Genomic DNA, 56000 nt, shown 5'->3' on the forward strand with positions numbered 1-56000 from the left:
GCCCCAAGCACGGCACCCACCGAGCACCCCGCGCCCATTCCCCGCAAGATCTGGAGTTACTGGCATGCGGTGGAACCCGACCCTTTCGTCCAGCAATGCATCGCCAATTGGCAAACCCAGTGCCCCGATTTTGAAGTACAGGTACTGAACCAGCAGACCGTGCGCGACCATGTGCCGCCCACCGACTGGCCTGAGGGGTTCAGTGCGCTGAACCCCGTCAAGCAGTCTGACTGGATTCGCCTGTACCTGGTCAGTCGCTACGGTGGCTACTGGCTGGATGCCAGCGTGGTACTGACCCAGCCCCTGGATTGGCTAGAGGCCAGGCAAGGCGCAGAGGACTCGGAATTCGTCGGTTTTTACCTGGGCGGCTACACGCACGATGCCCGCTACCCCGTGATCGAGAACTGGGCGTTTGGCGCACCAGCGGGTGGGGCGTTTGTGACGGCATGGCAAAGAGAGTTTCACCATGCGCTTTTTGAAATCGGCACGCAAGCCTATTTGGCATCGCTGCAGCGCGAACCCGGTTACGCCGCATTGCTGCAGGGCATCACCGATCCGGTCTATTTGCTGGGGCATGTCACCGCCCAGCGGGTGCTGCGCCGCCACCCGAACAGCCGACTGACGCTCTCCAAAGCCGAGGACACGGCGTTTTTCTATCAAAAAGCCGTGTCGTGGAAGTGGTACCTGCTCTACCCACGCCTGTGCCTGGTGGCCGCAGACCCCCACATGGCGCCACTGGTCAAGCTGCGCGGCGGAGAGCGCCGGCATTTCGCTGAACTCATGGCACAACACGGCGCCCCCGCGCCCCACAGCCTGTGGGGGAAGGCCTGCCAGGCCGCCGCCCCTTTGCCCCCCGCCGCCCGCCCTGCGGCGCCACATTGAACGCATCGCCAGCGGGGTGCTGGGCTGGGGTTGTCTGAGCTGCTAGCTCAATGCCCCGCGCGCACCACTTCCCCCGCCTTCAGGCGGTAGATGGTGCCGCAATAAGGGCACTTGCCTTCGCCGTTGTGGGCCACATCCAGGTACACCTTGGGGTGGCTGTTCCAGAGCTTCATGCCGGCCTTGGGATTGGGGCAGAACACGGCCCCTTGGGCGTTCAGGTCCTTGGCCAGAACTTCAACAACTGCTTGGGACATGATCAAACCTTGGTGAGCCAGTGAGCGTATTGGGGATTGCGGCCGTTGACGATGTCAAAGAATGCCGTTTGGATTTTTTCGGTGATGGGGCCACGGCTGCCCACGTAGTCGCCCTTGCCCAGCTCGATGCGATCCAGCTCACGGATGGGCGTGACTTCTGCCGCCGTGCCGGTGAAGAATGCCTCGTCCGCGATGTAGACCTCGTCGCGCGTGATGCGTTTTTGCACGATTTCGAGACCCAGGTCCTTGGCGATGTGGAACACCGTGTTGCGGGTGATGCCGTTCAGGGCACCGGCAGACAGGTCGGGCGTGTAGATCACGCCGTTCTTCACCACAAAGATGTTTTCACCGGCACCTTCAGAGACAAAGCCCGAGCTATCGAGCAGCAGTGCCTCGTCGTAGCCCTCGTCGGTAGCTTCCATGTTGGCCAGGATGGAGTTGGTGTAGTTGCTCACGGCCTTGGCCTGCGTCATGGTGATGTTGACGTGGTGGCGGGTGTAGCTGCTGGTCTTGACGCGGATGCCGCGCTTCATGCCTTCTTCGCCCAGGTAGGCGCCCCAGGCCCAGGCGGCAACCATCAGGTGGATGGTGTTGCCCTTGGGGCTCACGCCCAGCTTTTTGTCACCAATCCAGGTCAGGGGGCGGATGTAGCCCGATTCGAGCTTGTTTTCGCGGATGACGGCTTTTTGCGCCTCGTTGGCCTCTTCCTGGCTGAAGGGAATCTTCATGCGCAGGATCTTGGCGCTGTTGAACAGCCGCTCGGTGTGCTCCTGCAGGCGAAAAATGGCCGTGCCATTGACGGTGTTGTAGGCGCGCACGCCTTCAAAGGCGCCGCAGCCGTAATGCAGGGTGTGGGTGAGCACATGAATCTTGGCATCGCGCCAATCGACCATCTGGCCGTCCATCCAGATCTTGCCGTCACGGTCGGCCATCGAGGGAACTACGGGGCTCATGGGTGTCCTTTGGTTTGCTGGAGAGTCGCAAAAATCAGATTTTACGGGGCGGCCGATCCCGCGGTGCCATCTTGCGCATCCTCGGGGGCTGCGGGGCGTTCCAGCACCCATTTCACCAGCTTGCCGTTGTGAAACTCGCAGGTGACATGCGAGCGGGTGCCATCGGTCCACCGGTAAAACTCGGGTTGTTGATTTTCTGGCGACTGCAGCGCCCCCAGCGAACGGGTCATGGCCACCACATGCATCAGGCTCACCCCGGCTTGCAGCCTGGCATTGAGCATGACAGCGCTGCCCACATGACCGATGGGGCGGTCTGCCGCCTTGCGCAGCACATTCATGAGCCGCGTGAAATGCAGCAGGGCCCACATGACCACGCCACCGCCGACGGCCGCGACACCCATCCAGCCATAGGACCGAAAGCCCATCACCACCAAAATCACCAGCCCCACGGGCACCAGAATGTTTCGCAAATTCATGGCCCCATTGTCTTACGGCGCCAACCGCTTTGCCTTGTGGGGAGTGCGTATGAGGGCATCAGCCCATGCCGCGCACTACGTTCATGGCCTCTTCCACCCGCTCCACGGCATGGATGGTGAGGCCCTCGATCGGCTTTTTGGGCGCATTGGCCTTGGGCACCACCGCCACGCTGAAGCCCAGCTTGGCCGCCTCGCGCAGGCGCTCTTGCCCGCGCGGTGCGGGCCGCACCTCCCCTGCCAGCCCCACCTCGCCAAAAGCGATGAACCCCTGCGGCAAGGCCTTGCCCCGCAGGCTGGAGGTGATGGCCAGCATCACGGCCAGATCGGCGGCGGGCTCGCTGATGCGCACGCCGCCCACGGCATTCACAAACACATCCTGGTCCATGCAAGCGACCCCCGCATGGCGGTGCAGCACGGCCAGCAGCATGGCCAGACGGTCCTTGTCCAGGCCCACAGAGAGGCGCCGCGGACTGGGCCCACCGCTGTCTACCAGGGCCTGAATTTCGACCAGCAAGGGCCGGGTGCCTTCGAGCGTGACCATCACGCAGCTGCCCGGCACCGGCTCGCTGTGCTGGCTCAAAAAGATGGCGCTGGGGTTGCTGACTCCCTTGAGGCCCTTTTCGGTCATGGCGAACACACCGATCTCGTTCACGGCACCAAAGCGGTTCTTGATGGCGCGCACCAGCCGGAACTGGCTGTGCGTATCCCCTTCGAAATACAGCACCGTGTCCACCATGTGTTCCAGCACGCGGGGCCCGGCGAGCGCGCCCTCTTTGGTCACATGGCCCACCAGCACAATCGCCACGCCGGACGCCTTGGCACACCGCGTGAGGTGCGCCGCGCACTCGCGCACCTGCGCCACCGAGCCGGGTGCCGACGTGAGCTGGTCGGAATAGACCGTCTGGATCGAGTCGATCACGGCCACCGCCGGTTGCATGGATTCGATGGTGGCCAGAATCTTTTCCAGCTGAATCTCTGCCAGCACATTCACCTGGCTATGGTCCAGCCCCAGCCGGCGCGACCGCAGCGCCACCTGGGCGCCGCTTTCCTCGCCGGTCACATACAAAGTGGGCAGACCTGCGCGCTGCAGCGCATCCAGCGCCTGCAGCAGCAGCGTGGACTTGCCTATGCCAGGGTCGCCCCCGATCAGCACCACGCCCCCTTCGACGATGCCCCCGCCCAGCACACGGTCCAGCTCATCAATGCCACTGGGGGTGCGCGCAATGTCGGTCGCCTCGATCGCCGCCAGCGGCATGACAGCCTGCGCCTGCGCCAGGCCTGCAAACTGCGCGCCGCTGTAGCGGTTTTTGCCGGGCCCCGCCTCTGCCACCGATTCGATCAGCGTGTTCCACGCGTTGCACGATGGGCACTTGCCCAGCCAACGCGGGCTGGTGCCGCCACACTCGGTGCAGGTGAAAAGGGTTTTATCTTTGGCCATGGCAGGTATCGGTAAGGAGCCCCGGGGTGGGGGCAGCCGACTATAGCGGCCGTGCCCACACGCGCTGGCGGCAACCCGTACGATGGCAGGCTTGGCAACGCCGCAAGGAGTTCAGATTGCAGACACCCACCAACCGCTTCAAACAGGCCATGGCCCAGGGCCAGGCGCAAATCGGCCTGTGGCTTGGGCTGGCCGACGCCTACAGCGCAGAAATCATCGCGGGCACCGGCTACGACTGGCTGCTGATCGATGGCGAACACGCGCCCAACGACCTGCGCTCCATCCTGTACCAGTTGCAGGCAATAGCCAGTGCGGCCAGCGCCAGCAGCGCCCTGCCGCCGGGCGCGCAGGCGCCCCACCCCATCGTACGCGTGCCCGTGGGCGACACCGCACTCATCAAGCAGTACCTGGACATCGGCGCGCAGACGTTGCTGGTGCCCATGGTGGACACCGCCGAGCAAGCACAGCAGCTGGTGCGCGCCACACGCTATGCACCCGAAGGTGTACGTGGCATGGGCAGTGCCCTGGCCCGCTCGTCGCGCTGGCAGGCCTACCCCCAGTATGTGCACGAGGCGAACCAGCAGGTGTGCCTGCTGGTGCAGGCCGAAACCGTGGAAGCGATGGGCAACCTCGATGCAATGGCCGCCACGCCCGGTGTGGATGGCGTGTTCATCGGCCCGGCCGACCTGTCGGCCTCCATGGGCCACCCGGGCAACCCGGGGCACCCCGATGTGCAGGCCGCCATCCACGACGGCATTGCCCGCATCCTGCGCGCGGGCAAGGCGCCCGGCATTCTGGCCACCACCGAATCCCAAGCGCGCCAATGGCTCGCGGCCGGTGCGCTGTTTGTGGCGGTGGGGGTGGACACCATGCTGCTGGCCAGCGCCGCGCAGGATCTGCTGGCGCGGTTTCGCGCCGATGCCGTTGGCGCACCCCAGCGCCCTGCGGGCTATTGAGACCCTGGCGAAACCACACGCATCGAATCCACCAAAACATCACCGCCTGCAAGACAAAGGCCTTTCAACCATGAAAGCATGCATTGACGGGGCGGGTGCTATCAGGGGCTGGCTCGGCGAGCGACTGCAAACCCTGGCCGACACGCTGCCGCGCGGCGGCATCGATGTGGAGGGGACCGACTGCATCCAGAAGTGCATCTGGTTAAAACTGCGGGGCAACCTCACCATCAACCCCATCAGCGCCCGGACGGGTGCCACCACCGACCGCATCCTGGACGACGACCTGGTGCGGGGTTTTGTCAGCGCCGTGATGCTGGAGGCCAAGGCCATCGGCGAAAAGCTGGGCCTGCCCATTGACCAGCAGCCCGAGGATCGCCATGCCGTCACGCGCAAGCTGGGGCGTTCAAGACCTCTATGCGGCAGGATGTGGAGGCGAACAAGCCCCTGGAGATCGACGCGCTGGTGGGCGCTGTGCGGGAGCTGGGGCAGATCACCGGCACGCCCACGCCCCACACCGACGCCTCGCTGGGCCTGACCCGCCTGATGGTCCGCACGCGCAACCTCTACTGACAACCTTCGAACCAAATTGGCCTCCAGCGCTTATCCACAAAGCGCAAGCAGCTATTTATTTTATAGCATATCAACCATGACTACTCTCACGCTTTACTACACCCCCGGCACCTGTGCCCTGGCCGTTCACATTGCCTTGCACGAGGCCCAGGCGGGCCACGAACTGGTGCGCCTCGACTTTGCCGCCCAGCAGCAACGCAGCCCCGAATACCTGGCCATCAACCCCAAGGGGCGCGTACCCGCCCTGGTCACCGAACACGGCGTGCTGACGGAAACCCCGGCCCTGCTGGCCTATGTGGCCCAGCGCTATGCCCAGGCGCAACTGGCGCCGCTGGACCCGTTTGCCTTTGCGCGCATGCAGGAGTTCAACAACTACCTGGCCTCCACCGTCCACGTAGCCCACGCCCACCGCCCGCGCGCCAGCCGCTGGGCGGACGAGCCCGCCTCCCATGCCGACATGCTGCGCAAGGTGCCGCAGAACATGGCCGAGTGCTTTGGCGTGATCGAACGCCACTACCTGCAAGGCCCCTGGGTGCTGGGGGAGCCCTATTCCGTCGCTGACGCCTACCTGTTCACCATGTCCGGCTGGCTGCACAGCGATGGCGTGGACGTGGCGCAGTTCCCCAAGGTGGCCGACCACCGGCGCCGCATGGCTGAGCGGCCTGCCGTGCAGCGCGCACTGGCCTGAATGCGCGCTTCGGCGGGCCGCAACCGGGGCGGGAAACGGGCGCAAAAAAGCCCCGGCACCTGGATAGCACCGGGGCTTTTTGGCTGTGCGGGCCTGGTCAGTTGACCTTGAGCGCGCGCCAGTCGATGCGGTTGTCGGCGCGGTGCGGCAAATCCACCTTCTGCGTAGCCGCCCACGGGATGACCTGGTTGTACAGCGGAATGTGCGAAATCAGCTCGTGGTCTTGCACCAGTGCCTTTTCGATCAGGCCATTGCGCGTGACGGCATCGGTTTCCTTCTTGATGCGTTCGATCAGCGCATCCTGCTGCGGGTTGCTGAAGCGGCCCAGGTTGAAATTGCCATCACCACCCGCGCCCGGCGAGCGGATCAGCGACTGCAGCGAATAGAACGCATCAAACGTTGGCACGCCCCAGCCCAGCAAATAGATGCTGGCCTCGTTGCGCTGGATCATCGGGAAATAGGTGGCAAACGGCAGCGAACGCAGCTTGGCCTTCACACCCACCTTGGCCCACTGCGAGGCGATGGCCTGGCACAGCTGCTCGTCGTTGATATAGCGGCCTGCGCTGCAGGCAAAGTCCACCTCGAAGCCCTGCGGGTAGCCGGCATCGGCCAGCAGCTTTTGCGCCGCCGTGGCGTCAAAGGGGTAGCGCACATCGGCCTTGGGCGTCCAGCCATTGACCTGGTGGGCAACCAGCGCCCCCGTGGGCTGGGCCAGGCCGCGCAGCACCACGCGCTGGATGGCTTTGATGTCGATCGCCTGGTAGAGCGCCTTGCGCACGCGCTGATCCTTGAGCGGGTTCTTGCCCTTGACGTTCGAGCCCGGCAATTCGTCGCGGAACTGGTCCATGCCCAGAAAGATGGTGCGGTATTCGGCGCCTTCCAGCACCTTCAGGCCCTGTGTCTGGCGCACCCGCGCCAGATCCTGCAGGCTCGGGTCGATGATGAAATCGATCTCACCCGACAACAGCGCCGCCGTGCGCGTGGCATCCGACTTGATGGGGGTGTAAACCACCTCGGTCACGTTGGTGGGAAACTTGCCCTTGCCCCACCAGTGCGGGTTGGGCTCGAGCACCACGCGCTGGTCGGGCGTCCACGACTTGAGCACATAAGGCCCCGTGCCCAGTGCGTTGCGGTGGGCAAAGGTTTCGTCCTTGTTCTTGATGTCCTTGGGGTCCACCGATTTGTTCTTCTCGGCCCAGGCCTTGCTGAGGATGCGCAGCTCGGTCAGCTGGTTCACCAGCACCGGGTTGGGCACGTCCGAGAAGATGTCGATGGTGTGGCTATTGACCTTTTCCACCCGGTCAATGCCTTGGGCATAGACCGCGTAGTTCGAGCTTTTGGACTTGGCCCGCTCGAGCGAAAACTTGGCGTCGTCGGCGGTGAAGTCGCTGCCGTCGCTGAACTTCACGCCCTTGCGCAGGGTGATGCGCAGCTGTGTCGGGCTCACCAGCTTCCACTCGGTGGCCAGCGCGGGCTCGGGTTTGAAGGTCTTGCTGTTGTATTCGACCAGCGTGTCGTACACCGCTGCGTGCAAGGTGTTGTTCACGCCCACGTTCTGGGCGTGAACGTCCCACGAAGACACATCCACGGCACGCGCAAAGCGGAAGGTCTTGGCCTGCGTGACCACGGGCAGGGTGACAGCCAGGGCTGCGGCAAGGAGCAGAGGTTTGAATTGCATGGGCTTGTGCCTCTCGAATAACAAACCCCTACTTTGACCGAGGTCGAGCGTCGTCGGAACAATTTTGTTGTTGTATCCATATGCCCAACAGGGGCACGACGCGCCCATGCACGCCACCAACGGATTGCGTCTGCGCTGGTGCGCCGCTGCACCCTATTTGCGCCGCAGCGCCAGCCGAATGCGCTCCAGCGCTGGTGAAGGCGGGGCCACGGTGCGGTCGAACGGGTGCGCGGTTGCACCAACGGCCTTCAGGATGCGTTGCACGTAGGCGCGCGTCTCCAGATAGGGCGGCACGCCGCGGTAGCGCTCGACCTTTCCCTCGCCGGCGTTGTAGGCGGCAGCCACCAGCGCCACATCGCCCTCGAAATAGGCCAGCAGCCAGCGCAGATAGGTCAGGCCCCCGCGGATGTTCTGCGCCGGATCGTACGGGTTCTTGACGTTGAAGCGCTCGCTCGTCTCGGGAATCAGCTGCATCAGGCCCTGTGCATTCTTGGGCGACAGCGCGTGGGTGTTGAAATTCGATTCGGCGGCAATGATGGCCAGCGCCAGCTGCGGTTCGACCTGGTATTGCGGCGCCATCTTGAGCACCAGCTCCACAATTTTTCGTGGCGCGGTCAACTGGTAGTCGACGCCCGGCGGGGCTGCCACAGCCTGCGCGGGCGGTGGGGGGCGCAGGCACGCGGGCACCTCTGCGGTGGCGCCGCCGACCACCTGCAACATGCGCGCGGCCACGCCCAGCCCCTGCTCGGCAGCGGCCTGGAAGAAGAAGGCGGCCGCTGCATCGTCGCGCGGCACACCGCGCCCATGGGCATACATCCATCCGAGGTTGTACTGGGCCTGCATGTCACCGAGCCGCGCACTCGCGCAATACAGGGCGGCGGCCCGCAGCGGGTCGCGCGCTACGCCCTCGCCGTGCTCATAGGCAATAGCCTCCTGACGCAGGCTGGCCGCCCGGGTGCGGTCGGTTTCACCGCCCTGCGCCCGCGCCACCTCGGCACCCAAGGCGCAGAACAACGCCACCGACAGCGGCGCAAGGATCGACAGGCTGGCACGCATGTTTTTCAGTATGCGCGTCTTTGCGCTGCCCGTCACGTCCTGTGCGATATGCACCCCGCGGGGGCCATGCGGCAGTGCGCCTTGCCACTGCCGGCACAGGCCCACCTCATGCAGCTGCGTTGGCCAGATCCTCATGGTGATCGGCCACGCCCCGCTTCCAGTAGGCGGCGATGCGCATGCGCCTGGCATCCACCCCCGGCTTGGCCAGCACGGCGCGGCGCACGGCGGCCATGTCGGCATGTTCACCCGCAGCCCAGATGTAGCCCGCGCCGGCAGGAAGCGCCAGTTCTTCCACGGCGGCAGGCAAGGCCGGCACCCATTGCAGGTCCAGTTGCGCCGCGCTGGGCAGCGCTCGCCGGTCGGCAGGGTTTTGCACCTGGATTCGCACGGTGGCCCGTGTATGTGCAGGCAGCTCGGCCAGGCGGCGGGAGATGGCGGGCAGTGCGGTCTCGTCGCCGATGAGCCAGTGCCAGTCAAAACCGGTAGGAATTACCAGGCTGCCGCGTGGCCCCGCAATGCCTACCCACTGGCCGACAAAGGCTGCAGCCGCCCAGTCCGACGCCGGACCGGCCTCGTGCAGCGCGACTTCAATGTCCAGCTCACCCGCGGCGGCGTCAAAGCGCGCCGGGGTGTAGTCGCGCAGCACGGGGCGGGGGCCGGAGAACACGGGACGGCCATCCTGCACGATGGGCAACGATGGGCGCTCCTGCCCGGCCTGCGGCAGGATGAGCTTGAGGTGGTCGTCAAAGCCCGCACTGGCAAAGCCGGCCAGTTCCGGGCCCGCCAATGTGAGTCGCACAAAACCGGGGCTGACCTGGATGCGGCGCACCACCTGAAGATGGCGTGCCTGGATCGGGTGGCGAATGCGTTCGATGGCCAGGTGTGCGGCAGTCGCAGCGATGGAAAGAGGTGTGCTCATGCGTTAAAATGTTGATTTAATCAATCAATTATTCACCATAAAGTTGACTTTGTCAACCTATTGCCTTGCTTATGACCCAGCGCACCCGCCCCGACGTCTTGGAAGCCATGCACGAGCTGATGCACGCCTACCGGGCGCGCATGGTGCGCGCCATGGCGGACGTGCATCCCGGGCTGACATTCAATGAGATGCGTGCGCTCTCCTTCATTGGCCGCCACCCCGGCGCCACGCAAAAGGAGCTGGTGCGCCACAGCGGCGCGGACAAAGCGCAGGTCGCGCGCATGCTTGGCCTGCTGCAGGACAGGGGTTGGCTGGAGCGGCTGCCCCATGCCGAGGACAAACGCAGCCGCTGCCTCACCCTCAGCGCTGAAGGCGCCACCCTGTACCAGGCGCTGCAGGCTTCACGGCAAGCACTGTCAGCATCGGTGCTTGCCGGCTGCGACGAGGCCACGCAGACCCAGTTGCTGGCCTTGCTGGCGCGTGTGCGCGGCAACCTCGATGCCCTGCCCGCTGAGCAGGGCGATCCGGTCGATTGCCAGCGAGGCGATTGAGTGCGCGTCCCCGAACATTCGATCAAGCCCCGCCTGAACGGTTGTTTCAAGCATCAAAGATGCCGGCTATATTTAGATGAAATCAGGCTATAGCGCTTATCAATAAAGCGCTAGCAGCTATCAAAAAACATAGTATTCAGCCCCGCAGAAACCTCACCGACGCGGGCAGTGACTGCACCTGCACTTGCACCTTCACTTGCGCCTGGGCGCGGGAAATGGTCAATGGTGGTGCCCCGCAGCGGCTTCCAGGTCAGGCAACGCCGTCCACCGCCACGGGCACGCGCGGCGCCAGCGCGCACATCAGCTCATAGCCCACGGTGCCGGCGGCCTGCGCCACCTCGTCGATGGGCAGCACGGCGCCATTGCGGGCGCGGCCCCACAAGGTGACCTCGCTGCCGAAGCCGGCGTCCACGCCAGCCGCAATCACGGGGCTCAGGTCCACGGTGACCATGTCCATGCTGACGCGGCCCACCAGGCGCGTGCGCACGCCATTCACCAGCACGGGGGCGCCGGTGTCGCAGTGGCGCGGGTAGCCATCGGCATAACCGCAGGCGGCCACGCCGATGGTGAGCGGCCCCTCGGCCGTGAAGCGCGAGCCGTAGCCCACGGTGTCGCCCTCCTGCAGCTGCTGCGTGCCGATGATGCGGGTGGCCAGCGTCATGGTGGGCTGCACCTGCCAGTGGTCCGCGTTGTGGGCAGGGAAATCGGGCGCGCTGCCATACAGCACGATGCCTGCGCGCACCCAGTCGGCGCGCACGCGCGCATCGGCCGCGTGGCGCAGGGTGGCGGCACTGTTGCACAGGCTGCGCTCGCCGGGCAGGTCTTCGGTGGCGGTGTTGAACGCGGCCATCTGGTGCGCAATGCCGCGCGGCCCGTCGGCATCGCTGAAATGGGTCATGAACGAGATCTCGTCCACCTGCGGCAGCGCGTTCAGACGCGCCCAGGCAGTGCGATAGCGCTGCGGCGTGAACCCCAGGCGGTTCATGCCCGAGTTCAGCTTGAGGAACACGCGGTGCGGCACCTGCGTCTTGTGGGCCGCCAGCATGTCGATCTGCTCGTCGCAGTGCACGGCATGCCACAGCGACAGGCGCGAGCACAGCTCCAGGTCGCGCGGCTCGAACACGCCCTCCAGCAGCAGGATGGGGCCGCGCCAGCCCAGGTGGCGCACGCGCTCGGCCTCTGCCAGGTCAAGCAGCGCAAAACCATCGGCGGCGCGCAGGCCCTCAAAGGCCCGCTCGATGCCGTGGCCGTAGGCGTTGGCCTTGATTACCGCCCAGGTTTTGGCATCGGGCACGGCCTGGCGCACGCGCGCGAGGTTGTGGTGCAGGGCATCGGTGTGGATGGTGGCGTGAATCGGGCGCGGCATGGGGATATACGAAGAAACAAGCATGGGATTCTGGCACTGCACGCCCGTGGGTGCGTGATATAACCGCCAGACACTTGTATGCGGCCCCCCAATCCATTCGGGCATCAGCCTCTCTGATATCCCCTCCAGCCATTCGATGAAGCGCGGTTTTTACACCATCATGTCGGCGCAGTTTTTTAGCTCGCTCGCCGACAACGCACTCTTCGTGGCGGCCGTGGAATTGCTCCGCACCAGCGGTGCCCCCGAATGGCAGCGCGCAGCACTGGTGCCCATGTTTGCCCTGTTTTACGTGGTGCTGGCGCCTTTCGTGGGCGCATTTGCCGATGCCTTGCCCAAGGGCCGGGTGATGTTTTTCAGCAATGCCATCAAGATCGTTGGCTGCCTGATGATGCTGTTCGGCTCGCACCCGCTGATTGCCTATGCCGTGGTGGGGCTGGGCGCAGCGGCCTATTCCCCCGCCAAGTACGGCATCCTCACCGAGCTGCTGCCGGCCTCGCAACTGGTCAAGGCCAACGGCTGGATCGAGGGGCTGACCATTGCCTCCATCATCCTGGGGGTGCTGCTGGGCGGGCAGCTGGTGGGGCACCATCTGTCGGCAGCGCTGCTGTCCATCGACATTCCCATGATCGATTTCGGCATCCACACCGCCGCCGAAGCGGCCATTGCCGCGCTGATCCTGGTATATGCCCTGGCCGCCTGGTTCAACACGCGCATCCCCCATACGGGCGTGGAGATGCGCCCGCTGCGCCAGCACCCGCAACGCAGCATTCTGGCCAGCACGCTGGCCCTGCTGCCCGACTTCTGGGCCTGCAACAGCCGCCTGTGGCACGACAAGCTGGGGCAGATTTCGCTGTCCACCACCACCCTGTTCTGGGGCGCGGGGGGCAACCTCAAGTTCATCGTGCTGGCGTGGGCCGGTGTGGCCCTGGGCTACAACACCACGCAGGCATCGGCCCTGACCGGCGTGGTGGCCATCGGCACCGCCGTGGGCGCCGTGGCGGCATCCATGCGCATGCGCCTGGACATGGCCACCCGCGTGATTCCGCTGGGCATCGCGATGGGGCTGCTGCTGATCCTGATGGTATTCATCAGCAACATCTGGCTGGCCATTCCGTTCCTGATCCTGCTGGGCGGGCTGGGCGGCTTTCTGGTGGTGCCCATGAACGCCCTGCTGCAGCACCGGGGCCACAACCTCATGGGCGCGGGGCGGTCGATTGCGGTGCAAAACTTCAACGAGCAGGCCTGCATCCTGGGCCTGGGCGCGTTCTACAGCCTGTCGCTCAAGCTGGGGTTGTCGGTCTTTGGGGCCATCACGGTGTTTGGGGTGGTGGTGGCCGGCATCATGCTGGTCATCCAGCGCTGGCATGCCAGCAACTGCCGCAACCACAGCGAGGAACTCGACCACCTGCTGCACATCGCGCGGCAGGATACGCACCACTAACGCTATTATTTTAATAGCTATTAGCGCTTTCTGCATAAGCGCTTGATGCCGATTTGATGCCCAACCTGCTTTCCATACTGGCCCTGCTGTTCAACGCCTTGGTGTGGGGCGTTTCGTGGTGGCCTTTCAGGCAGCTGCACGCGGCCGGGCTGCACCCCCTGTGGGCGACGGCGCTGATGTATGCGTTGGCGCTGGTCTGCCTGCTGCTGGCCCGGCCGCAAGCGCTGCGCACGGCGCTGCAACACCCCGCCCTGTGGCTGCTGGCACTGAGCTCGGGCCTCACCAACGTGGCCTTCAACTGGGCTGTGACGGTGGGAGACGTGGTGCGCGTGGTGCTGCTGTTTTATCTCATGCCCGCCTGGTCGGTGCTGCTGGCCTGGAGGCTGCTGGGCGACCGCCCCACGGGCGTGGCGCTGGTGCGGCTGCTGCTGGCCTTTGCAGGCGTTGCGCTGGTGCTGGTGCCCGCAGATGCCGCATGGACCCGGCTGGCAGCCCACCTTTCGGGCGCCGACCTGCTGGCGCTGGCGGGCGGTTTTTGTTTTGCCCTCACCAACGTGACACTGCGGCGCCTGCATGCCGTGCCCGGCGAGGCGCGCATGCTCGCCATGTTTGGCGGCGGCGCCCTGCTGGCCGGCCTCAGTGCCACAGCGGGGCTGGCGGTGGGGGCCGTGCCCTCCCTGCCCGCCCCGGCCCTGGCCTGGGTCCTGCTGGCCCTGGCGCTGGCACTGGCCTTTCTGCTGGGCAACTACGCCCTGCAATATGGCGCCACGCGCCTGGCGGCGGGCACCACGGCACTGGTGATGCTGTCGGAGGTGGTGTTTGCCAGCGTGTCATCGGCCCTGCTCACCGCCGCCCCGCTGGAGCCGCGCACCCTGCTGGGCGGGGCGTTGATCATGCTGGCAGCACTGCTGGCTGCGCTGCAATATCGGCGCAGTGCCAGCGCCTGATCGCACGCACGGGCAATCGCCCAGCGCCCTGCACGACGGGCAACCAGCCGCTACCATGCCCCCTTGCCCACAAGGAGTTGCCCATATGTCCAGCCTGTATGACTTTGAAGCCCAGCCCATGAGCGGCCCCGCCGTGCCGCTGCGGCAGTTCGAGGGCAAGGTTTTGCTGATCGTCAACACGGCCAGTGCCTGCGGGTTCACGCCCCAGTTTGGCGGGCTGGAAGAGCTGCACAAGCAATATGGCAACAAGGGGCTGGTGGTGCTGGGTTTTCCGTGCAATCAGTTCGGCCACCAGGACCCGGGCAGCAACGACGAAATCGCCAGCTTTTGCCAGCTCAACTATGGCGTGAGTTTTCCGATGATGGCCAAGATCGACGTGAATGACGCCAACGCCTCGCCCCTGTACCAGTGGCTCACCGCAGAAGCCCCGGGCCTGCTGGGCAGCAAGGCCATCAAGTGGAACTTCACGAAATTCCTCGTGGGCAAGGACGGCCGCGTGATCCGCCGCTATGCCCCGCAAGATGCGCCAAAAAAACTGGCAGGCGACATCGAGGCGGCGCTGGCCGCCCCAGGCGCTTAACAAGCGGCAATCAGGCCGTGGCAGCGGGCGGACGCTGGTGGCGCGCGCGCTCCAGCATCTGACCGGCCTGGCGCGGGTCCATGCCGTACATGTCGGCAAAGGCCTCCAGCGTCTGGCCGCTGGCTTCGAAGGCACGCAGCAGGGCCTCGTCCTTGGCATTGCGGGCTGCCCATTCGGCAAAGGCTTCTTCCAGGATGGCGTTGGCCGCCTCATCGCGGCCGGTGACCAGCTCGGTATAGGCCTCGCGCGTCAGGCCCGAGGCCTCAAACGCCTGGATCATGCGCTTGCGCAGCTTGGGCAAAACGTCGTCGCCCGCACGGGCCTTGCGGCGGCGAAACACCTCCAGCAACGCATGGTGCACGTGCTCGGGCGCCATGTCTTCAACGGGCTGGCCCGCGAGGTCGTGGCGCTTTTCGCCAGCGGCCACGCTTTGCAGGTAACGGGTGGACCGGGTGTGGATGCCCAGCGCCACCTTGAGAGCATCGCGTTCAAACAGCTCGGGATGGGCTTCCAGCAGGTCCTGAAAGATGCCGCGCTTGAGCGGCAAAAACACCGCGCCGAACAGATGGGGATAAAGCCCCGCCAACTGCTCTAGCGCCGGGTGGGTGCGCGGGGGCGTGCGCGATGGCGCTTGCGGGCCTGCAGGCGCTTGGCCCTCGTTGCGCGCGCGATCACGGCCGCTGTTACGGCCACCGCGCCCACCCCGGGACGGGCGATCCCCGCGCGGGGAATCCGTGGCCATGGCGGCTGCGGCAGTGGCCGCCGGGGCGCTGTCGCCAGTCTCGGGCTGCTGCAACGCCTGCTGGGCGTTGGCAGCGGCTACCGGGGCGGCGGGCGCCGCGGTGGGTTCTTGGTCTGGCACGTGGTCGGTCATGGCTAGCGGGTGGAGGGCAACAAAACCCTCGATCATGCCAGCCTTGGCAAAACGCTCCTCACGGCGCGCACCACAACCACCTGTTGGGGGCAGGGATGTTGCAGCGTGCTGCGTCACGAGTCACCCCGTCATTGCGCCCCACCAGAGCAAGGAATTCGGCATCGGAAAGGTGAACGCACCACGACCGCATGGTCCGCGCATACCGGCTCCCAGCCCAGGTAGCCCCCTCTACCGGTTGTTGCTCCCCGCTGGTCCTCGCCGCGATTGCGACTGGTTGCTGCCGCCCACATGCGACTCGCGGTCACTGCGGCTTTCGGGGGTGCGCTTGCCCTGGTTGATCTGGGTGGGGTCCTGCTCGCCCAGTTTGTTGGTGTCGTTCTCGACCTTGCCCGTGTGGGGCGGTTGCTTGTCGCGCGGGTTCTGATGGATCGTCATGAAGATCTCCTGTGTGTGGCGCAAGGCCAAAGCTTCGCAGACCACACTGCAGACGGTACAGGAAGCGAGGCCCGGTGGCAAACCGGGGCGCCCCCCCGGGATTGACGCCCGCTGCGGCGCCCCATAAAGTGGACGTCGCGCTTCGTGTGTTCGATTTTTCTCCCCCAGGAGAAGCACCATGACTTCACGGATACCCCACCAAAGCCTGTCGCTCGGCAGGCGCATCGGGCCCTCGCCGGGATGGCTCAAGAACGCCGCCAACGGCCCGCTCATCCTGCGGCGGGCGCCATGAACGCCCCCTCTGGCACGCGAACCGTCCTGTACGACACGCCGCAGTTGGTGGCCGTCATCGACGAGATGGCGCGGCAGGCCAACGGCCTGCTCCACGGAGCCCACCCGGTGGCCGTGATTGGTGTGCTGCGCCGAGGCGCGCCGCTGGCAGATCGCCTGACCGCGCGGATGGTGGAGCTGTATGGGCTGCCTCAGCCGTTGCGGCTGGATCTGCAGGTCAAGCGTTATGCAGACGACCTGACGCTGCTCCACCCGGAAACCCTGCTGACAGAGCAGGCGCAACACGCCGCGCTGGATTTGCGCGGCTCTACGGTGCTGGTGGTCGATGATGTCTTGTACACCGGCCATTCGCTGCTGAGGGTGGTGGAATATCTGGCGCGCAAGCAGCCAGCGGCCATCCGGGTGGCCTGCCTGGTGGACCGTGTCACCACCCGCCTGCCCGTGCACGCCGATGTGGTGGGCGCCCGGCTTGGCATCGCCCCGCCAGACATCATCGAGTGCCATGTGCCGCCGTATGAGCCCGATTTCCGGATAGAGCTGGTGCAGCCCGCTCGCCTGCGATGAAACCACCCGAGGCCGCCCCATGTTCAAAGACCGCGATGACGCTGCCCATCAGCTGGCCGACCGCCTGAAAGGCTATCGCGACCAGCACCCCTTGGTATTGGCCATTCCGCGCGGTGCTGTGCCCATCGGCAAGATCGTGGCCCGGCAGATCGGCGGCGATTTCGACGTGGTGCTGGTGCGCAAGCTGCGCGCCCCCTTTGAGCCAGAGGTGGCGATTGGCTCGGTGGCGGAAAGCGGCTGGACCTACATCGCCCCCTATGCTGCCGCGGTAGGCGCCGACCAGGACTACATCGCTGCAGAAAAGCAGAAGCAGCTGGCCACCATCCACTCGCGCCGCGTGCAATACACACCGATCCATGCACCGATCGATCCGCAAGGGCGCGTCGTCATCGCGGTGGACGATGGTCTGGCCACGGGGGCCACCATGATGGCTGCGCTGCACAGCCTGCGCCAGCGCCAGCGCCAACCCGGCAAGCTGGTCTGCGTCATCCCTGTCGCATCAACCGATGCCCTGCAGAAAATCCGGCCCATGGCGGACGAGGTGGTGTGCCTGCAGGCGCCGGAAGATTTTCAGGCGGTAGGCCAGTTTTACCGCCACTTCCCTCAGGTGGATGACGAGGAAGTGATCGCGCTACTGCGCGCCTGAGGGTGCCCCGCGCGTAGGCAAATGCTGCGCGAACCAGTCGGCCGCCAGGCGGGCCACGGCCTCCAGCGTTCCGGGCTCTTCAAACAGATGGGTGGCACCGGGAACGATGGTCAGGTGGGTGGGCCCGGGCATGTGCGCGGCGGCGCACCGGTTGAGGGCCAGCACCTCTTCGTCGCACGCGCCCACCAGCAGCAGGGTGGGGCACTGCACCCGCGCAAGATCACGGGCCGGGGCGAGATCCGGGCGCCCGCCGCGGGAGACCACGGCCCGTATGCCTGCGCCCTGCGAGGCAGCAGCACTCAAGGCCGCCGCAGCACCGGTGCTGGCACCGAAATACCCCATGGGCAGCAATGCCGTTGCGGGCTGGCGCCTGGCCCAATCGGTCACATCCAGCAGGCGTTGCGTGAGAAGCGGGATGTCAAACCGCGTGGCATAGACACGGTCTTCCTCTGGCGTTAGCAGATCGACCAGCAGGGTCGCCAGGCCGCGTTCTCGCAGCACCCGCGCCACATGGTTGTTGCGGGGGCTGTGGCGGCTGCTGCCGCTGCCGTGGGCAAACAGCACCAAGCCCTGGCTGTCGGGCGGGCAATCCAGCGCGCCCTCGATAAGGCCAGCGTCCACCGGGATACGAACCAGTTGTTCCGTCGCAGCGTGCATGGGGTTTCACCTCTGCCGCCATTGTCTTCGCCTGCCACTCGGCCATGCCCCGAAACGCCCGGATCACCCATCCTGGCAACGCGGGAAAAGACCGGACAGGACTTCAAGTCGCGGCCAGCGCCTCATCCAGCACTTCCACCCAGTGCCTCACGGGCGTGGCCGTGCCACTTTGCAGATGCGTGATGCAGCCGATGTTGGCCGAAAGAATGGCGTCGGGCGCCTGCTCGCCAAAGGCTTCGCCCAGCACACCGAGCTTGCGGTCGCGCAGCTGGTAGGAGAGGTCCGGGTTGAGCACCGAATAGGTGCCCGCCGAGCCACAGCACAGGTGGGATTCGTTGCGGGCCACGCGCAGCTTGAAGCCCAGCTGGTTCAGGTGCGTCTCTACCCCGCCGCGCAGTTGCTGGCCGTGCTGCAGCGTGCAGGGCGGGTGGTAGGCAAACAGCACATCGGGGGGTTGCACGCGGCCCGCCAGTTTCTGCGCCAGCTCGGGCAGCAGGGCGGGCAGCAGCTCCGACAGGTCGCGCGTGAGGGCGCTGATGCGCTCGGCTTTGGTGGCGTAGTGCGGGTCATCCTTGAGGATGTGGCCGTATTCCTTGACGGTGACGCCGCAGCCCGAGGCGTTCATGACAATGGATTCCACACCGCCCGCCTCCACCAGCGGCCACCAGGCATCGATGTTGGCGCGCATCTCGGCCTTGCCGCCTTCCTGGTCGTTGAGGTGGAACTTGACGGCACCGCAGCAGCCTGCCTGGGGCGCGATCACGGTCTGGATGCCCGCGGCATCCAGCACGCGGGCGGTGGCGGTGTTGATGTTGGGCATCATGGCCGGCTGCACGCAGCCCGCCAGCATGAGCACCTTGCGCGCATGCTCGCGGGTGGGCCAGGCCCCTGCCTTTTGCGGCGCGGGCACCTTGGCCTGGAGGGATTTGGGCAGCAGGCCGCGCACTGCCTGGCCCACCTTCATGGCGGGGGAAAACAAGGGCGATGGCAGGCCCTCTTTCAGCGCCCAGCGCAGGGCCTTTTCGCCCAGGGGACGGGGCACTTTTTCGTCCACCAGCTTGCGCCCGATGTCGATCAGGTGGCCATACTGCACGCCGCTGGGGCAGGTGCTTTCGCAGTTGCGGCAAGTGAGGCACCGGTCCAGATGCATCTGCGTCTTGCGCGTGGGCGCCTGGCCTTCGAGCACCTGTTTGATGAGGTAGATGCGGCCGCGCGGGCCATCCAGCTCGTCGCCCAGCAGCTGGTAGGTGGGGCAGGTTGCCGTGCAGAAACCGCAGTGCACGCATTTGCGCACGATGGCTTCGGCCTCCAGGCCATCGGGGCGGGCGCGGTATTCAGGGGCGAGTTGGGTTTGCATGGGTGCAGCCTGGACAGGTCAACAGAAAAAATCAGGGGGCGGGGGGCAACTGGGCAGGCGCGGCCTTGCGCAGCGGATGGCGCAAGCGTGCCCGATCGGCCCACAGCGGGGGCAGCGACAGGGCCAGCAGCACCAGCGCCAGTGGCACCACAAAAACGAAACCTACATGCTTGAAGCCGGCCGCCCCGGCAATGCCGCCAATGAGGAACATCGCCACCAGCCCCGCAAACAGACGCAGCCGGGCATGGTTGGAGCGCACCTGGTTTTCCAGCGCGGTGCCGGTGCGGTTCCAGTAGAGCAACTTGCCCAGCTCGATGCCCAGGTCGGTCACCACGCCTGTCATGTGGGTGGTGCGGATCTGGGACGAAGACATCTTGGTCACCGTGGCGTTTTGCAGACCCATGATGAAAGACAGCAGAAGCACCGTCATGGGCACGGAAAAAGGCGTGCGCCAGTCCAGCGTGATGGCACCCACCAGGCCGAACACCAGCATGAGCAGGGCCACCACCACCAGCGGCAGTGCATAGCTGCTGTGCAACTTGCGCTGCAGCGCCCAGTTCACCATCACCGCCGTGGTGGCCGCGCCGCTGATGAAGGCCAGCAGGGCCCCCACGGCGCTGAGCACCAGCACCGTGTTGCCCAGCACGAGGTTGTCGGCCAGCATGGAAAGAAAGCCCGTCATGTGCGAGGTGTACAGGTTCACCACCAGAAAACCGCCCGCATTCACCGCCCCGGCATTGAAGGCCAGCAACAGGCCCAGCACGCGATTGCTGGTGCCCGTGCGGTGGTGGCCGGTGAGGTGACGCAGGCGCCGCATGTTCAGATCCCGGTTCAGCACCGGCGAGGCGCCGCGCGCCGCTGCGCCTTGCACGGGTAAAGCGCCCCGTGCCGGACGGCGATGGCAAGCACGCGCACGCTCCTTACCACTGCGGCGCCATGCGGCCGGGGTTGAAGATGCCGGCCGGGTCGAAGCTGTGCTTGAGGCGCGCGTGGATCTGCTCCAATGCCGCAGATTTCAGATCAAATTGACCCCCAGCCCTTTCCCCGACTGCGCCGTCAGCTATGAATAGTGAAGCACTCCCACCCACTGCCCGGGCTGCTTCGCGCAGCACATCACCGTGCGCGAGCGGCGCCTGAACCCAGCGCAGGGCACCATGCCATTCGACCAGCGGCGACACGCCCCCCGGCAGAGCCAGCACGGGGGCTGTGGCGGGCAGCGACAGGCGCCACAGCGCCTGCCCGGGCCGCGCCAGGCGGGCAGCGAACCAGGGCAGCGTCTGCTCCCGGCAGGCCTGCCAGTCGGGTGCCGCTGTGGCGTTGTCGAGCCGCGTGCCGCCCATGCTTTTGCAGGCCGCATCCACCGCCGCCACGGCGCCACGCAGGCGCACATAGAGCTGACCCACACCCGCGTCCTCCACCCAGCAACTGGCATTGAGCGGCAATGGCTGGCCACCCCAGGCGTGCAGCTTGCGCAGGGCATCGGCCTGGTTGCATTCGAAGCGCAGCGTGGCTTCGGCGGGAGCCACGGGCAACACCTTGAGGCTGACCTCGGTGAGCAGGCCCAGCGTGCCCCAGGCGCCTGCCATCAGGCGCGAAACATCGTAGCCCGCCACGTTTTTCATGACCTGGCCACCAAACGTAAGCACCTCGGCGCGCCCGTTGATCAGCACCACACCCAGCAGGTAGTCGCGCACCGCACCCACGCTGGCGCGGGCGGGGCCGCTGAGACCGGCCGCCACCATGCCCCCCACCGTGGCACCCGGGCCGAAATGGGGTGGCTCGAACGGCAGGCACTGGCCTTTTTCGGCCAGTACGGCCTCCAGATCGGACAGCGGCGTACCGGCGCGCGCCGTCACCACCAGTTCACTGGGCTCATAGCTCACGATGCCGTTGAGTGGGCGGGTGTCCAGCACCTCGCCGTGCAGCGCAAGGCCGTGAAAGTCCTTGGTGCCCCCGCCGCGGATGCGCAGGGGGGTTTGCGCGGCGGCAGCAGCGCGGACACGGTCAACAATCTGGCGAAGGGCGAATTCCATGGTCTGCATGGTAGCGGCACAGCGCCACGGCAGGCCGGGCGGGTCGCATGAATTTTTTGAACAGGGGCTGTGCAATCCACAGGAGCCCCGGCCGGCGCAGGCAGCGATGCCAACGGATCGCTCCATAAAAAAGGCCCGCCGAAATGGCGGGCCAAAACCTTGAAGAAACTCGTCTGTCTTGCACGGCGCTGCGGCGCCACCAGACACCGCAGCGCTGGGCGTTCAGCGGTTGTACGCCGTTTCACCGTGCGAAGTGATGTCCAGGCCTTCGCGCTCGGCTTCTTCTGGCACCCGCAGGCCCACCAGCAGATCGGCGATCTTGTAGGCGACGAAGGAGACCACGCCAGACCACACGATGGTGAGCAGCACGCTCTTGACCTGGATCCACAGCTGAGCGCCCATGGCGAAGGTGTCGGGGGTCAGACCGCCCGTGCCACCCAGGCTTTGCGAGGCAAACACCGCCGTCAGGATGGCACCGATGATGCCGCCCAGACCGTGCACGCCAAACACATCGAACGCATCGTCGGCACCCAGCATCTTCTTGAGGCCACCCACGCCCCACAGGCAGACCACGCCAGCGATCAGGCCTAGCACGATGGAACCCATGGGGCCCACGAAACCGGCAGCCGGTGTGACCGCCACCAGACCCGCCACGGCACCCGAGGCAGCACCCAGCATCGAGGCCTTGCCCTTGTGCAGGGCTTCACCGGCCAGCCACGACAGCGTGGCAGCACCCGTGGCCAGAATCGTGTTGATGAAGGCCAGGCCAGCCACGCCGTTGGCAGCACCTGCCGAGCCGGCATTGAAGCCAAACCAGCCCACCCACAGCAGCGAGGCACCCACCATGGTCAGTGTCAGGCTGTGGGGCGTGAGCGCTTCTTTGCCGAAGCCGATGCGCTTGCCCACCATGTAGGCACCCACCAGGCCAGCGATACCGGCATTGATGTGCACCACGGTGCCACCAGCGAAGTCGAGCGCGCCGTCCTTGCCCAGAAGGCCGCCGCCCCACACCATGTGGGCCATGGGGATGTAGCTGAAGGTGAACCACAGCACGGCAAAGATCAGCACGGCGGCGAACTTGATGCGCTCGGCAAACGATCCCACGATCAGCGCCACGGTGATGGCGGCAAAGGTGGACTGGAAGGCCACGAACACATATTCGGGAATGGTTGGCAGCAGGCCCGACAGCGTGTCTGGCGCGATGCCCTTGAGGAAGATCTTGTCAAACCCTCCGAAGAACTGGCCCTCGCCGGCGAACGTCAGGCTGTAGCCATAAACGGCCCACAGCACGGTGATCAGCGCAAAGATCACGAACACCTGCACCAGCACCGACAGCATGTTCTTGGAACGGGCCAGGCCGCCGTAGAACAGTGCCAGGCCCGGAATGACCATCAGGATCACAAGCATGGTGGACGTGAGCATCCAGGCGGTGTCACCCGAGTCGAGCTTGGGCGCGGGTGCCGTGGGGGCCGCTTCGGCGGCTGCAACCGGTTCGGCGGCGGGCGCTGGGGCCTCGGCGGCGGGTGCAGCCACGGGGGCTGGCGCAGCGGCATCGGCCACCGGGGCGGCGATGGTGGTGTCGGCCGGGGCGGGTGCCTGGGCCAGGGACAGGGTTCCTGCGGACAGCAGACTCAGTCCCAGAATGAAGGAGGCAAGCAGTTTTTTCATGGCATGTACTCTCTGTGGGATGCAGCGGGCTTGGGGCCGTGCTTAAAGGGCTTCCTTGCCGGTTTCGCCGGTGCGAATGCGCACCACCTGCTCCAGGTGGCTGACGAAAATCTTGCCGTCGCCGATCTTGCCGGTGCGTGCAGCGCCTTCAATGGCTTCGATCACGCGGTCGACCAGCTCATCGTCCACGGCGGCCTCGATCTTCACCTTGGGCAGAAAGTCGACCACATACTCCGCGCCGCGGTACAGCTCGGTATGGCCCTTTTGGCGGCCGAAGCCCTTGACCTCGGTGACCGTGATGCCCTGCACCCCGATGTCAGAGAGGGCTTCGCGCACTTCGTCGAGCTTGAAGGGTTTGATGATGGCTGTCACCATTTTCATTTTGAGTTCCTCCGATTGAGGGCACCGACAGGGCGCCCTCCGTTGATTACAGGGTTTTGGTGAGCGTGGCGATCACGCGGGCTTTGTTGACGGGGCCAAAAAAGTCTTTCTTGTTGGCGCCCACGATGGCAGCGCCCAGCGTGAGGCCATCGCCAAAGTCATAGACACCACCGACGCTGTAATCCATGTAGTTGGGCACGCCTGCATCCTTGATGTCGCTGGAAAAGCGGGTGAAGCCCACCGATGCCTTCAGCGTGACCTTGGGCATCACTTCCTGTGCCACGGCGAAGCTCAGGTAGCCGGTGTTGCGGCCCTTGAGACCGGAGCCGGACTTGGCGCCCGCCCAGCCGAAATAGTCCTTGGACACCGTGTGCGCATACTTGGCCGTGAGCGGGCCAAAAGTGGCGGCGCCATAGAGCTCGGTGGTGTTGCCGCTGGTGTTGCCGGGATACAGATAGGCCAGCGCGCCCACATCCAGGTCCGCTCCGCCGGCCTTGAACTTGTAGCCGCCGTAGACATCGGATTCCAGCGAGTTGCCAGACAGCCAGTTCACGCTGGAGTTCCAGTTGCCGACATACCAGCCAGAGTCGCCAAAGGCATAGTCAAAGCCACCCTGCACGGCGGGCTTGAAGGCACTGACCTTGCCTGTGTCCTGGTCCTGGCCCCGGAACTTGTAGTTGCTGGTCAGGCTGACATTGCCCGTGAGCTGGGCACTGGCCAGCATGGGCAGGGCGGCAATAAAGGCGACGCTCAAGAACTTGATGGATGCGCGGGTCATGGTTCCTCCGGTAGGTCTAAAGTGGGTACACACCGGTTAAGCACGGTCCGTGCCATGTCGCAAAACACCACAACGGCACGCCCTGCGCCCGTGGTCTGCATTCGCCCTTACATTGGTGGTGGCGCCGCGCCATCGCACCCGAGTGGTGCGCAGCACGGCCGCCAGACAACAACCATCCATCCACCGCACCTATCTGGGGAGAAAACCGCTCATGAGTCTTGCTTTGGTGCAAAGCCGCGCGCTTCTGGGGCTGCAGGCGCCCTCGGTCACCGTCGAGGTGCATTTGGCCAACGGGCTCCCCAGCTTCACCCTGGTCGGTCTGGCCGATGTGGAGGTGAAGGAGGCGCGCGAGCGCGTGCGCTCGGCGCTGCAGAACGCGGGGCTGGAGTTTCCGCACAACAAGCGCATCACCGTGAACCTGGCGCCGGCCGATCTGCCCAAGGACTCGGGGCGCTTTGACCTGCCCATCGCCCTGGGCATCCTGGCCGCCAGCGGACAGATCGACGCCAGCCGTCTGGCCGGCCATGAATTCGCTGGCGAGCTGTCGCTGTCCGGCCAGTTGCGCCCCGTGCGCGGCGCCCTGGCCACCAGCCTGGCGCTGCGTGCCCACCAGGTGGCGGTGCGGCTGGTGCTGCCACCGGGCAGCGCCGAAGAAGCCGCCCTGGTGCCCGATGCACAGGTTTATCGCGCGCGCCACCTGCTGGATGTGGTGCGGCATTTTTTACCGGCAGGCGCCCAGGAGCCCATCGACGACAACGCTGCCACTGACGACGGCTGGTGCCTGCTGCAGCCCGCACCGCTGGCCACGCAAGCGGTCTATGCCGACCTTTCGGATGTCAAGGGCCAGGTGGTTGCCAAACGCGCACTCGAAATCGCGGCCGCCGGCGGGCACAGCCTATTGATGATGGGGCCGCCGGGCTCGGGCAAGTCCATGCTGGCCCAGCGCTTTGCCGGGCTGCTGCCAGCCATGACCATGGAAGAGGCCCTGGAAAGCGCGGCAGTGGCCAGCCTGGCAGGCCGCTTTAGCGCCGCGCAGTGGGCGCAGCGGCCCACCAGCCAGCCCCACCACACCGCATCGGCCGTGGCGCTGGTGGGCGGGGGCTCGCCGCCGCAGCCCGGAGAAATATCACTGGCCCACCACGGGGTGCTGTTTCTGGACGAATTGCCAGAGTTTCCCCGTGCCGCGCTGGAAGCCCTGCGCGAGCCGCTGGAGACCGGGCGCATCACCATTGCGCGCGCCGCGCGGCGTGCGGAGTTTCCGGCGTGTTTTCAGATGGTGGCCGCCATGAACCCCTGCCCCTGTGGCTTTTTGGGGTCGGCGCAGCGCGCCTGCCGTTGCACGCCCGACCAGGTGGCGCGTTACCAGGGCAAGCTCAGCGGGCCGCTGCTCGATCGCATCGATCTGCATGTGGAGGTGCCTGCCTTGCCAGCCAACGACCTGCTGGACGCGCCAGCGGGCGAGGCCAGCGCCGCCGTGCGCGAGCGCGTAGCCCGCGCCCGCCAAGCGGCCATGGCACGCCAGGGCAAGTCCAACCAGGCGCTGCAGGGCCAGGAGATCGACACCCACACCGCCCTGGAGCCCGCTGCCACGCAGTTTCTGCAAACCGCCGCAGCCCGCCTGGGCTGGTCGGCCCGCAGCACGCACCGCACCCTGAAGGTGGCGCGCACCATTGCCGACCTGGCGGGCGCCACCAGCACGCAGGTGGCCCATGTGGCCGAGGCCGTGCAATACCGGCGCGTGCTGCGCAGCCCGGGCGCATGAAACATCCCCCGGCCGCCGCGCACGGCCCCGGGCCTGGCCCGTACGCACCGCAAAAACCGCAGGGCAATGCTATATGTTTAATAGCTGCTTGCGCTTTACTATAAAGGGCTAGAGGCCAATTTGACTCATATTTCCCGAGAACCCCGAGGATTCGGTCGCTACACCCCGAGGTACTGGCGCCGCACGGCCAGGTCGGCCACCAGCGCCGCCATGGTGCTGTGGTGGCAGATCTGGCCTTTTTCCAGCACATAGGCGCGGTCGGCCACCGCCTCGGCAAAGTAGAGGTTTTGCTCCGACAGCAGCACGCTCACGCCCTGGGCCTTGAGTTGCAAAATGGTGCGGGCCATCTGCTCGACGATCAGCGGGGCCACGCCTTCGGACGGCTCATCGAGCAGCACCAGCAGCGGCTGGCCCATGAGGGTGCGCGCCACCGTAAGCATCTGCTGCTCGCCGCCACTCATGCGGCCGCCGGGCCGGTGGGGCATTTCGCCCAGATTGGGAAACAGCGCAAACAGGCGCTCGGGTGTCCAGTGCGGCGCGGCGCTGCCGTCGGGCCAGTGGCGCGCGCCCTGGCGCCCCACTTCCAGGTTTTCAAGCACGCTCAGGTCGGTGAAGATTCGCCGCTCTTCGGGCACATAGCCCAGCCCCATGCGCGCCACCTGGTAGGGCGCGCTGCGCGCAATGTCGCGCCCCAAAAATCGCAACTGCCCTCCCTGCTGAATCTCGCGGCGCACCTCCAGGCCCACGATGGCCTTGAGCGTGGTGGACTTGCCGGCACCGTTGCGGCCCATCAATGCCACGACCTCGCCGCGCCCCACCTGCACATCCACGCCAAACAGCACCTGCGCTGCGCCATACCAGGCGGCCAGCCCCTGCACCTGCAGCAAAGGGGCCGACAAGGCGGACTGGGGCGTTGCGGTTGGCACAACCACGGATGCGCGGGCCGTCACGGCGCGCTCCCGCCCGTGGGCACATGACCGAACATGCTGCCGCTGCCCAGATACACCTGCTGCACCTGGGCGTTGTCGCGAATGGCCTGCGGCGTGCCCTCGGCCAGCAGGCGCCCGCGCGCCAGCACCATCACGCGGTCGGCGTGGGCAAACACCACATCCATGCTGTGCTCGGTAAACAGCACGCCCATGGCCCGCTCGCGCGCCAGTTGCTGCGTGAGCGCCATCAGCGCCAGGCGCTCCGCCGGGGCCATGCCGGCCGTGGGCTCATCCATCAGCAACAACCGGGGCGCGTGGGACAGCGCCATGGCCAACTCCACCCGCTTCACGTCGCCATAGGCCAGCGCACTGCAGGGGCGCAGCGCCTGCGCCGCCATGCCCACCTGATCGAGCAGCGCCAGCGCATCGGCGCGCCGGTGGTTCTGCGCGCGCGGCCAGAACGAAAACAGGCGCCGGTCAGCCGACAGCAGGGCCATCTGCACGTTTTCCACCACGGTGAGCGAGGCAAAGGTTTCAGCGATCTGAAAGGTGCGCCCCACACCCTGCTGCCAGATGGCGCGCGGCGGCAGGCCGGCAATGTCCACCCCGGCCAGCTCGATGGTGCCCGCATCGGGCCGCAGCTGGCCGCCCACCATGTTGAAGGTGGTGGACTTGCCCGCGCCGTTGGGCCCGATCAGCGCCAGCATCTCGCCGGGCGCCAGCGCAAAATCCACGCCATCGACCGCCAGCACACCGCCAAAGGCCTTGCGCAGGCCAGTCACCTGCAGCAGTGGTGGCGCTGCGCTCATGGTGCGCTCCTGCGGGCCTGCCAGCGCAGGGCCAGAAGCCGTGCAAACCCCGCCAGCCCCTGCGGGAACAGCAGCACCAGCGCCAGCATGGTGCCGCCCAGCAGGGCGCGCCAGTAGTCGGTGTTGCGCGCCACGGTGTCGTGCAACCAGGTAAAGGTGACCGCGCCCACCCAGGGGCCCACCAGCGTCTGCACGCCGCCCAGCAGCACCATCACCAGCCCGTCCACCGACTTGCCCACCGACAGCCCTTCGGGCGAAATGCTGCCCTTGGAAAACACATACAGCGCCCCGGCCAGGCCCGCAAAAACGCCCGCCACCACAAACGCCGCCCACTGCAGGCGGCGCCCGTCCATGCCAATGGCATCGGCCCGCAGGGCCGAGTCGCGCACCGCGCGCAGCGCATAGCCAAAAGGCGCAAGCAGCACCCGCCGCAGCAGCAACACGCCGGCCGCCACCAAGGCCAGGGTCAGCAGGTAATAGGCCTGTTGGCTGGCCAGCCACGGCGCGGGCCACACGCCGGCAATGCCGTTGCTGCCGCCAGTAACAGCGTCCCACTGGTAGCACAGCGCCCAGGTGATCTGCGCAAACGCCAGCGTGAGCATGGTGAGGTACACGCCCGACAGCCGCACACAGAACCAGCCATACACCAGCGCCGCAACGCCTGCGGCCAGCGGTGCCAGCAGCAGGGCCACTTCCATGCGCACCCCGGCCGACTGCACCAGTAACGCCGCCGCATAGGCCCCCAGTCCGAAATAGGCGGCGTGGCCGAACGAGTGCATGCCCGCCGGCCCCATGAGGAAATGCAGGCTGGAGGCAAAGAGCACCGCCACCAGCACATCCACCAGCAGCACCGGCGCGTAGGGCCAGGCCCCGGCCAGCAGTGGCACCAGCGCCAGCGCGGCAAAAAGGGCCCAGCCCACCCATTGCAGGGCGCGGCTGGCCGGCTGCAGCGGCGCCTCGGCCATGCCGGCCTGGCGCGCGAGCGGCTGCGGCCGCCCCAGCAACCCCCAGGGCCGCCAGACCAGCACCACGGCCATGACAAGGAACTCGACCACCAGCGTCATCTTGGACAGCGACAGGCTGATGCCCCCCACCTCCACCAGCCCGGCCCACACGCACACCGCCTTGAGTTCGGCAATCAGCAGCGCCGCCACAAACGCACCGGGGATCGAGCCCATGCCGCCCACCACCACCACCACGAAGGCCGCGCCGATGGTGTTCAGATCCATATCGAGTTGGGCCGGCTCGCGCGGCAGCTGCAACGCGCCCGCCAGGCCCGCCAGCAAGGCGCCCAGCGCAAACACCCCGGTGAACAGCCAGGCCTGGTTGACGCCGAGGGCGCCCACCATGCCGCGGTCCTGCGTGGCCGCGCGCACCAGCGTGCCCCAGCGCGTGCGATGCAGGCCCAGCCACAAAAGCCCCAGCACCAGCGGGCCCACCGCCATCAGGAACAGGTCGTACGTCGGAAACTGCCGGCCCAGGATGTCGACAGCACCTTCCAGCCCCGGGGCACGCGGCCCGAAAAGCTCTTCAGGCCCCCAGGCCCACAGCACGGCATCCTTGATCACCAGCACCAGAGCGAAGGTAGCCAGCAGCTGAAACAGCTCGGGCGCGCGGTAAATGCGCCGCAGCAGCACCACCTCCACCAGCGCCCCCAGGACCGCCGTGGCCAGCGGTGCCAGCAGCAGCGCGGGCCAGAAACCGATCACGGCACCCAGGCTCTCCACCAGCGAATACGCCAGATAGATGCCCAGCATGAAGAACGAGCCATGGGCGAAGTTGACGATGCGCATGACCCCGAAAATCAGCGACAGCCCTGCCGACACCAGAAACAGCGACGAGGCCGAGGCCAGCCCGTTGAGCAGCTGCACGAGCAGCCCGGAAAAACTCATGCGCAGAGTGCCGAACAGAACGGCGAAGGGTTACCCATCTCAGTCGGCAGCGCGCAGTTTGCGCACCTCGTCGGCAGACTGCTGAAAGCGCGCACCGTCGAGATAACGGAAGTCCGACATCACGCCCGTGCCGTTTTGCAGCCGCGTGCGGCCCACGAAGGTGCCCATGGTGGACTGGTGGTCTTCGGTGCGGTAGCGGATGGGCCCAAACGGCGAAGTCACCTCCAGCCCTTTGAAGGCGGCGATCAGCTTTTCGGTGTCGCTGCCCCCGGCCTTGCGCAAGCCGGCGGCCAGCGACTGGATGGCCGTGTAGCCCACCACCGAGCCCAGCCGGGGATGGTCGTTGAAGCGCTCCTTGTAGGCCTTCAGGAACGCCTGGTGCTCTGCGGTCTGGATGGCATACCAGGGGTAGCCCGTGACGATCCATCCCACCGGTGCCTCGCCCTTGAGCGGGTCCAGGTACTCGGGCTCGCCCGTCAGCAGGCTCACCACTTCGCGGCCCTTGAACAGCCCGCGGGTGTTGCCCTCGCGCACCAGCCGCGCCAGATCGGCAGCAAACAGCACATTGAAAATGGCGTCGGGTTTGGCATCGGCCAGCGCCTGCACCACGCTGCCGGCATCCACCTTGCCCAGGGGCGGCGCCTGCTCGGCCACAAACTCCACATCGGGTTGCGCAGCCTTGAGCAGCTTCTTGAACGTGGCCGCCGCCGACTGGCCATATTCATAGTTGGGATAGACGATGGCCCAGCGCTTTTTCTTCACGGCCGCGGCCTCGGGCACCAGCATGGCCACCTGCATGTAGGTGGAGGCGCGCAGGCGGAAGGTGTAGCGGTTGCCATTTTCCCAGACGATCTTGTCGGTCAGCGGCTCCGCCGCGAGGAAGAAGACCTTTTTCTGCTTGGCAAAGTCGGTCAGGGCCAGCCCCACATGCGACAGGAAGCTGCCCATGAGCACATCCACCTTCTCGCGCGCCAGCAACTCGTCGGCGGCCCGCACGGCATCGCCGGGGTTGCCGTTGTCGTCGCGCACCACCAGTTCCAGCTTGCGCCCCTGAATGCCGCCCGCGCTGTTGACCTCTGCCACGGCCAGCTCCATCCCCTTTTTGTAAGGGCCCAGGAAGGCAGGCTGCGCCTTGTAGCTGTTGATCTCACCGATCTTGATCGCGCCCTGGGCATGCACCGCGCCAGCGGCAAGCGACAGACCGGCCACGAACAGGGCCCCAAGGGCGGCAGAGAAGCTTCGCATCAATAATCCTTTGTCCGACATCACAGAGGTCGAAACCGGAAAATGTACCGCCCCTCGCATTTGCCGGACAATGTGCGGGTTTGCCCGGCAGTCCGGGGTGCCCGCCAGGCTTCGCCCCGCCAGCACCGCCGCCGCCCTGAGAGGCTGAGCCCGCCCCCTGTTGGGGCCTTGTTTTTTTCATTCCTGCCAAGAAACCATGAGTGCATTTCTCGAAGAACGCGTGCTGACCGTTCACCACTGGACCGACCGGCTTTTCAGCTTCACCACCACCCGCGACCCGGCGCTGCGCTTTTCCAACGGGCACTTCACCATGATCGGCCTGAAGGTGAACGACAAGCCGCTGCTGCGCGCCTACAGCATCGTCAGCGCCAACTACGAAGAGCACCTGGAGTTCCTGTCCATCAAGGTGCCCGACGGCCCGCTGACCTCGCGCCTGCAGCACATCCAGGTGGGCGACACCATCATCGTCGGCAAGAAGCCCACCGGCACCCTGCTGATCGACTACCTGCTGCCAGCCAAGCGCCTGTACATGCTGTCCACCGGCACGGGCCTGGCGCCGTTCATGAGCGTGATCCGCGACCCCGAGACCTATGAAAAGTTCGAGGAAGTGATCCTGGTGCACGGTGTGCGCGAGGTGAAAGAGCTGGCTTACCACGACTACATCACCCAGGAGCTGCCCCAGCACGAGTTCCTGGGCGAGCTGGTGAGCAAGCAGCTCAAGTACTACCCCACGGTCACGCGCGAACCCTTCCGCAACCAGGGCCGCATCAACGACCTGATCGAAAACGGCAAGCTGTTCACCGACCTGGGCATCCCGGCACTGAACCCGCTGGAAGACCGCGTGATGCTCTGCGGCAGCCCCGAAATGCTGGCCTCGCTCAAGACGCTGCTGGAGCAGCGCGATTTCGAAGAAGGCAACACCACCAAGCCCGGTGACTTTGTCATCGAGCGCGCATTCGTCGAGAAATAAGACCACCGACGCCACGATAATCCGCGCATGTCTGCGCCCCGCGTTTCCCACCCAGCGCCTCCCCGGACCAAGGAAGACCGCCATTTCGTTACTGCCCTGGCACGCGGCCTGGACGTTCTGGCGTGCTTCCGCTCGGGCGACAAGGTGCTGGGCAACCAGGAGATCGCGCAGCGCTGCAAGCTGCCCAAGTCCACCGTCTCGCGCCTGACCTACACGCTCACACGGCAGGGGTACCTGATCCACATCGAAGAAATTGGCAAGTACCGCCTGGGCACGGCCACGCTCTCGCTGGGCAGCACCATGCTGGTACGGCTGGACGTGCGCCAGATCGCCCGCCCGCTGATGCAGGAGCTGGCCGACTTCGCCACGGCCGAAGTCTCGCTGGGCACACGCGACCGGTTCTCGATGATCTATGTGGAAAACTGCCGCAGCTCGGCCCTGCTCACGCTGAGCCTGGACGTGGGCTCGCGCATCGCGCTGGCCACCTCGGCCATCGGGCGCGCCTGGCTCGCAGCCATCACCGAAGACGAGCGCCGCCCCCTGCTGGAGCAGCTGCGCGCCCGCGACGAACAGGCCTGGCCCGAGGTGCAGGCCGGCGTTGACAAGGCGCTGCAGGACTACCGCAGCCTGGGCGTGGCCTGCTCGTTTGGCGACTGGCAGAAGAACGTGAACGCTATCGCCCGCGCCTTCCAGCCCGGCGGCGGCCTGCCGCCGATGGTGATCAACTGCGGCGGCCCCTCATTCACTGTCTCGCCGGAATTTTTGCTGGGCGAAGTGCGCCCCCGGCTGGTCGAGATGGTGTCGCGCATCGAGGCGGCGCTGAACCGGTGACCGCGCCCCTGCAATGCAGCCCCTGCGACAATCACCCTACCGTCACTACGCCGAAAACTCTTCATGACCCCGCTGATTCGCCGTTCCATTCTGCGCCTGGCCGTTGCTCTGGGTGTGACCATGGCTTTGCCTGTCAGTGCCTCTTTGCCTGCGGAACGGGTGGGCCTGGAGGCGGCCCGGGCCGACGCCGAAGCAGGCCGCGCCCTGCTGGTGGACATCCGCGAGCCGCACGAGCACGCCACCGGCGTTGCGCGCGGTGCCAAGCTGCTGCCCATGCGGGAGATCGGCGCGCGTCTGGCCGAAATCCCCAAAGACGCTGCCCAGCCCGTGCTGCTGATCTGCAACACGCAGAACCGCTCACGGGCCGTGTGGCAGGCGCTGCGCGAGCGCGGCTACACCAATGTGCGCTACGTCGAGGGCGGCATGTCGGAATGGGCACGGCGCGGGCTGCCGCTGGTCAAGCCAGTGGTACGCTGAAGCCCCTTTTTGCTATTGTTTGAATAGCTGTTAGCGCTTATCGTTAAACGGCTAGAGCCGAATTTCATTCAGATTCTCGGCTAGAACCACGCATCCTGCATCGCCAGCGTGCTGTCGTCCAGGCTGCGCAGCAGCGCGTGTTGGGGCGCGGTGCGAGGGAGCTCCCAGTGAAAGAACCAGCGGCAGGCCTGCAGCTTGCCGCGGTAGAAGTCTGCGTCCTGCGGCGTGGCGGCCTGCGCCAGCGCGCCGTCGGCCACCACGGCCTGGCGCAGCCAGGTCCAGGCCAGCACGGTGTGGCCGAAGGCTTCGAGGAACACGCTGGCGTTGGCCAGCGCACGGTCGCCATCGCTGCGCAGCAGCGGCGTGAGCACGGCCAGCGTGGCCAGCACGTCGTTCCAGGCCGCCTGCAAGGCCTCGGCATGGGCGGCCAGCGCGGGGCGCGCGCGGGCCTGCGCCACGGTGGCCTGCAGCTCGCGGCCGAACAGCGCGATGGCCGCGCCCTGCTGCATCACGGCCTTGCGGCCCAGCAGGTCCAGCGCCTGGATGCCATGCGTGCCCTCGTGGATCATGTTCAGGCGGTTGTCGCGCCAGAACTGCTCCACCGGGTATTCGCGCGTGTAGCCGTAGCCACCGTGGATCTGGATGGCCAGGCTGTTGGCCTCCAGGCACCACTGCGAGGGCCAGGATTTGACGATGGGCGTAAGCAGGTCCAGCAGCAGGCCCGCCTCGGCGCGGGCGGCCTCGCTTGTGCCGGTGCGCTGCTCGTCCACCAGGCGCGCGGCGTACAGGCCCAGCGCGAAGGCGCCCTCCACATAGGCCTTCTGCGCCAGCAGCATGCGGCGCACATCGGCGTGGGCCGCCAGGGGCACCTGGGGCTGCAGCGGGTCCTTGGCGGCGGGCGGGCGGCCCTGCAGGCGCTCGCGCGCGTACTGCAGCGAGGCCAGATACCCCCGGTAGCCGTACATCACGGCGCCCATGCCGACGCCGATGCGCGCCTCGTTCATCATGTGGAACATGCAGGCCAGGCCCTGGTGCGGCTGGCCCACGAGTTCACCCTCGCAGTCGTCCTGGTCACCAAACGACAGCAGGGTGGACGTGGTGCCACGCCAGCCGGCCTTGTGGATCAGGCCCGACAGCGTCACGTCGTTGCGTGGCCCCAGGCTGCTATCGGCGTTGACGCGGAACTTGGGCACGCTGAACAGCGAAATGCCCTTGACCCCGGGCGGCGCGCCCGGGATGCGCGCCAGCACCAGGTGCACGATGTTCTCGCGCAGCTCATGGTCGCCCGCCGAAATGAAGATCTTGCTGCCCTTGATGCGGTAGGTGCCGTCGGGCTGCGGCGTGGCGCTGGTGGTCAGGTCCGACAGGCTGGAGCCCGCCTGCGGCTCGGTCAGCGCCATGGTGCCGAAGAAACGGCCCGAAAGCAGCGCCCCCAGGTACTTGCGCTTCTGCGCCTCGCAGCCGAAGCGCTCGATCACATTGGCATTGCCCAGCGTCAGCCCCACATAGGAGGTGGTGGCGCCGTTGGCGCTCTTGAACAGCGCCGAGCAGGCCTGTGCCACCACCACGGGCAGCTGCATGCCGCCCTGCTCGTAATCCTTGGTGGGCGCCAGCAGGCCGGCGGCGCAGTAGGCGTCGAGCGCCTCGCGCACCTCGGGAATCATGCGCACGCGGCCATTCTCGAAGGTGGGCTCGTGCTCGTCCGAGGCACGGTTGTGCGGTGCGAACTTTTCTTCGGCAATGGCGTGCGCCGTGTCCAGCGCGGCGGCGAAGGTCTCGCGGCTGTGGTCGGCATGGCGCGGGCGCTGCGCCAGCGCCTCGGCCTGCAGCACCTCGAACAGCTGGAAGTCGAGGTCGCGGCGGTTGATGAGCAGGGATTCGGGCAAGGGGCCTCCGGTGTTCTGCATTGCAGAATATTTAAGGGAAAGACGGCGCCACCACTGCGGCCAGCGGAGGGGCACGAAACCCCGCCATCGTAGGCACGGCCCGGGAAACCAGCAACGGCGCAGAGTTTCGCAGGTGACAGACAGCACGGCGGGTGGCCGATAGCATGGACCGGGCGTTGATTCTGCAATGCAGAACCATCGGTTGTCACTGGCCCCTCCACTTCCGGACTCCCCATGAGCACCACCCCCACTTCCACCTCCTACGCAGTGCACGGCCCCGTGGCCGTGGTGACGCTGAACAACCCGCCCGTCAACGGCCTCGGCCACGCCTTGCGCACTGGCATCGTCGCCGCACTCGACCAGGCACTGGCCGACCCGCAGGTCACGGCCATCGTGCTCACGGGCAGCGCGCGCGCTTTCTCCGGCGGCGCCGATGTGCGCGAGTTCGGCACGCCCAAGGCGGGCCAGGAGCCCACGCTGCCCAGCGTGATCCGCGCGCTCGATGGTTCCAGCAAGCCGGTCGTGGCCGCCATCGCCGGCGTGTGCCTGGGCGGCGGTCTGGAACTGGCGCTGGGCTGCCACTACCGCGTGGCAGCACCCGACGCCTCGCTCGGCCTGCCCGAAGTGAAGCTGGGCCTGCTGCCCGGCGCGGGTGGCACGCAGCGCCTGCCGCGGCTGATCGGCCTGGAGCCGGCGCTGAACATGATCGTCTCGGGCCAGCCCGTGCCCGCCAATGCCTTCGCGGGCACGCCGCTGGTACATGCGCTGATCGAGGGCGACCTGGTCGAAGGCGCGGTGGCCTTCGCCGCCCAGGTGGCGGCGCGGGGCGAACCGCTGCCGCGCGCCCGCGACCTGAAGGTCCAGCAGCCCAACGCCGACGCTTTCCTGCAGTTCGCGCGCAACACCGTGGCTGCGGCGAGCAAGCCCTTCCCGGCGCCGCTGCAGTGCGTGGAGGCCGTGGCGGCCTCGCTCAAGCCTTTCGACGAGGGCCTGCAGACCGAGCGCACGCTGTTCCAGGCGCTGATGCAGACGCCCGAGTCGCGCGCGCTGCGCCATGTGTTCCAGGCCGAGCGCGCGGCCGCCAAGGTGCCGGGCCTGCCCGAGGGCACGGTACTCCGCCCCATCGCCCGCGTGGGCGTGATCGGCGCCGGCACCATGGGCGGCGGCATCACCATGAACTTCCTCAACGCCGGCATCCCCGTGGTGCTGCTGGAGATGAAGCAGGAAGCGCTGGACCGGGGCCTGGCCACCATCCGCAAGAACTACGAGAACTCCATGAAGAAGGGCAAGCTCAAGCCCGAGCAGGTGGAGCAGCGCATGGGTCTCATCACGCCCACGCTGGAATACGCCGCGCTGAAGGACGCCGACCTCATCGTTGAAGCCGTGTTCGAGGAAATGGGCGTGAAGGAGGCCGTGTTCCGCCAGCTCGACGCCGTGGCCAAGCCCGGCGCCATCCTGGCGTCCAACACCTCGTACCTCGACATCGACCGCATCGCCACCTTCACGCAGCGCCCGCAGGACGTGATCGGCCTGCACTTCTTCAGCCCGGCCAACGTGATGCGCCTGCTGGAAATCGTGCGCGGCGCCCAGACCGCGCCCGACGTGCTGGCCACCAGCCTGCAGCTCGCCAAGCAGATCAAGAAGGTGGCCGTGGTCTCGGGCGTGTGCGACGGTTTCATCGGCAACCGCATGCTGGCGCGCTACGGCGCGGCCGCCCAGGGCCTGATCAACGCCGGCGCCCTGCCGCAGCAGATCGACGGCGCGCTGCAGAAGTTCGGCCTGGCCATGGGGCCGTTCCGCATGGGCGACCTCGCGGGCCTCGATATCGGCTGGGCCACGCGCAAGCGCAAGGCCGCCGAGGCGGGCACGGAGATGAAGCCCATCGTGGCCGACAAGCTCTGCGAGGCCGGGCGCTTCGGCCAGAAGACGGGCGCGGGCTGGTACCGCTACGAGGCCGGCAACCGCAACCCCCTGCCCGACAGCGTGACCGAGCAGCTCATCGCCGACTACCGCGCAGCCCACGGCATCACGCCGCGCAAGATCAGCGACGAGGAAATCGTCGAGCGCTGCATCTTCGCGCTGGTGAACGAGGGTGCGCGCATTCTCGAGGAAGGCATCGCCGCGCGCGCCTCGGACATCGACTTGGTTTACCTCAACGGCTACGGCTTCCCGCTGCACCGGGGCGGCCCCATGCTGTACGCCGATACCGTGGGCCTGCCCCAGGTGGTGCGCAGCCTGCGCCGCTTCGCCAGCGAGAGCGGCGCCGACGCCTCCTGGCAGCCCGCGCCGCTGCTCGTGCGACTGGCCGAAGAAGGCCGGAGCTTCAACTAATTCCATTTCTAAACCATCCGTGTCGTTGTTGCTCCGCCTTGCCGTGCTCAAGCACTGTCTGCGGCTTCGCGCCTAGACACGAATGATTTGGAAAAGGAATAACACCACCACAGGACAAGCACACCATGACAGAAGCAGTGATCGTTTCCACCGCCCGCACCGGCCTGGCCAAGAGCTGGAAGGGTGCCTTCAACATGACCTACGGCCCCACGCTGGGCGGGCATGCCGTGCAGCACGCCGTGGCGCGCGCGGGCATTGACCCGGCCGAGGTCGAGGACGTCATCATGGGCGGCACCTTCGGCGAGGGCACCACCGGCGGCAACGTGGCGCGCCAGATCGCGCTGCGCGCCGGCCTACCCATCACCACCGCGGGCATGACCGTGAACCGGTTCTGCTCCTCGGGCCTGCAGACCATCGCGCTGGCCGCGCAGCGCATCATCGCGGGCGAGGGCCAGGTATATGTGGCGGGCGGCGTGGAGAGCATCTCGTGCGTACAGAACGAGGCCAACACCCACATGCGGCGCGACCCCTGGCTGGTCGAGCACAAGCCCGAGATCTACTGGAACATGCTGCAGACCGCCGAACAGGTGGCCCAGCGCTACGGCATTGGCAAGCAGGCGCAGGACGAATACGGCGTGCGCAGCCAGCTGCGCGCTGCTGCCGCGCAGGCCGCAGGGCTCTTCAAAGACGAGATCGCCCCCATGAAGACCACCATGGGCGTGGTGGACAAGGCCACGGGCCGCATCACCATGAAAGAGGTGACGATCAATTCCGACGAGGGCATCCGCCCCGACACCACCCTGGAGGCCGTGCAGAAGATCCGCGCCGCCCTGCCCGGCGGCGTGGTCACCGCCGGCAACGCGAGCCAGTTCTCGGACGGTGCCTCGGCCTGCGTGCTGATGGACCGCCAGCTCGCCGAACGGCGCGGCCTGCAGCCCCTGGGCATCTTCCGCGGCTTCGCCGTGGCGGGCTGCGAGCCCGACGAGATGGGCATCGGCCCGGTGTTCGCCGTGCCCAAGCTGCTGGCCAAGGCCGGCCTGAAGGTTGATGACATCGGCCTGTGGGAGCTGAACGAAGCCTTCGCCGTGCAGGTGCTGTACTGCCGCGACAAGCTGGGCATCCCGGACGAACGACTCAACGTCAACGGCGGCGCCATCGCCGTGGGCCACCCTTATGGCGTGTCGGGCTCGCGCCTGACGGGCCACGCCCTGATCGAGGGCAAGCGCCGGGGCGTGAAGTACGTGGTGGTCACCATGTGCATCGGCGGCGGCCAGGGCGCGGCCGGTCTTTTCGAAGTGTGCTGAAACAACGGCCCGAGCGTGGGCCATGAACAACCAAGGAGCAACAGCCATGAGTGTGAAACAACTTTTTGATCTGACCGGGCAGGTCGCCCTCGTCACCGGAGGCTCGCGCGGCCTGGGCCTGCAGATGGCCGAGGCGCTGGGCGAGATGGGCGCCAAACTCGCCATCTCGGCGCGCAAGGCCGACGAACTGGCGCAGGCCAAGGCGCACCTTGAAGGCCTGGGCTACGAGGTCGAGACCGTGGTCAACGACCTGTCGAAGTTCGACCAGATTCCCGCCATGGTGGATCAGGTGCTGGCGCGCTTTGGCACCATCGACATCCTGGTGAACAACGCCGGCGCCACCTGGGGCGCCAACGCCGAGGACTACCCCGACGCCGCCTGGAACAAGGTGATGGACCTGAACGTGAACGCGCCCTTCTTCCTCTCGCGCGAGGTGGGCAAGCGCGTGATGATTCCCAAGGGCCGGGGCAACATCATCATCACCGCGTCGGTGGCCGCCATCAAGGGCACGCCGCCCGGCATGAACACCATCGCCTACAACACCTCCAAGGCTGCCGCGCTGCATTTCGCGCGCACGCTGGCGTCCGAGTGGGGCCACTACGGCATCCGCGTCAACGCCATCTGCCCGGGCTTCTTCCCGAGCAAGCTGGCCAACGGCCTGATCGAAAAGCTCGGCCCTGCCATGGTCGAGCGCACACCGCTGCGCCGCATCGGCGGCGACGAGGACCTCAAGGGCGCAGTGGTTTTTCTGGCCTCCGACGCTTCACGCCACATCACCGGCCAGGGCATCGTGGTCGATGGCGGCGCGAGCCTGATATGACAACCTGAGGCGCTGCGCGCCTTCCCGCTTCTCTCGCTGCGGGGCGGCCCTTGTTCGTCTGCCATGGCGTGGGCAGCGCCCATCCCATCGGCCTCGGTATTTTTTCAAAGGATTGACTCATGGACTTCTCTTACTCCCCCAAGGTCGTGGACCTGCAAAAGCGCCTGACGGCCTTCATGGAAGAGCATATTTACCCGGCAGAGGCCGTGTACCACCACGAGGTGGCCGAGAACCGCAAGGCCGGCAACCCCTGGCAGCCCACCAAGGTGATGGAACAGCTCAAGGCCCAGGCCAAGGCGGCCGGCCTGTGGAACCTGTTCCTGCCCGAGTCGAAATACGGCGCGGGCCTGACCAACCTCGAATACGCTCCGCTGTGCGAAATCATGGGCCGCTCGCATGTGGCGCCCGAGGCCTTCAACTGCTCGGCGCCCGACACCGGCAACATGGAGACCCTGGTGCGCTACGCCACCCAGGAGCAGCAACAGCGCTGGCTGCTGCCCCTGCTCGACGGCACCATCCGCTCGGCCTTCGCCATGACCGAGCCCGCCGTGGCCTCGTCGGACGCGACCAACATCGAGGCGCGCGTCGAGCGCGACGGTGACGAGTACGTGATCAACGGCCGCAAGTGGTGGACCTCGGGCGCGCCCGACCCGCGCTGCGAGATCCTGATTTTCATGGGCAAGACCGACCCCGACCACGCCAGCCGCCACAGCCAGCAATCGATGATCCTCGTGCCCATGAAGACCCCGGGCGTGACCATGGAGCGCGCCCTGCCCGTGTTCGGCTACGACCACGCCCCGCACGGCCACGGCGAGGTGAGCTTTGACAACGTGCGCGTGCCGGTGGGCAACGTGCTGCTGGGCGAGGGCCGGGGCTTTGAGATCGCCCAGGGGCGCCTGGGCCCCGGGCGCATCCACCACTGCATGCGCCTGATCGGTGTGGCCGAGCGGGCGCTCGAACTCATGTGCAAACGGGCGCTCAGCCGCGTGGCCTTTCACCGCCCCGTGGCCGACCAGGGCGTGACGCGCGAGCGCATCGCCAACGCGCGCATCCTGATCGACCAGGCGCGCTTCTTGGTGCTCAACGCTGCCTACATGATGGACACCGTGGGCAACAAGGTGGCCAAGAAGGAAATCGCCATGATCAAGGTGGCCGCGCCCAGCATGGCCTGCCAGGTGATCGACTGGGCCATGCAGGTGCATGGCGGCGCGGGCGTGAGCGACGACTTCCCGCTCGCCGCCGCCTACGCCAGCGCGCGCACGCTGCGTTTTGCCGACGGCCCCGACGAGGTGCACCGCAACCAGATCGGCAAGATGGAACTGGCCCGGTACCTGAAGTAACCCCCCCTGAGTCGCTTCGCGCCTTCCCCCCAGGGGGACGACGCCCGTGGCCGGGCCAGGCCCGTTCCACGGCGTCCGCTGGCATGGCCTGCTCCGCGGCCTTCTGACCCGTGGCGCGGCGCCAGTGCCACACGCCTACGGGCGGCGATGCACCACGGATCACTGAAACCCCATAGCCAACGAATCACCCATGTCCGACCGCCATTTCGCCCACTGGCCGCGCATGCTGCCGCGCCACCTCACCGTGCCCGCCACGCACCTCTACCGCAACATCGAAGTCTCGGCCCTGCGCTACCCCGACAAGGCGGCGCTGGTGTTCTACGATTCGGTCGTTTCCTACGCCCGCCTGCAGGACGAAACCGAGCGCCTGGCGGCCCACCTGCAGCAGGTGTGCGGCGTGCGCAAGGGCGCCCGCGTGCTGCTCTACATGCAGAACAGCCCACAGTTCGTCATCGGCTTCTACGCCATCCTGCGTGCCGACGCGGTGGTCGTGCCGGTGAACCCGATGAACCTCACCGAGGAACTGCGCCATTACGTGAGCGACGCCGGCGCCCGCACCATTGTTGCGCCGCAAGACCTGTTCGCCCAGGTGCGGCCGCTGCTGCGCGAAGGCCTGGCTGCCGCCGCGGCCGATCCCGCCGCGCCCGGCCTGCGCCATGCCGTGGTGGCGGCCTACAGCGACTACGCCACCGCACCCACCGATCTGCCGGTGCCGACCTTCGTGCATGCGCCGCGCGAGCCTGTCACCGAGCCCGGCGCCGTGCACTGGACGGACGCACTGGCCGCCGGCCTGCGCCCCGCGCCCATCCAGGCCGGCCCCGATGACCTGGCCGTGATGCCCTACACCTCGGGTACCACGGGCCACCCCAAGGGCTGCATGCACACGCACCGCAGCGTGATGTACAACACCGTCGCCGGCACGCAGTGGCTGGGCACGCCGCAGGACGCGGTGTCGCTGGTGGTGCTGCCGCTGTTCCACGTCACCGGCATGCAGAACGGCATGAACGGCTCGCTCTACGTGGGCGCCACCATCGTGTTGCTGCCGCGCTGGGACCGCGACGCCGCCGCGCAGCTCATCCAGCGCTACCGCGTCACGGGCACGCAGATGATCGTGACCATGGTGGTGGATCTGCTGTCCAACCCGCGCCTGGCCGAATACGACCTCTCCAGCATCTGCCGCCTGAGCGGCGGCGGTGCGGCCATGCCCGAGGCCGTGGCCACGCGGCTCAAGGAGCTGTGCCGGCTCGACTACATCGAAGGCTATGGCATGTCCGAAACGATTGCGCCCACGCACATCAACCCGCCCGAGCGGCCCATGAAGCAGTGCCTGGGCATCCCGATCTTCGACGTGGACGCCCGCGTGGTCGACCCGGCCACCCTGGCCGAACTGCCCCCGGGCGAGGTGGGCGAAATCATCGTGCACGGCCCGCAGGTCATGCAGGGCTACTGGGGCCAGCCCCAGGCCACCGAAGCCGCCTTTGTCACCCTGGACGGCAAACGCTTTCTGCGCACCGGCGACCTGGCCCGCACCGACGAGCACGGCTACTTTTACATGGTGGACCGGATCAAGCGCATGATCAATGCCAGCGGCTTCAAGGTCTGGCCGGCCGAGGTGGAAGCGCTGATGTACGCCCACCCCGCCATCCAGGAGGTCTGCGTGATTGCCGCGCGCGACGAGCGCCGGGGCGAGACCGTGAAGGCCGTGGTGGTGCTGCGCGAGGCCTTCAAGGGCCAGGTGAGCGAGCAGGAGATCGTCGACTGGGCGCACGGCCACATGGCAGCCTACAAGAGCCCGCGGATCGTGCAGTTTGCCGACAGCCTGCCCAAATCGGGCACCGGCAAGGTGCAGTGGCGCGCATTGCAGGAGCAGGAGCCTGCGCGCACCGCCGGGTGACCTGCCTCGCACACCATCGCAAATCGCTCTCTTTATGATAGCTGTCAGCGCTTATACATCAAGGGCTGGAGGCCAAAAATGCTTGAAACCATGAACCCCGAGGCCCTCGCCCGCCTGCGCTCCGTGCTGCAAACCCATGTGGACCAGGGCCTGGTGCCCGGCGCCGTGGCCCTGGTGCACCACCGGGGCCAAACCGTGCTGCACGAGGCCGTGGGCCACCAGCGCCCGCCCTCCGCCGAAACGGCAACGCCCGCCATGGCGCCGGACACGGTGTTTCGCATCTACTCGATGACCAAGCCCATCGCCTCGCTGGTGGCGATGATGCTGATGGAAGAAGGCCGCCTGTTGCTGTCGCACCCGGTGGCCCGCTACCTGCCCGCCTTTGCCGCGCAGCAGGTGCACGACCCGGCCACGGGCGCCACCACCCCCGCCCCGCGCGAGGCCACCGTGCACGACCTGCTGCGCCACACCGCCGGCCTGAGCTACGCCTGGGACCTGGGCACCGTGCCTGACGCCTACCGCGCCGCGCGCATCGGATCGCGCCGCCACAACAACACCGAGCTGGCGGCCGCACTCGGCCCGCTGCCGCTGGTACACGCCCCCGGCACCTGCTGGGAATACAGCCGCGCCACCGATGTGCTGGGCGCTGTGCTGGAGGTGATCGAGGGCGAGCCGCTGGGCGCCATCCTGCAGCGGCGCGTGTTCGGCCCGCTGGGCATGCACGACACCGGTTTTTCGGTGCCCGCAGCGCAGCAGCACCGCCTGGCCGAGCCCTTTGCACTCGACCCGCAGACCGGCCTGAAGGTGGCGCTGATCGACGTGACCGCACCCCCCGTGTTCGAGTCGGCCGGCGGCGGGCTGGTATCCACCGCCAGCGACTACGCACGCTTTCTGCAGCTGATGCTGGGCCGGGGCACCGCACCGGGCCCGCACGGCCCCGTGCGCCTGCTAGGCGGCGCCACGGTGGATTTCATGACGGCCGACCACCTGGGCGCCCTGCCCGTGGCGGGCGACATTCTGCCCACCGGCCACGGCTTTGGCCTGGGCGTGGCCGTGCGCACAGCAGCCGGCCTGGCCACGCGCCCAGGCTCTGCCGGGCAGTACAGCTGGAGCGGCCTCGGGGGCACCTTCTTCTTCGTGGACCCGGTCGAAGACCTGTTTGCCATCCTGCTCACCCAGGCCCCCGGGCAGTTGCGCTACCTTTGCGAGCTGTACCCGGCCCTCGTGTACGCCGCCCTCTGAAAAAAAGGCCCGCCATCTTGCGATGGCGGGCCTTGTGTTCTCGCGCCTGGCTTACTTGGCCAGATCGCTCAGTCGGATCTCGCGGATCTTGCCGTTTTCAACCACGGCCACGCGGGTGTTGGCCGTGGAGCCACCGCGTTCGTTCACGCCGTTGATGTCGTGCGGGTTGTGCGCATCGGGCAGGGCCTTGAAAGCCTTGTCCAGATTGGCGCGAATGGCCGCTGCATCGCTGGTGCTGCCGGCCATCTTCATGGCCAGCGCGGTGGCGTGCACGGCGGTGTAGTTCAGCGACACCTCCGAGCTCGGGTCGCGGCCCGGGTTGAGCTTGCGGAAGCGCTCCACAAAGGCCTTGGTTACGGCCGTGCTGTCTTCCACCACCGGCAGCACGCCAATGGAGCCTTCCAGCGGACCATAGCCGCCGGTGATCTTGCCGATCTCGTCCATCTTGGCCTGGTCGATGATGACGAAGCCGCCCTTGAAGCCCAGCTCGCGCGCCTGCTTGACCACCAGGCCCGTGGGCTCGGAGGCGCCGCCGATGAACAGCACATCGGGCTTGGACGCCAGCACGCGGCTCACGCCGCTGTAGAAGTCGGTGGCACGGTTGTACGACATCGGGTTTTCGGCCACGACCTTGCCGCCGGCCGCTTCCCAGGCGGGCTTGAACGCTGCCGTCCAGGCCTTGGCGTAGTCGTGGTCGGCATTGGCCACGGCCACGTTCTTGCCGTATTTGCCCATGGCGTGGCTCACGAAAGGCTTGATGTAGGAAGTGAACTCGGGCGGAATGCGCAGCGTGAGCTTGTTGCCCTTCTCGGTGATCTGCGGCACGCTGGTGTACGACAGCAGCAGCACCTTTTGCTGCTCATTGATGGCCTGCACGGCAAAGCTGCCGCCCGAGTGCGGCACCAGCACGGCGGCAGCCTTGTGCTCCTGCACCAGGCGCTGGGTGTTGATGGCGGTCTCGGACGGGTTGTACTTGTCGTCCAGGGCGACGACTTCCAGCTTCACCTTCTGGCCCGCCACTTCCAGACCGGCCTCGTTGATTTCCTTGATGGCCATTTCCATGCCGCTGAGCACGTTCTTGCCGTACAGCGCGGCGCCGCCGCTCAGGGGGCCGGAGTAGCCGATCTTGACGACCTGCTGGGCCATGGCCGGGGCAACGCCCAGCAGCGTGGCGGCGAAGGTGCTGGCGCACAGGCGAAGAATGGTCTTGCGTTTCATGCTGTCTCCTAGTGGTGGAAAGAAAGGGGAAATCAGGCGCCGATGTAGGCCTTGCGGACCGCTTCGTTGTTCATGAGGCTCTCGCGGTCGCCCTCCATGACGATGCGGCCGCTCTCGATGACGTAGGCACGGTGCGCGATCTTCAGTGCGGCAAACGCGTTCTGCTCGGCCAGCAGCACCGTGGTGCCGGCCTGGTTGATGCGCTGGATGACCTCGAAGGTCTGCTTGATGACCAGCGGCGCCAGGCCCAGCGAGGGCTCGTCGAGCAGCAGCACCTTGGGTCGGCCCATCAGCGCGCGGCCGATGGCCACCATCTGCTGCTGGCCGCCGCTGAGCGAGCCGGCCGGGTCGTCCTTTTTCTGGTCGAGGATGGGGAACAGCGCCATCACTTCCTCAAGCCGCTGCCGGTTGGCGGCGCCGTCGCCGCGGTGCACGTAGGCGCCGAGCATCAGATTCTTGAGCACCGACATGCCGGGGAACAGCTTGCGCCCCTCGGGGCACTGCACCACGCCGTTGGCCACGATTTGCGAGGGCTTCATGCCCACCAGACTCTTGTCGCCATAGCGGATGCTGCCGCCCGCTGCCTTGTGGATGCCGCTGATGGTGAGAAAGATAGAGCTTTTGCCGGCGCCGTTGGCACCCAGCAGCACCACCAGTTCGCCCTGGCCGGCGTGCAGGCTCACGCCGTTGAGGGCGGTGAAGCTGCCGTAGTTCAGCGAAACGTTCTCAAGCGTCAGCATGCTCGCTCCCCAGGTAGGCATCGATCACGGCCGGGTTGGCGCGGATCTCGGCGGGCGTGCCTTCGGCGATTTTTTCGCCGTAGCTGAGCACGAGAATCTTGTCGGCCAGGCTCATGATCATGTTCATCTTGTGTTCGATCAGGCAAACGGTCAGGCCGCTTTGCACCATCTTGCGGATGAGGTCGGCCAGGCCCTGGGTTTCATCGGGGTTCACGCCGCCGGCGGGCTCATCGAGCAGCAGCAGGCGCGGGCCAGTGGACAGGGCCAGCGCAAAGGCCACACGCTTGCGCTCTTCCTGCGAGATGTCGCCCGCCATGCGGTTTTCGAGGTGCGAGAGGCCGACGAAGTTCAGCGCGTCGCGCGCTTTTTCGCGGCAGATGCGCTCTTCCTCGCGCAGCAGGCTGGAGCCGCGCAGCACGTCCAGCAGGCCCGATTTGGTGCGCAGGCGGTGGCCGACGATGAGGTTGTCGAGCACCGAGGCCATGTCGAACAGCGCCGTGGTCTGGAAAGTGCGTGCCACGCCCAGGTGCGCCACCTGGTCGGTGCGCAACGAGGTCACGTCACGGCCTTCGAGCGTGATGGTGCCCGAGGTGGGGCGGTGCACGCCGCTGATGAGGTTGAAGAACGTCGTCTTGCCCGCACCGTTGGGGCCGATGATGGCGTTGATCTTGCCCGTCTCGATGAGAGTGCTGACGTTGTTGACTGCCGCCAGCCCGCCAAAGCGCTTGGTGAGATGTTCAATCTTGAGCATGCTGGCCTCCCTGTGCGGCGCGGCGCGCACGCCAGCCCAGATAAGTGCCCACGATGCCGTGCGGGACAAAAATCACCAGCAGCACCAGGATGGGCCCGAAAACGAGGAAACGATACTCTTGCAAAAACTGCAGGTACTGCGTGAGCCACGGCATGGCCAGCGCGCCCAGCAGCGGCCCCAGCAGGGTGCCCAGGCCACCGATGATCATGTACATGGTCATGTCAAAGGTGTGCTCGACACCGGCCACACCGGGGCCAATGAAGCGCACATAGCCCGCATACAGGCCGCCCGCCATACCCGCATAAAAAACCGACAGCATGAAAGCCAGCGTCTTGTTGCGCATGAGGTTGATGCCCAGCGACTCGGCCAGTTCATCGCTGTTGCGAATCGCCATGAAGGTGCGGCCCAGCAGCGAGTTGACGATGCGGCGCATGGCCCACAGGCCGACCACCAGCCAGAAGAACACCAGGTAGTACAGCGCCAGCGGCGTGTCGAAGCGGATCGCGCCAATCGGTTCGGGCGCCGGGATGCCCATGATGCCCACGGTACCGTGCGTCAGCCCTTCCCACTTTTCGATCACCAGAAACATGATGTAACCCACGCACAGCGTGAAGATCGAGAAGTAGTGCCCCTTGAGTCGCAGCGACAGGATGCCGATGAAGTAGCCCAGGAACGCCGTGACCACGCCCGACAGCGCAAAGGCGCCCCAGAACGACCAGCCGTGGTCCACCGTGAGAATGCCCACGGTGTAGGCCCCCACGGCCATGAAGCCCGCGTGCGCCAGGTTGAACTGCCCGGTATAGCCGGTGATGAGGTTCAGCCCGATGGTGGCAATGGCGAAGATATAGGCCGTGCCCATCACCGTGAGGTGGTAGTCGTTGCCCGTGAACAGCGGAAACAGCAGGCCCGCGGCCAGCAGCAGGGCCCAGCCCAGTTTGCCTTGGAGATAAGCCATGGTCAGCGCACTCCCTTGGTGAACAGGCCCTGCGGGCGCAGCGACAAAATAAACACCAGCAGCATGAAAGCGATGATGTCTTTGTAGTCGGTGGAGATGTAGAAGGCGCCAAAGCTCTCGGCAAAGCCGATGATCAGGCCGCCCACAATGGCACCCGGCACGCTGCCCATGCCGCCCAGGATGATGATGACGAAGGCCTTGGTGATCACCAGGTGCCCCATGGCCGGGTACACGAGGTTGATGGGCGCATACAGCGTGGCCGCCACGGCGGCAAGCACACCCGAGATGGCGAAGGTGAGCATGGCCACGCGGTTGGCGTCAATGCCCACCAATGAAGCGCCATCGCGGTTCTGCGCCATGGCGATGATGGTCGAGCCCATCACCGTCTTCTTCAGGAACAGGTGCAGCACCACCATCAGCGTGAACGCGGCGCCGATGATCAGCAGGCGCTGCACCGGCGCCGTAACGCCCGCCAGCTCGATGATGCCGTTGTAGGGCGTCTGCATGCGGTGGAAGTCGGCGCCCCAGATGGCCTGCGCGGCAGCCTCCAGAAACAGCAGCACGCCGATGGCCGCGATCATGGGGTGCAGGCCCGAGGCGTTGCGCAGCGGGTGGAACACCAGCCGCTCGGCCAGCACCGCGATCAAGGCCACGCACAGGGCGGAGCCCCCCATGGCCAGCCAGTAGTTCCAGCCCCAGGCCGACATGAGGTGGAAAGACGCGAAAGCGCCGAACATGTAGAAGGCGCCGTGGGCAAAGTTGGGCACGTGCAGGATGCCGTACACCAGCGTCAGGCCCAGGGCCACCAGGCCATAGATACCGCCCAGCGTCAGGCCGTTGAGCACCTGTTGCAAAAACATTTCCATCACCTGGCCCTCCTGGCGGTGGAATGGGCAGGGCACCAGGCCCGCCCATCATGCTGCGGCGACCTTGCCCTGCGGGCATGTGGCCCCAAGTCCGGGAGTTTCTGCATCATCTGGCTCCTGAAGGTTGTCCGGGCGTTACGCGCCGGAATTTGAGGTGAGTGCCGACACAGCTTAGCGCACGACATACGTGGCCAGAGGATGAATTCTGCATTGCGGAACGACTGTAGGGTAAACACCCATGAACGAACGGCACTTGGAGTCGCACAGATGACTTTTGGCAGCTGTTACTGATTTTTGCATCCGTCTTTCGGGTCCCGCCCCGCAACCAGCAGGCGCCTACATTCCGTATTGCAGAATACCGAATGGCACGTCAGCCCCTTCGGCCCAGCACATGGAACCGCTCGGATTTGCAGCGATCACCGCTATCGGTTTGCGGTGCGTTTCAGTTGTGGTTTCAGCGCCTGCCAGGCGAGAACGACCTGTGATGTTCCAAACCCGGGACTGGTTTTGTGGTCATTTGCGCACCATCGGCCACGGCAAGGACGTGATCATCCGCGGCGGCGACAACATTCCGGTGGTCTAGGTCGAATCGCTGCTCTGCCGCCACCCGGCCAACGCCATGGCCGCCATCGTGGCCTACCCCCGACGAGCGCCTGGGCGAGCGCGTCTGCGCCGTGGTGGCGCCCAAGCCCGGGCAAGCCATTGTCCCGCCACGACTGGTGCAGATTCTGAAAGACCAGAAGACTGCCGAGCAGTCCATCCCCGAGCGCCTGATCGCGCACGATGCGATGCCCTCCACACCGTCTGGAACGATCAAGAAGTTCAAGCATGCGCGACATGCTGCGCGAAGAAAGCCTGCAGCCACCGTCACCCCCCGGCAATCGGGCTTCAGACCAGCTGAAATCCCTTGCCCTGCAAACGCACCGGCGCGCCTTCGGGCACAGGCTGCGAGCGCGTGAAGCGGCGCACCGAGCCATCGTCCATGCGAACGCGCACCTCGTACACCGTCTGGGTGCGGGTGCGCTGCTCTACCGTGTGGCCCACGTAACCGCCGCCCACAGCGCCCAGCACCGTGGCGGCTGTGCGGCCCGAGCCCTTGCCCACCTGGTTGCCCACCACCGCGCCCAGCACGCCACCAGCTACCGCGCCCACGCCCGTGGCGGGGGCTGCGTGCTGCACGGCCTGCACCGATTCAATGCGGCCGCAAACCGCACACACCGGGGCCCGGGCCATTTCATGGCGCGCATCCCGCCCGGGGGCTTCGTCGTACCGCGACTGCTGCGGCGCTTGCGGGTAAGCGCGGGCGGCAGCCCGTTGCACCGGCGCTGGGGCAAGCGCCCGGCTTGCTCCGTATTCAGGAGCTGCTTGCGCACGCTGGTTAAGCGCTACAGGCCTTTTTTCATCAATTATTTCTGACTCTGGCGTGCGCGGCGCAGGCGACGCCAGGGCCTCGTGTTCGGACACCGCGCCCGGGCGCTGCTGCGCCACCAGGGTTGCGCCCAGCGCCAGCACGCACAGGCCCAGCGCGGCAATGGCCGCCCACAGCCATTTCAGTGGAACGCCTGCCGGGGTTGTGGCCAAGGGTGCGCTGGGCACCGCAGAGGGGGTTGGTTGCATGGTTGTTGCCTTTCTCGACAGATCGAAACGTTCGTCTGCAACACGGGTCGCAGGTCTGCCTTGAAGTTACACACTGCGCTGCTCGGAACGCGCACCACCCATGTAAGCGGGGGTAAGAACCTTCAGCAATCGCTCATTGCGGCGCGGTGGGACCCAGCGCTTCTTCGTAGGCACGCGCGCACCCGGCAGAAAACAGCAACACCGCCGACGAGAAATAGATCCACATCAGCAGCACCACCAGCGAACCGGCCGCCCCGTAAGCCGAAACCACCGCCGCAGTCGACAGATAGACCGCCAGCACATGCCGCCCCGCCGTGAACAGCGAGGCCCCCATGAACGCACCCAGCCACAGATACCGCAGCCGGGGCTTGGGGCCCGCACTCATGCGCATCAGGCCCACAAATAGGGCCGCGCACACGGCAAACGAGGTGGCTTCGTTGAGCACCCGCAGCAGTGGAGCGATGGGCAACCAGTTGCCTGCCCAGCCCGTGAACAGGTTCAGCAGCGTCGAGACGGCCAGCGACACCAGCAGAAGAAAGCCAAACGCCAGCACATAGGCCACGCCGCGCAGGCGCAGCGAAGCACCGTGCCACCACGGCAGCGGGGGCACCTCATCGTGCCCGTGGGTCCACAGCCGCTGCAGCGCAGACTGCAGCTCGCCAAACACCCCGGTGGCGCCAAACAGCAGCACCAAAAAGCCCAGCAACGAGGCCAGCAACCCCTGCGAGGGCTCCTGGGCGCTGCTCAGGGCCTGGCGAATCACCGCCGCACCCTGCTCGCCCACGATGGTGCCAATCTGCGCAATCAACCCCTGCTGCAGGCTGTCGCGGTCCAGCCACCAACCCAGCCCGGCCACCAGCAGCACCAGCAAAGGCGCCAGGCTCAGGATGCCGTAGAACGACATCGCCGCGCTCATGCGGGCGCCGTCGGCATCTGCCCACAACCACACCGCCCGCCGCACGGGAAGCAGCATACGGACGCGGTGCACCACCGCCAGCGCGGGCTTGTCATCTTGAGGGGCATTCATGCGCGCAAGCCTACAGGCATAAGGCCTGGCTGCCCATCAGACAGACAGGGAAGCCGGGGTAGTCCACCTCCCACAGCAACGCCTGCCCGGTGGGCTGCAGCGGAGCCGGGCTGCGCTGCGCTTCAAGGCGCTGAACAAGGCACTGCGTAACGCACGGGCGACCGCACCCCGGGGCACCACCGTACACTCGGCCTGAAGTTGGGCAGTCAAGAAAACAGGACACCATTTATGCACATTCGCTGCGCACTCGTCGGCATGCCCGGCTCGGGCAAATCCACCGTCGGCCGGCAGCTGGCCCACCGGGCCGGGGTGCCGTTCATTGACCTGGACCATTGGCTGGAAAAGACCATTGGCACCACCATCCGCAGCTTCTTCGAGACGGAAGGCGAGGCACGCTTTCGCGACCTTGAGGCGCAGGCGCTGGCCGAAATCACGCAGCAGCCCGGCGGCATGGTGCTGTCCACCGGCGGCGGCGCCGTGCTGCGCCCTGAAAACCGCGAGGTGCTGCGCCAGTTTGGCAACGTGCTGTATCTGCGCGCATGGCCTGAAGAAATCTTCAAACGCGTCAAGCACGACAAAACGCGCCCCCTGCTGCAGGGCGGCAACCCCATGGGAAAGCTGCGCGACCTGTACGCCCAACGCGACCCCCTGTACCGGGAAACCGCGCACTACGTCATCGAGACAGGGCGGCCGTCGGTGAGCACGCTGGTCAACATGGTGATGATGCAGCTGGAGATGGCGCAAAGCGCTGTGGTGGCTGCGCCATCCACCCCCGGCACCGAGCAGCCCTCTGACACCGCCCCCTGAAACGAAAAAAGGGGGCCCAAGCCCCCTTGGTGCGATCACCGCACCGGAACGATACAGGTTCTCACGCTTGTTTTTGCTTGCGGCGCGATGCAGCCGCCGCACCCGCCAGGGCCAGGCCCAGCAGGGCCAGGGAGCCCGGCTCGGGAACCTGAATGGACTCCACCTTCACCACCATGTCCTGGAAGTCATTGTCGGTGCCGTCTTCAAAGGCAAAAATCCAGTTGGTCGATGTGCCGCCCTGGAACGCCAGAAAATCGGTGACTCCGCCCTGGTTCATGCTGTCAATGGAATAGGCGATTTTTCCCGCACCTGTGACGAAATAAAAGCCGAAGCTGTCGGGATTGATCAGCGCGTTGGAGAAGAGGCCGCAATTGACCTGTGTGCCGCACGCGCTCTGGAAGGTGGGGCCAGCGGAAATGATCATCTGACCGTCGCCAATGCCGATGCCGACGGCACTTTGCTGCAGTGTGTTGGGCGCCCCTACCGCACCGCCAAAAAACAGGTCAACGGTGTAAATGCTGGAGGTATCGGTACCAAACCACATGCCAAATTTCTGGCTGGCAGCGCCACCGGTCTGTTCGATGATCAACGCAGGAATGGTGGTGGCCGAACCCGTCGCAGAGCCCCACAGGCCTGCCGCGCTCTGGTTGTTGGCCGCGCTCACCGCGCCGGTGCCAAACACGCTGTTCAAAACGGTTTGCAGTGATTGCTCGCCTGCAGGGGTGGCACCAAGAACCACGGGGCGCACGTTGGTGTTGACAATCGGCACCGCATGAACGGCTGCAGAAAGGAACATGCCGGCGACGATGGCTGCAACGGTTTTGAATTTCATGGCCTGAACCCCTTGTATGTAACCACTGAAAACTGCGGTTTCAACTTACAAAAGCACACACCATGCCATCCAATGAAATCAATGACTTACGCGAAAATTTACCTCGGATTGTAAAAATATCCGACGCCTTTTACCCCTTTGGCATCAGCCCCCGCTGACGAACAAAAGCCCCGCATGCGGGGCTTTTGACTTTTCATAGAAAACGGCTTCTAGCGCTTTAGCAGCAAGCGCCACCAGCTATTAATTACATAGCATCACAAGTTCGGGGCCAGCAGCCTTGCCAGCACCGCCTCGTCCATCCCACGGCGCAGGGCCATGTCGTGCAGCTGGTCTTCGCCGATCTTGCCCACGTTGAAATACACGGCCTCGGGGTGGCCGATGTAGAAACCGCTCACGCTGGCGGCGGGGGTCATGGCCAGGCTCTCGGTGAGGGACATGCCGATCTCCTGGCACTGCAGCTGCTGGAACAGGGCGGTTTTGGCGCTGTGGTCGGGGCAGGCAGGGTAGCCGGGCGCCGGGCGGATGCCGACGTATTTCTCGGCGACCATGTCGTCGCTGGTGAGGGCCTCGCCAGCGGCATAGCCCCACAGGTCGGTGCGCACGCGATGGTGCAGGCATTCGGCAAAGGCCTCGGCCAGACGGTCGGCCAGGCTTTTGAACAGGATGGCCGAGTAGTCGTCCAGCGCGTCGATGAAGGCTTTTTCCTTCTTCTCGATCCCTAAGCCCGCCGTGACGGCAAACATGCCTGCGTAGTCGGCGATGCCACTGCTTTTGGGGGCCACAAAATCGGCCAGGCAGCGGCTGGGCCGGGTCACGCCGTCGATCACATGCTTTTCGGTCTGCTGGCGCAGGCCATACCAGGTCATGGCGACCTCGGTGCGGGTGTCGTCGGTGTAGAACTCGATGTCGTCATCGTTCACGCTGTTGGCGGGCAGCAGCGCCATCACCCCGCTGGCGGTGAGCCAGCGGCCTTCAATGATTTTCTTGAGCATGGCCTGGCCGTCGGCAAACACCCGCGAGGCTTCCACGCCCACCACCTCGTCCGTCAGGATGGCGGGGTACGGGCCGGCCAGATCCCAGGTCTGGAAGAACGGGCCCCAGTCGATGTATCTGGCCAGCTCGGCCAGGTCGAAATTCTTGAACACGCGGCGCCCCAGAGCGCGGGGCACGGCGGGCTGGTAGGCCGACCAGTCCACGGGCGTCTTGTTGGCGCGCGCCTTGGCCAGTGGCCACAGGGGCGTGGCCTTTTTGTTGGCGTGCTGGGTGCGCACCTTGTCGTAGTCGGCGTTGATCTCTGCCACATAACTTTCGACGCTGTCGCCCAGCAGGCTTTGCGCCACGCTCACGCTGCGCGAGGCATCGGGCACATAGACCACGGGGCCTTCGTAGTGCGGCGCAATCTTGACGGCCGTGTGCACGCGCGAGCAGGTGGCGCCGCCAATCAGCAGCGGAATCTTCTTGATGCGAAAGTGCTCGTCTTTCTGCATCTCGCCGGCCACATACTGCATCTCTTCAAGGCTGGGCGTGATGAGGCCCGAGAGCCCCACGATGTCGGCGCCCTCGACCTTGGCACGCGCCAGAATCTCGTGGCAGGGCACCATCACGCCCATGTTCACCACCTCGAAGTTGTTGCACTGCAAGACCACGGTGACGATGTTCTTGCCGATGTCGTGCACATCGCCCTTCACCGTGGCGATGATGATCTTGCCCTTGGTCTTGACGTCGCCCCCGGCGGCTTCGAGCTGGCGCTTTTCTTCCTCGATGTAGGGCAGCAGGTGCGCCACGGCCAGCTTCATCACGCGGGCGCTTTTCACCACCTGGGGCAAGAACATCTTGCCGGCGCCAAACAGGTCGCCCACCACGTTCATGCCGTCCATGAGCGGGCCTTCAATCACATGCAGCGGACGGCCACCCTTGGCCAGGATGGCGCGGTAGGCCTCTTCGGTGTCTTCGGTGATGAAGTCGGTGATGCCGTGCACCAGCGCGTGCGACAGGCGCTCGCCCACGGTCCTGGGGTGCTCGGGCGTGCCGCGCCATTCGAGTCGCTTGCTTTCGTCCTTGGCACCGCTCTTGGCGGTTTCGGCAATCTCGACCAGCCGCTCGCCGGCGTCGGGGCGGCGGTTGAGCACCACGTCTTCCACGCGCTCGCGCAGCACGGGTTCCAGGTCGTCGTACACGCCCACCATGCCCGCGTTGACGATGCCCATGTCCATGCCCGCCTGGATGGCGTGGTACAGGAACACGGTGTGGATGGCTTCGCGCACGGGGTCGTTGCCGCGAAAGGAAAAGCTCACGTTGCTCACGCCGCCCGAGACCTTGGCACCCGGCAGGTGCTGCTTGATCCAGCGCGTGGCGTTGATGAAATCGACCGCGTAGTTGTTGTGCTCTTCGATGCCGGTGGCCACGGCAAAGATGTTGGGGTCAAAAATGATGTCTTCGGGCGGGAAACCCACCTCATCGACCAGGATGCGGTAGGCGCGCTCGCAGATTTCGATCTTGCGCTCGTAGGTGTCGGCCTGGCCTTTTTCGTCAAACGCCATCACCACGGCAGCGGCGCCATAGCGGCGCACCAGGCGCGCCTCGTGCCGGAACTTTTCCTCGCCCTCTTTCATGGAAATCGAGTTGACGATGCCCTTGCCCTGGATGCAGCGCAGCCCGGCCTCGATCACCTCCCACTTGGAGCTGTCCACCATGATGGGCACGCGCGCAATGTCGGGCTCGGAGGCGATCAGTTGCAGAAAGCGCACCATGGCGGCCTTGCTGTCGAGCATGGCCTCGTCCATGTTGATGTCGATGACCTGCGCACCGTTTTCGACCTGCTGGCGCGCCACGGCCAGGGCCTCTTCGTACTGGCCGTTCAGGATCATGCGGGCAAACGCCTTGGAGCCGGTGACATTGGTGCGCTCGCCGATGTTGACGAACAGGGTGCCCTCGCCAATGGAGACAGGCTCCAGGCCGGACAACTTCATGGGGGGCAGGGATACAGCGGACATAGAACTCACCTGTGCAGCAGGAA

At 66.2% G+C, this 56000-nt stretch carries 51 protein-coding genes and 1 pseudogene; 21 read left to right on the forward strand and 31 right to left on the reverse strand.

The features are described 5' to 3' along the window. Positions 1-882, forward strand: an 882-nt coding sequence (locus DTW89_RS01405) for a glycosyltransferase family 32 protein (RefSeq protein WP_114654615.1), incomplete at its 5' end; no start/stop codon positions are given. Positions 883-929: 47 nt separating this feature from the next. On the opposite strand, the gene DTW89_RS01410 is transcribed toward DTW89_RS01405, so the two are convergent. The 4 genes from DTW89_RS01410 to radA are packed head-to-tail and all read right to left on the reverse strand — an operon-like array spanning position 930 to position 4003. Next, complete coding sequence (locus tag DTW89_RS01410) at positions 930-1136, reverse strand: zinc-finger domain-containing protein (protein ID WP_114654616.1); 207 nt, start codon at positions 1134-1136, stop codon at positions 930-932. Positions 1137-1138: 2 nt separating this feature from the next. Beyond that, the gene (locus DTW89_RS01415; protein WP_114654617.1) at positions 1139-2089 is read right to left on the reverse strand and encodes a branched-chain amino acid transaminase; all 951 of its coding nucleotides are present in this window, start codon (positions 2087-2089) and stop codon (positions 1139-1141) included. A 41-nt stretch (positions 2090-2130) separates the two neighbouring features. Continuing rightward, positions 2131-2565 carry a glycerate kinase gene (locus tag DTW89_RS01420; protein ID WP_114654618.1) on the reverse strand — a complete coding sequence of 145 codons (435 nt, stop codon included), beginning with the start codon at positions 2563-2565 and terminating at the stop codon, positions 2131-2133. 58 nt (positions 2566-2623) lie between these two features. Beyond that, the gene (gene radA / locus DTW89_RS01425) at positions 2624-4003 is read right to left on the reverse strand and encodes a DNA repair protein RadA (protein ID WP_111865895.1); all 1380 of its coding nucleotides are present in this window, start codon (positions 4001-4003) and stop codon (positions 2624-2626) included. 116 nt (positions 4004-4119) lie between these two features. Here radA and hpaI point away from each other — a divergent pair, with 116 nt between their 5' ends. The 3 genes and pseudogenes from hpaI (at position 4120) to DTW89_RS01440 (ending at position 6217) form a co-directional block, all read left to right on the forward strand. After that, on the forward strand, positions 4120-4959 hold the full coding sequence (hpaI, locus tag DTW89_RS01430) for a 4-hydroxy-2-oxoheptanedioate aldolase (protein ID WP_114654619.1): 840 nt from the start codon (positions 4120-4122) through the stop codon (positions 4957-4959). Positions 4960-5065: 106 nt separating this feature from the next. Continuing rightward, a pseudogene (locus DTW89_RS01435) lies at positions 5066-5529 on the forward strand (ketopantoate reductase C-terminal domain-containing protein); the annotation flags it as partial. 76 nt (positions 5530-5605) lie between these two features. Continuing rightward, positions 5606-6217 carry a glutathione S-transferase family protein gene (locus DTW89_RS01440; RefSeq protein WP_024813694.1) on the forward strand — a complete coding sequence of 204 codons (612 nt, stop codon included), beginning with the start codon at positions 5606-5608 and terminating at the stop codon, positions 6215-6217. A 97-nt stretch (positions 6218-6314) separates the two neighbouring features. Here the strand turns inward: DTW89_RS01440 and DTW89_RS01445 are convergent, their stop codons facing one another. The 3 genes from DTW89_RS01445 to DTW89_RS01455 all read right to left on the reverse strand — a co-directional run bounded on the left by DTW89_RS01445 (position 6315) and on the right by DTW89_RS01455 (position 9870). Then, a complete protein-coding gene (locus DTW89_RS01445) occupies positions 6315-7895 on the reverse strand; it encodes an ABC transporter substrate-binding protein (protein WP_114654620.1) in 1581 nt (526 codons plus the stop codon). Positions 7896-8048: 153 nt separating this feature from the next. Next, a complete protein-coding gene (locus DTW89_RS19940) occupies positions 8049-9086 on the reverse strand; it encodes a lytic transglycosylase domain-containing protein (protein ID WP_330861842.1) in 1038 nt (345 codons plus the stop codon). Next, complete coding sequence (locus DTW89_RS01455) at positions 9058-9870, reverse strand: siderophore-interacting protein (RefSeq protein ID WP_114654621.1); 813 nt, start codon at positions 9868-9870, stop codon at positions 9058-9060. The genes DTW89_RS19940 and DTW89_RS01455 overlap by 29 nt, the downstream gene beginning before the upstream one ends. A 71-nt stretch (positions 9871-9941) precedes the next feature. Between DTW89_RS01455 and DTW89_RS01460 the strand changes: the two genes are divergently transcribed. Continuing rightward, the gene (locus DTW89_RS01460; RefSeq protein WP_114654622.1) at positions 9942-10421 is read left to right on the forward strand and encodes a MarR family winged helix-turn-helix transcriptional regulator; all 480 of its coding nucleotides are present in this window, start codon (positions 9942-9944) and stop codon (positions 10419-10421) included. Between the two features lie 250 nt (positions 10422-10671). Here DTW89_RS01460 and alr read toward each other — a convergent pair whose 3' ends face one another. Then, positions 10672-11787 (reverse strand): alanine racemase, encoded by a 1116-nt coding sequence (gene alr, locus DTW89_RS01465; protein ID WP_114654623.1) that lies wholly within the window; start codon positions 11785-11787, stop codon positions 10672-10674. 136 nt (positions 11788-11923) lie between these two features. Between alr and lplT the strand changes: the two genes are divergently transcribed. The 3 genes from lplT (at position 11924) to DTW89_RS01480 (ending at position 14755) form a co-directional block, all read left to right on the forward strand. Continuing rightward, positions 11924-13228, forward strand: a complete 1305-nt coding sequence (gene lplT, locus DTW89_RS01470) for a lysophospholipid transporter LplT (protein WP_114654624.1) — start codon at positions 11924-11926, stop codon at positions 13226-13228. Between the two features lie 56 nt (positions 13229-13284). Next, positions 13285-14175 (forward strand): DMT family transporter, encoded by an 891-nt coding sequence (locus DTW89_RS01475; RefSeq protein ID WP_114654625.1) that lies wholly within the window; start codon positions 13285-13287, stop codon positions 14173-14175. 85 nt (positions 14176-14260) lie between these two features. Next, the gene (locus tag DTW89_RS01480; protein WP_114654626.1) at positions 14261-14755 is read left to right on the forward strand and encodes a glutathione peroxidase; all 495 of its coding nucleotides are present in this window, start codon (positions 14261-14263) and stop codon (positions 14753-14755) included. Between the two features lie 10 nt (positions 14756-14765). Here the strand turns inward: DTW89_RS01480 and DTW89_RS01485 are convergent, their stop codons facing one another. Both DTW89_RS01485 and DTW89_RS01490 read right to left on the reverse strand, forming a co-directional pair. Next, the gene (locus tag DTW89_RS01485) at positions 14766-15629 is read right to left on the reverse strand and encodes a ProQ/FINO family protein (RefSeq protein ID WP_024813686.1); all 864 of its coding nucleotides are present in this window, start codon (positions 15627-15629) and stop codon (positions 14766-14768) included. A gap of 228 nt (positions 15630-15857) precedes the next feature. After that, positions 15858-16064 (reverse strand): hypothetical protein, encoded by a 207-nt coding sequence (locus DTW89_RS01490; RefSeq protein ID WP_024813685.1) that lies wholly within the window; start codon positions 16062-16064, stop codon positions 15858-15860. 288 nt (positions 16065-16352) lie between these two features. Here DTW89_RS01490 and DTW89_RS01495 point away from each other — a divergent pair, with 288 nt between their 5' ends. Next, positions 16353-16919 (forward strand): phosphoribosyltransferase domain-containing protein, encoded by a 567-nt coding sequence (locus DTW89_RS01495; protein WP_114654627.1) that lies wholly within the window; start codon positions 16353-16355, stop codon positions 16917-16919. 19 nt (positions 16920-16938) lie between these two features. Beyond that, positions 16939-17565: a phosphoribosyltransferase gene (locus tag DTW89_RS01500; protein ID WP_114654628.1), complete on the forward strand. Its 627-nt coding sequence runs from the start codon at positions 16939-16941 to the stop codon at positions 17563-17565. Here DTW89_RS01500 and DTW89_RS01505 read toward each other — a convergent pair. The 7 genes from DTW89_RS01505 to DTW89_RS01535 all read right to left on the reverse strand — a co-directional run bounded on the left by DTW89_RS01505 (position 17551) and on the right by DTW89_RS01535 (position 24439). Then, positions 17551-18222 carry a dienelactone hydrolase family protein gene (locus DTW89_RS01505; protein ID WP_114654629.1) on the reverse strand — a complete coding sequence of 224 codons (672 nt, stop codon included), beginning with the start codon at positions 18220-18222 and terminating at the stop codon, positions 17551-17553. The two genes, DTW89_RS01500 and DTW89_RS01505, sit on opposite strands and share 15 nt — an antisense overlap. Positions 18223-18325: 103 nt before the next feature. After that, positions 18326-19579 carry a glycolate oxidase subunit GlcF gene (gene glcF / locus DTW89_RS01510; RefSeq protein ID WP_114654630.1) on the reverse strand — a complete coding sequence of 418 codons (1254 nt, stop codon included), beginning with the start codon at positions 19577-19579 and terminating at the stop codon, positions 18326-18328. Between the two features lie 31 nt (positions 19580-19610). Next, positions 19611-20396 (reverse strand): YoaK family protein, encoded by a 786-nt coding sequence (locus tag DTW89_RS01515; RefSeq protein WP_111866040.1) that lies wholly within the window; start codon positions 20394-20396, stop codon positions 19611-19613. A 103-nt stretch (positions 20397-20499) separates the two neighbouring features. Continuing rightward, positions 20500-21621 (reverse strand): glycolate oxidase subunit GlcE, encoded by a 1122-nt coding sequence (gene glcE, locus DTW89_RS01520; protein ID WP_201740918.1) that lies wholly within the window; start codon positions 21619-21621, stop codon positions 20500-20502. Positions 21622-21834: 213 nt separating this feature from the next. Beyond that, a complete protein-coding gene (gene amt, locus DTW89_RS01525; protein ID WP_114654631.1) occupies positions 21835-23280 on the reverse strand; it encodes an ammonium transporter in 1446 nt (481 codons plus the stop codon). 42 nt (positions 23281-23322) lie between these two features. Next, entirely contained in the window at positions 23323-23661 is a 339-nt protein-coding gene (glnK, locus tag DTW89_RS01530) for a P-II family nitrogen regulator (RefSeq protein WP_024813664.1), read from the reverse strand. A gap of 46 nt (positions 23662-23707) precedes the next feature. Continuing rightward, entirely contained in the window at positions 23708-24439 is a 732-nt protein-coding gene (locus tag DTW89_RS01535; protein ID WP_114654632.1) for a TorF family putative porin, read from the reverse strand. Positions 24440-24650: 211 nt separating this feature from the next. Here DTW89_RS01535 and DTW89_RS01540 point away from each other — a divergent pair, with 211 nt between their 5' ends. Beyond that, positions 24651-26201: a YifB family Mg chelatase-like AAA ATPase gene (locus tag DTW89_RS01540; RefSeq protein WP_114654633.1), complete on the forward strand. Its 1551-nt coding sequence runs from the start codon at positions 24651-24653 to the stop codon at positions 26199-26201. Between the two features lie 158 nt (positions 26202-26359). Here the strand turns inward: DTW89_RS01540 and DTW89_RS01545 are convergent, their stop codons facing one another. From DTW89_RS01545 to DTW89_RS01560, 4 genes are read right to left on the reverse strand one after another with little or no spacing between them, the layout of a single operon-like run. After that, positions 26360-27151: an ABC transporter ATP-binding protein gene (locus DTW89_RS01545; RefSeq protein WP_442858082.1), complete on the reverse strand. Its 792-nt coding sequence runs from the start codon at positions 27149-27151 to the stop codon at positions 26360-26362. Next, on the reverse strand, positions 27148-27939 hold the full coding sequence (locus DTW89_RS01550) for an ABC transporter ATP-binding protein (protein ID WP_035240878.1): 792 nt from the start codon (positions 27937-27939) through the stop codon (positions 27148-27150). The genes DTW89_RS01545 and DTW89_RS01550 overlap by 4 nt, the downstream gene beginning before the upstream one ends. Next, a complete protein-coding gene (locus tag DTW89_RS01555; protein ID WP_114654634.1) occupies positions 27936-29831 on the reverse strand; it encodes an ABC transporter permease in 1896 nt (631 codons plus the stop codon). Before DTW89_RS01555 ends, DTW89_RS01550 begins: the two co-directional genes overlap by 4 nt. A 39-nt stretch (positions 29832-29870) precedes the next feature. Then, positions 29871-31076 carry an ABC transporter substrate-binding protein gene (locus tag DTW89_RS01560; RefSeq protein WP_114654635.1) on the reverse strand — a complete coding sequence of 402 codons (1206 nt, stop codon included), beginning with the start codon at positions 31074-31076 and terminating at the stop codon, positions 29871-29873. Positions 31077-31272: 196 nt separating this feature from the next. On the opposite strand from DTW89_RS01560, the gene DTW89_RS01565 reads away from it, so the two are divergent. From DTW89_RS01565 to DTW89_RS01575, 3 genes are all read left to right on the forward strand, one after another. Next, positions 31273-32046, forward strand: a complete 774-nt coding sequence (locus DTW89_RS01565; protein ID WP_024813657.1) for a ferredoxin--NADP reductase — start codon at positions 31273-31275, stop codon at positions 32044-32046. A 27-nt stretch (positions 32047-32073) separates the two neighbouring features. Next, positions 32074-32877 carry an IclR family transcriptional regulator gene (locus DTW89_RS01570; protein ID WP_111865922.1) on the forward strand — a complete coding sequence of 268 codons (804 nt, stop codon included), beginning with the start codon at positions 32074-32076 and terminating at the stop codon, positions 32875-32877. 63 nt (positions 32878-32940) lie between these two features. Continuing rightward, positions 32941-33354: a rhodanese-like domain-containing protein gene (locus DTW89_RS01575; RefSeq protein WP_114654636.1), complete on the forward strand. Its 414-nt coding sequence runs from the start codon at positions 32941-32943 to the stop codon at positions 33352-33354. Between the two features lie 80 nt (positions 33355-33434). Here DTW89_RS01575 and DTW89_RS01580 read toward each other — a convergent pair whose 3' ends face one another. Then, complete coding sequence (locus tag DTW89_RS01580; protein WP_201740919.1) at positions 33435-35261, reverse strand: acyl-CoA dehydrogenase; 1827 nt, start codon at positions 35259-35261, stop codon at positions 33435-33437. Between the two features lie 213 nt (positions 35262-35474). On the opposite strand from DTW89_RS01580, the gene DTW89_RS01585 reads away from it, so the two are divergent. The 6 genes from DTW89_RS01585 (at position 35475) to DTW89_RS01610 (ending at position 44171) form a co-directional block, all read left to right on the forward strand. After that, entirely contained in the window at positions 35475-37571 is a 2097-nt protein-coding gene (locus DTW89_RS01585; protein ID WP_114654637.1) for a 3-hydroxyacyl-CoA dehydrogenase NAD-binding domain-containing protein, read from the forward strand. 125 nt (positions 37572-37696) lie between these two features. After that, positions 37697-38875 carry an acetyl-CoA C-acyltransferase gene (locus tag DTW89_RS01590; RefSeq protein ID WP_114654638.1) on the forward strand — a complete coding sequence of 393 codons (1179 nt, stop codon included), beginning with the start codon at positions 37697-37699 and terminating at the stop codon, positions 38873-38875. Positions 38876-38921: 46 nt separating this feature from the next. Further along, a complete protein-coding gene (locus tag DTW89_RS01595; RefSeq protein WP_114654682.1) occupies positions 38922-39695 on the forward strand; it encodes an SDR family oxidoreductase in 774 nt (257 codons plus the stop codon). Between the two features lie 119 nt (positions 39696-39814). Next, positions 39815-41035 (forward strand): acyl-CoA dehydrogenase family protein, encoded by a 1221-nt coding sequence (locus DTW89_RS01600; RefSeq protein ID WP_114654639.1) that lies wholly within the window; start codon positions 39815-39817, stop codon positions 41033-41035. A 190-nt stretch (positions 41036-41225) separates the two neighbouring features. Then, complete coding sequence (locus tag DTW89_RS01605; RefSeq protein ID WP_114654640.1) at positions 41226-42929, forward strand: long-chain fatty acid--CoA ligase; 1704 nt, start codon at positions 41226-41228, stop codon at positions 42927-42929. Positions 42930-43019: 90 nt separating this feature from the next. Further along, a complete protein-coding gene (locus DTW89_RS01610; RefSeq protein ID WP_114654683.1) occupies positions 43020-44171 on the forward strand; it encodes a serine hydrolase domain-containing protein in 1152 nt (383 codons plus the stop codon). Between the two features lie 51 nt (positions 44172-44222). On the opposite strand, the gene DTW89_RS01615 is transcribed toward DTW89_RS01610, so the two are convergent. From DTW89_RS01615 to DTW89_RS01645, 7 genes are all read right to left on the reverse strand, one after another. Next, positions 44223-45389, reverse strand: a complete 1167-nt coding sequence (locus DTW89_RS01615; protein ID WP_114654641.1) for an ABC transporter substrate-binding protein — start codon at positions 45387-45389, stop codon at positions 44223-44225. A 32-nt stretch (positions 45390-45421) separates the two neighbouring features. Continuing rightward, positions 45422-46129: an ABC transporter ATP-binding protein gene (locus tag DTW89_RS01620; protein WP_114654642.1), complete on the reverse strand. Its 708-nt coding sequence runs from the start codon at positions 46127-46129 to the stop codon at positions 45422-45424. Next, positions 46116-46880, reverse strand: a complete 765-nt coding sequence (locus DTW89_RS01625) for an ABC transporter ATP-binding protein (protein ID WP_114654684.1) — start codon at positions 46878-46880, stop codon at positions 46116-46118. The genes DTW89_RS01620 and DTW89_RS01625 overlap by 14 nt, the downstream gene beginning before the upstream one ends. Further along, positions 46867-47835 carry a branched-chain amino acid ABC transporter permease gene (locus DTW89_RS01630; RefSeq protein ID WP_024813645.1) on the reverse strand — a complete coding sequence of 323 codons (969 nt, stop codon included), beginning with the start codon at positions 47833-47835 and terminating at the stop codon, positions 46867-46869. Before DTW89_RS01630 ends, DTW89_RS01625 begins: the two co-directional genes overlap by 14 nt. Positions 47836-47837: 2 nt before the next feature. Further along, entirely contained in the window at positions 47838-48701 is an 864-nt protein-coding gene (locus DTW89_RS01635; protein WP_024813644.1) for a branched-chain amino acid ABC transporter permease, read from the reverse strand. An 888-nt stretch (positions 48702-49589) separates the two neighbouring features. Continuing rightward, positions 49590-50318 carry a glycine zipper 2TM domain-containing protein gene (locus DTW89_RS01640; protein ID WP_114654643.1) on the reverse strand — a complete coding sequence of 243 codons (729 nt, stop codon included), beginning with the start codon at positions 50316-50318 and terminating at the stop codon, positions 49590-49592. 133 nt (positions 50319-50451) lie between these two features. Beyond that, entirely contained in the window at positions 50452-51345 is an 894-nt protein-coding gene (locus DTW89_RS01645; protein WP_024813643.1) for a YihY/virulence factor BrkB family protein, read from the reverse strand. A 228-nt stretch (positions 51346-51573) separates the two neighbouring features. Here DTW89_RS01645 and DTW89_RS01650 point away from each other — a divergent pair, with 228 nt between their 5' ends. Continuing rightward, on the forward strand, positions 51574-52152 hold the full coding sequence (locus DTW89_RS01650) for a shikimate kinase (RefSeq protein WP_114654644.1): 579 nt from the start codon (positions 51574-51576) through the stop codon (positions 52150-52152). 61 nt (positions 52153-52213) lie between these two features. Here the strand turns inward: DTW89_RS01650 and DTW89_RS01655 are convergent, their stop codons facing one another. Further along, positions 52214-52984 carry a PEP-CTERM sorting domain-containing protein gene (locus DTW89_RS01655; protein WP_114654685.1) on the reverse strand — a complete coding sequence of 257 codons (771 nt, stop codon included), beginning with the start codon at positions 52982-52984 and terminating at the stop codon, positions 52214-52216. 254 nt (positions 52985-53238) lie between these two features. Continuing rightward, positions 53239-55977, reverse strand: a complete 2739-nt coding sequence (gene metH, locus DTW89_RS01660) for a methionine synthase (protein ID WP_114654645.1) — start codon at positions 55975-55977, stop codon at positions 53239-53241. Positions 55978-56000: the final 23 nt, after the last annotated feature.

It is taken from the genome of Acidovorax sp. BoFeN1 (assembly GCF_003345135.1).
Lineage (GTDB): Bacteria > Pseudomonadota > Gammaproteobacteria > Burkholderiales > Burkholderiaceae_C > Acidovorax > Acidovorax defluvii.

Bases quoted from the DNA above. Each gene is read 5' to 3' on its own strand.
- DTW89_RS19940 (WP_330861842.1), bottom strand. From the start codon at position 9,086: ATGAGGATCTGGCCAACGCAGCTGCATGAGGTGGGCCTGTGCCGGCAG.
- DTW89_RS01655 (WP_114654685.1), bottom strand. From the start codon at position 52,984: ATGAAATTCAAAACCGTTGCAGCCATCGTCGCCGGCATGTTCCTTTCT.
- DTW89_RS01505 (WP_114654629.1), bottom strand. From the start codon at position 18,222: ATGCACGCTGCGACGGAACAACTGGTTCGTATCCCGGTGGACGCTGGC.
- DTW89_RS01585 (WP_114654637.1), top strand. From the start codon at position 35,475: ATGAGCACCACCCCCACTTCCACCTCCTACGCAGTGCACGGCCCCGTG.
- DTW89_RS01645 (WP_024813643.1), bottom strand. From the start codon at position 51,345: ATGAATGCCCCTCAAGATGACAAGCCCGCGCTGGCGGTGGTGCACCGC.
- DTW89_RS01415 (WP_114654617.1), bottom strand. From the start codon at position 2,089: ATGAGCCCCGTAGTTCCCTCGATGGCCGACCGTGACGGCAAGATCTGG.
- DTW89_RS01615 (WP_114654641.1), bottom strand. From the start codon at position 45,389: ATGAAACGCAAGACCATTCTTCGCCTGTGCGCCAGCACCTTCGCCGCC.
- DTW89_RS01560 (WP_114654635.1), bottom strand. From the start codon at position 31,076: ATGCGAAGCTTCTCTGCCGCCCTTGGGGCCCTGTTCGTGGCCGGTCTG.
- DTW89_RS01630 (WP_024813645.1), bottom strand. From the start codon at position 47,835: ATGGCTTATCTCCAAGGCAAACTGGGCTGGGCCCTGCTGCTGGCCGCG.
- radA (WP_111865895.1), bottom strand. From the start codon at position 4,003: ATGGCCAAAGATAAAACCCTTTTCACCTGCACCGAGTGTGGCGGCACC.
- DTW89_RS01565 (WP_024813657.1), top strand. From the start codon at position 31,273: ATGAGTGCATTTCTCGAAGAACGCGTGCTGACCGTTCACCACTGGACC.
- DTW89_RS01590 (WP_114654638.1), top strand. From the start codon at position 37,697: ATGACAGAAGCAGTGATCGTTTCCACCGCCCGCACCGGCCTGGCCAAG.
- DTW89_RS01455 (WP_114654621.1), bottom strand. From the start codon at position 9,870: ATGAGCACACCTCTTTCCATCGCTGCGACTGCCGCACACCTGGCCATC.
- DTW89_RS01540 (WP_114654633.1), top strand. From the start codon at position 24,651: ATGAGTCTTGCTTTGGTGCAAAGCCGCGCGCTTCTGGGGCTGCAGGCG.
- DTW89_RS01610 (WP_114654683.1), top strand. From the start codon at position 43,020: ATGAACCCCGAGGCCCTCGCCCGCCTGCGCTCCGTGCTGCAAACCCAT.
- DTW89_RS01485 (WP_024813686.1), bottom strand. From the start codon at position 15,629: ATGACCGACCACGTGCCAGACCAAGAACCCACCGCGGCGCCCGCCGCC.
- DTW89_RS01555 (WP_114654634.1), bottom strand. From the start codon at position 29,831: ATGAGTTTTTCCGGGCTGCTCGTGCAGCTGCTCAACGGGCTGGCCTCG.
- DTW89_RS01480 (WP_114654626.1), top strand. From the start codon at position 14,261: ATGTCCAGCCTGTATGACTTTGAAGCCCAGCCCATGAGCGGCCCCGCC.
- DTW89_RS01640 (WP_114654643.1), bottom strand. From the start codon at position 50,318: ATGCAACCAACCCCCTCTGCGGTGCCCAGCGCACCCTTGGCCACAACC.
- DTW89_RS01580 (WP_201740919.1), bottom strand. From the start codon at position 35,261: ATGCAGAACACCGGAGGCCCCTTGCCCGAATCCCTGCTCATCAACCGC.
- DTW89_RS01445 (WP_114654620.1), bottom strand. From the start codon at position 7,895: ATGCAATTCAAACCTCTGCTCCTTGCCGCAGCCCTGGCTGTCACCCTG.
- DTW89_RS01460 (WP_114654622.1), top strand. From the start codon at position 9,942: ATGACCCAGCGCACCCGCCCCGACGTCTTGGAAGCCATGCACGAGCTG.
- DTW89_RS01620 (WP_114654642.1), bottom strand. From the start codon at position 46,129: ATGCTGACGCTTGAGAACGTTTCGCTGAACTACGGCAGCTTCACCGCC.
- DTW89_RS01410 (WP_114654616.1), bottom strand. From the start codon at position 1,136: ATGTCCCAAGCAGTTGTTGAAGTTCTGGCCAAGGACCTGAACGCCCAA.
- alr (WP_114654623.1), bottom strand. From the start codon at position 11,787: ATGCCGCGCCCGATTCACGCCACCATCCACACCGATGCCCTGCACCAC.
- DTW89_RS01490 (WP_024813685.1), bottom strand. From the start codon at position 16,064: ATGACGATCCATCAGAACCCGCGCGACAAGCAACCGCCCCACACGGGC.
- DTW89_RS01625 (WP_114654684.1), bottom strand. From the start codon at position 46,880: ATGCTCAAGATTGAACATCTCACCAAGCGCTTTGGCGGGCTGGCGGCA.
- metH (WP_114654645.1), bottom strand. From the start codon at position 55,977: ATGTCCGCTGTATCCCTGCCCCCCATGAAGTTGTCCGGCCTGGAGCCT.
- DTW89_RS01500 (WP_114654628.1), top strand. From the start codon at position 16,939: ATGTTCAAAGACCGCGATGACGCTGCCCATCAGCTGGCCGACCGCCTG.
- glnK (WP_024813664.1), bottom strand. From the start codon at position 23,661: ATGAAAATGGTGACAGCCATCATCAAACCCTTCAAGCTCGACGAAGTG.
- DTW89_RS01650 (WP_114654644.1), top strand. From the start codon at position 51,574: ATGCACATTCGCTGCGCACTCGTCGGCATGCCCGGCTCGGGCAAATCC.
- lplT (WP_114654624.1), top strand. From the start codon at position 11,924: ATGAAGCGCGGTTTTTACACCATCATGTCGGCGCAGTTTTTTAGCTCG.
- DTW89_RS01420 (WP_114654618.1), bottom strand. From the start codon at position 2,565: ATGAATTTGCGAAACATTCTGGTGCCCGTGGGGCTGGTGATTTTGGTG.
- DTW89_RS01515 (WP_111866040.1), bottom strand. From the start codon at position 20,396: ATGCGGCGCCTGCGTCACCTCACCGGCCACCACCGCACGGGCACCAGC.
- DTW89_RS01475 (WP_114654625.1), top strand. From the start codon at position 13,285: ATGCCCAACCTGCTTTCCATACTGGCCCTGCTGTTCAACGCCTTGGTG.
- DTW89_RS01440 (WP_024813694.1), top strand. From the start codon at position 5,606: ATGACTACTCTCACGCTTTACTACACCCCCGGCACCTGTGCCCTGGCC.
- DTW89_RS01535 (WP_114654632.1), bottom strand. From the start codon at position 24,439: ATGACCCGCGCATCCATCAAGTTCTTGAGCGTCGCCTTTATTGCCGCC.
- glcE (WP_201740918.1), bottom strand. From the start codon at position 21,621: ATGCAGACCATGGAATTCGCCCTTCGCCAGATTGTTGACCGTGTCCGC.
- DTW89_RS01575 (WP_114654636.1), top strand. From the start codon at position 32,941: ATGACCCCGCTGATTCGCCGTTCCATTCTGCGCCTGGCCGTTGCTCTG.
- DTW89_RS01605 (WP_114654640.1), top strand. From the start codon at position 41,226: ATGTCCGACCGCCATTTCGCCCACTGGCCGCGCATGCTGCCGCGCCAC.
- DTW89_RS01495 (WP_114654627.1), top strand. From the start codon at position 16,353: ATGAACGCCCCCTCTGGCACGCGAACCGTCCTGTACGACACGCCGCAG.
- DTW89_RS01635 (WP_024813644.1), bottom strand. From the start codon at position 48,701: ATGGAAATGTTTTTGCAACAGGTGCTCAACGGCCTGACGCTGGGCGGT.
- DTW89_RS01600 (WP_114654639.1), top strand. From the start codon at position 39,815: ATGGACTTCTCTTACTCCCCCAAGGTCGTGGACCTGCAAAAGCGCCTG.
- glcF (WP_114654630.1), bottom strand. From the start codon at position 19,579: ATGCAAACCCAACTCGCCCCTGAATACCGCGCCCGCCCCGATGGCCTG.
- DTW89_RS01595 (WP_114654682.1), top strand. From the start codon at position 38,922: ATGAGTGTGAAACAACTTTTTGATCTGACCGGGCAGGTCGCCCTCGTC.
- DTW89_RS01570 (WP_111865922.1), top strand. From the start codon at position 32,074: ATGTCTGCGCCCCGCGTTTCCCACCCAGCGCCTCCCCGGACCAAGGAA.
- amt (WP_114654631.1), bottom strand. From the start codon at position 23,280: ATGAAAAAACTGCTTGCCTCCTTCATTCTGGGACTGAGTCTGCTGTCC.
- DTW89_RS01550 (WP_035240878.1), bottom strand. From the start codon at position 27,939: ATGAGCGCAGCGCCACCACTGCTGCAGGTGACTGGCCTGCGCAAGGCC.